Here is a 56385-nt window from a genome sequence, read left to right as displayed (position 1 = left end):
CTCGCGCGGGGCGGCGGGGTGAACTGCCGGCCGGTGTCGTGCGAAACTGGAGGGTGATCTGCACCGGGCTTCACCCGGGCCCGCCGCGCAAGGAGTGAGTGAGATTCCCAGCTTCGCCGACAAGACGTTCACCGATCCCGCAAAGATCCGCAACTTCTGCATCATCGCGCACATCGACCACGGCAAGTCCACCCTCGCCGATCGGATGCTGCAGCTGACGGGCGTCGTCGAGGAACGGCAGATGCGCGCGCAGTACCTCGACCGCATGGACATCGAGCGCGAGCGCGGCATCACCATCAAGGCGCAGAACGTCCGGCTGCCGTGGAAGGTGGGCGACGAGGAGTACGTGCTGCACCTCATCGACACCCCCGGTCACGTCGACTTCACCTACGAGGTCTCCCGCGCGCTCGAAGCGTGCGAGGGTGCGATCCTGCTGGTGGACGCCGCCCAGGGGATCGAGGCGCAGACGCTGGCGAACCTGTACCTGGCGATGGAGAACGACCTCACCATCATCCCGGTGCTCAACAAGATCGACCTGCCCGCGGCCGACCCCGACCGCTACGCGGCGGAGATCGCGCACATCGTCGGCTGCGAACCCGAGGAGGTGCTCCGCGTCTCCGGCAAGACCGGCGTGGGCGTGCCGGAACTGCTCGACGAGGCGGTCCGTCTGATCCCCGCCCCCGTCGGCGACCCCGATGCGCCGGCCCGGGCGATGATCTTCGACTCGGTGTACGACACCTACCGCGGTGTGGTCACGTACGTCCGCGTGGTGGACGGACGCATCGTCCCGCGCGAGAAGATCGCGATGATGTCGACCGGCGCGACGCACGAGCTGCTCGAAGTCGGCATCGTCTCGCCGGAGCCGAAGGCCAGCGCGGGTCTCGGCGTCGGCGAGGTGGGCTATCTCATCACCGGCGTCAAGGACGTCCGGCAGTCGAAGGTCGGTGACACCGTCACCACCGCTCGCAACGGCGCCGACGAGCCGCTCACCGGTTACCGCGAGCCGCGTCCGATGGTCTACTCGGGTCTGTATCCCGTCGACGGGTCCGACTACCCGGTCCTGCGCGAGGCACTCGAGAAGCTCCAGCTCAACGATGCGGCCCTGACGTACGAGCCCGAGACGTCGGTGGCGCTCGGCTTCGGTTTCCGCTGCGGCTTCCTCGGCCTGCTGCATATGGAGATCACTCGCGAGCGGCTGGAGCGGGAGTTCGACCTCAACCTGATCTCCACCGCGCCCAACGTGGTGTACCGCGTGGTGATGGACGACGGCACCGAGCACATCGTGACCAATCCGTCCGACTGGCCCACCGGCAAGACCAGCCAGATCTTCGAGCCGATGGTCAAGACCACGGTGATCGCGCCCAGTGAGTTCATCGGCGCGATCATGGAGCTGTGCCAGTCGCGCCGCGGCGAGCTCGGCGGCATGGACTACCTGTCGGAGACCCGCGTCGAACTGCGCTACACGATGCCGATGGCGGAGATCATCTTCGACTTCTTCGACTCGCTCAAGTCGCGCACCCGCGGTTACGCCAGCCTCGACTACGAGGAGTCGGGAGAGGCGCAGGCCGATCTGGTGAAGGTCGACATCCTGCTGCAGGGCGAAGCCGTCGACGCGTTCAGCGCGATCGTCCACAAGGACTCGGCGTACTCCTACGGCAACCGGATGGCACTCAAGCTCAAGGACCTGATTCCGCGCCAGCAGTTCGAGGTCCCGATTCAGGCCGCCATCGGGTCGAAGGTCATCGCCCGCGAGAACATCCGCGCGATCCGCAAGGACGTGCTGGCCAAGTGCTACGGCGGCGACATCAGCCGCAAGCGCAAACTGCTCGAGAAGCAGAAGGAGGGCAAGAAGCGGATGAAGACGATCGGGCGGGTCGAGGTTCCGCAGGAGGCCTTCGTCGCCGCGCTGTCCACCGACGAACTCGGCGATAAGCCGAAGGGCAAGTAGTGGCGGCCACGACGTCGCCGGTTCTCGCCGACTCGCCGCTGCCGTACGGGCTTCCGGATTTCGCGTCGATCTCCGACGACCACTTCCTGCCCGCGTACGACATCGCGCTCGCCGAGCATCGCGCCGAGGTGGACGCGATCGCGGACTCGACGCAGGCCCCGACCTTCGACAACACGGTGGCCGCGCTGGAGGCGTCGGGACGGTCGCTGGCCCGGGTGAACGGGATCTTCTTCAATCTCGAGGGGCCCGACAGCAATCCGCAGCGCGCGAAGATCGCGCAGGTCCTCGCGGTGCGCCTCACTGAGCACGCCAACGCGATCGCGCTGAACTCCGCGCTCTTCGCGCGCATCGCCGAGCTGTACGAGCGTCGCGCCGAACTCGACCTCGACGAGGCGCAGACGCGCCTGCTGGAGCAGCGGTATCGCGACGCAATCCGGTCCGGCGCGGCCCTCGACGAGGCGGGGCAGGAACAGATGCGGGAGATCTCCGCCCGACTGGCGACGCTGACCACCGACTTCGGCCAGCACCTGCTCGACGACACCAACGATTCGGCCGTGCACTTCGAGGACGCCGCGGACCTCGACGGGCTGTCGCCCTCGGAGATCGCCGCGGCTGCCCGCGCTGCGGCCGACGCCGGTCGAGACGGCTACCTGGTGGCCCTCGAACTCCCGACCAGTCAGGCGACGGTCGCCAAGCTCACCGACCCCGCCGCGCGTCGCCGCGTCTTCGACGCCTCCGCGGTCCGGTGTGCCCGCGGCAACGCCCACGACACCCGGGAGTCGATCCTCGAGATCGTCCGGCTGCGCGCTCGGCGCGCGGCCCTGCTCGGCTACGCGAACCACGCCGAGTACGTGATCGCCGAAGAGACGGCGCCGTCGCCGCAGTCTGTCGCCGATCTCCTGGCTCGGCTCGGCGCCGCGGCGATGAAGGCCGCCGACGATGAGCTCGCGCGCCTGGCCGCACTCGCCGGCGGTCCGCTCGGTGCGGCCGATGTGACCTACTGGCTCGCCGCCGAGCAGCGGGCCCGTGCCGCCGGCTCCGCCGAGCCGATCGACATCGACGGCTTCGCGGACTACTGCGAGCTGGACACCGTCATCACCGACGGGGTCTTCGCCGCGGCCGGACGCCTCTACGGGTTGAGCTTCGCCGAGCGCGACGACCTCGCCGGCTACCATCCCGACGTCCGGGTGTGGGAGGTGAGCCGCAACGGCACCGGGATCGGGCTGTTCCTCGGCGACTACTTCGCCCGGCCGTCCAAGCGGGGCGGCGCCTGGATGAACAACATCGTCGACCAGTCCCGGCAACTCGGCACGGCGCCGATCGTGGTCAACGTCCTGAACCTCACCCGTCCCGAGCCGGGCCGTCCGTGTCTGCTCTCCCTCGACCAACTCACGACGCTGTTCCACGAGTTCGGACATGCGATCCACGGGTTGCTGTCGGCGGTCGACTACGTCTCCCAGTCCGGAACCTGCGTGCCGCGGGACTTCGTCGAATTCCCGTCGCAGGTCAATGAGATGTGGGCGCTGCACCCGGAGGTGGTGGCAGGCTACGCGCGTCACCACCTCACCGGTGAACCCGCGCCGGCCGAGCTCATCGACGCAGTCCGCGGCGCGACCGGAACCGAATCGGCGCACTCCACCGTCGAGTACCTCGCCGCCGCCGCGCTCGACCTCGCATGGCACCGGCTCGCCGAGGACGAGATCCCCGACGACGTGCTGGAGTTCGAACGCCGCGCACTCTCCGATGCCGGGCTGGCAACCGACCTGATCCCGCCCCGGTACCGCAGCACGTACTTCAACCACGTCTTCGGCGGCGGTTACTCGTCGGCGTACTACTCGTACATCTGGTCGGAGATCCTCGACGCCGAGACCGAGCAGTGGTTCCTGGCGGGCGGCGGTCTCAGACCGGAACTGGGAGCGGCGTTCGCCGAGGCGGTGCTGTCGCGCGGCGACAGCGTCGATCCGGTCGCCGCGCATGCCGCCATGATCGGCCACAGCGCCCGGATCGAACCGCTGCTGCTCCGCCGTGGGCTCGCCTAGCGCGGCGGTGCCGGGGCAGTGGCGTGACCCCCGTCGCAGGCACCCGGCGAGTAGGGTTTCAAATCAGTGTGGGCGAAACCGCGCGAGTGCGAGTGCAGATGAGGTGATCGAGCGGTGAACGGCGTTCTGTCCTGGTGGGACGGGGTCGAGGAGTGGCTCACCGGTCTGCCCTTCGTCCCGCAGCTCATCGTCACCGCCGTGGTGCTGGTGCCGTTGGCCACGCTCGTCGCGTCCGGGGTGAACTACCTGGTCGGACGACTCTTCTCGAAGCTCGGCCGCGCGGAGGCCGACGACGATCACGGATTGGGTATCTGACGCGATGTTTCGTTCCAAGGTCACGATTGCTCTGGTGGCACTGCTCGTTCTCGTGTTGCTCGCCTGGCTGATCCTCCGCTAGCACAACCTCGACGCCGCGTCACCACCCTCGCGGAGACACGAATCGCGGCGTTGAGAGCGGCCCGGCGCGGTGGTTAGGTTCTTCGGGTGAGCACGGGAACTCTTCAGCGCGCAGTCCTCAAGGCGGCATGCGTGACGGTCGCGCTGGCACTCGTCGCCGCGCTGGCCGGGTGCGGCGGCGGATCCACCGACCGTCCCGACGGCATCGACATCTCCTCGGGAAGCAGGCATCTCAACCTGGTGGCCTACGCGACCCCCAAGGTCGGCTTCGACATGGTGATTCCCGGTTTCCGCGCGACGCCGGAAGGTCACGACGTCGGCTTCTCCCAGTCGTACGGCGCGTCCGGCGACCAGTCGCGGAAGGTGGCCCGCGGTCTGCCGGCCGACGTGGTCAACTTCTCCGTGGAGCCCGACATCACCCGGCTGGTCGACGCCGGTGTCGTCGATGAGGACTGGCAGCAGCAGGCGCCGAACGATTCGATTCCCTTCGGGTCGGTGGTCGCGCTCGTCGTCCGCCAGGGCAACCCCAAGAACATCCATACGTGGGACGATCTCCTGCGGCCAGGCATCGAAGTGGTGACGCCGAACCCGGGCAGTTCCGGGTCCGCGAAGTGGAACCTGCTCGCTCCGTACGCGGCCAAGAGCGACGGCGGCCGGAACCCGCAGGCCGGGCTGGATTACGTCAGTGCCTTGGTCCGCGATCATGTGAAGGTGCTGCCGAAGTCCGGACGCGAGGCCACCTCGGCCTTCCAGCAGGGGCAGGGCGACGTCCTCATCAGCTATGAGAACGAGGCGATCATGCTGTCCCGCAAGAATGCGAGTTCGCCGCCGGCCGACCGCATCGACTACATCGTGCCCTCGGTCACCTTCAAGATCGAGAATCCGGTCGCGGTGGTCAACACGAGCACCGATCCGGCCGCCGCGCGGGCCTTCGTCAGGTACCTGTTCTCGACCCCGGGCCAGAAGCTGTGGGCCGAGGCGGGGTTCCGGCCGGTGGATCCGGACGTCGCGCGGCAGACCGCCCACCTGTTCCCCGGAGACATCCGCAAGGAGTGGACCGTCGCCGATCTCGGCGGCTGGAAGAAGGTCGACAAGCAGTTGTTCGGCAACGGCGGCGACATCAGCGAGATCTACGCGCGGGAGGCCGGACGGTGACCACCGAGCGCGTCTCTCACGAGACCCAGGACTTCGCGCCGCGCCGCGGATGGCGGCCCGACGGACCGCTCTCGCTCGGGATCACCGGGCTGTGGCTCAGCATCATCGTGCTGCTTCCGCTCGCCGCGATCGCCGCTCAGGCCTTCGACGACGGCGCGGGCGGATTCTGGGACGGCATCACCGATCCGGCGGCGCTGCAGGCGCTGGGCATCACCGTCGTGGTGTCGCTGATCGTCGGCGTCGTCAACGTGCTGTTCGGCACCGTGATCGCCTGGGTGCTGGTGCGTGACGAGTTCCCGGGCAAGGGTGTCGTCAACGCCATCATCGACCTGCCCTTCGCGCTGCCCACGATCGTCGCCAGCCTGGTGCTGCTCGCCCTCTACGGGCCCAACAGTCCCTTCGACATCCACCTGGCGGCCACTCAGCCGGGCGTCGTCCTCGCGCTGACCTTCGTGACGCTGCCCTTCGTCGTCCGGCAGGTGCAGCCGGTCTTGATGGAACTCGACACCTCGGTGGAGGAGGCGGCCGCGGTCCTGGGCGCCGGCAATCGGGTGATCTGGTCGCGGATCGTGCTGCCCGCGCTGCTGCCCGCGATCCTCAGCGGTGCCGGACTGGCGTTCACCCGCGCGATCGGCGAGTTCGGTTCGGTGGTTCTGATCGGCGGCAACATCCCGGGCAAGACGCAGGTCGCTTCGCAGTACATCCAGCAGCAGATCGAGGTCGACGAGCCGGTGAACGCGGCCGCAGTGTCCGTGGCATTGCTGGTCATCGCCTTCGTCGTCCTGTTCCTGCTGCGTGTCGTGGCCAAGATCCAGACCCGCCGGGAGGGCTCGGAATGATCGTCTCTCGTCTCACCAGATTGACGCTGCGATCCATCGCACTGCTGTACCTGACGGTGCTGCTCGTCGTACCCGTCGGACTGATCTTCTGGCGATCGTTCGAGCACGGGCTGGGGCAGTTCTGGGAGTGGATCACCACGCCGGCGGCCATCTCGGCGCTCCAGCTCACATTGCTCATCGTGGCGATCGTGGTGCCGCTCAACGTGATCTTCGGAGTCCTGACCGCTCTCGCCCTCGCGCGCGGCCGGTTCCGGGGCAAGGGCGTGCTGCAGGCGGTGGTCGATCTGCCGTTCGCGGTGTCGCCGGTGGTGGTCGGCGTGGCGCTGATCGCCCTGTGGGGCGCCGAGGGCTGGTTCGGCGGCATCGAGTCGCTCGGATTCCGCGTCATCTTCGGGATCCCGGGCATGGTGCTCGCCACGATCTTCGTCACCCTGCCTTTCGTCGTCCGCGAGGTGGAGCCGGTGCTGCGCGAGATCGGCACCGAGCAGGAGGAGGCCGCCGCGACGCTCGGCGCCACCGGCTGGCAGACGTTCAGCCGGATCACACTGCCCGCCGTCCGATGGGGTCTCACCTACGGTGTGGTCCTGACGATCGCCCGCGCGCTCGGCGAATTCGGCGCGGTCACGATGGTGTCGTCGAACTTCCCGGGAGTCTCGCAGACGCTGACGCTGCTGGTGAACTCGAGGTACACCGACGACTACAACGAGTACGGGGCGTACGCCGCGGCGACCCTGCTCATGATGGTCGCCATTCTCGTCCTGGTCGTGATGACGCTCATCGAGCGCCGGGCCAAGGGCAAGCTCGCGGATGCGAGCGCGGAGACGATGAAGGCCGTGTCCGCGGACCGGAACGAACACGAGGCTGCCCACGCGCCGACGGCCGTCGGCGCGGGCGAGGAGAACAACTGACATGTCCATCTCGGTGATCGGCGCCAACAAGCGCTACGGCGACTTCGCGGCCCTCGACGACGTCTCCATCGACATCCCGGAGGGATCCCTGACCTCCCTGCTCGGCCCGTCGGGATCGGGCAAGTCGACGCTCCTGCGCGCCATCGCGGGTCTGGATCGGCTCGATTCGGGAACGGTACGGATCAACGGCGTCGACGTCTCGGGTGCGTCGCCGCAGCAGCGCGACATCGGGTTCGTCTTCCAGCACTACGCCGCGTTCAAGCACCTCACTGTCCGCGACAACATCGCCTTCGGCCTGAAGATCCGCAAGCGTCCCAAGCACGAGATCAAGGCGAAGGTCGACGAGCTGCTCGACATCGTCGGACTCACCGTCTTTCAGAAGCGCTATCCGGCTCAGCTCTCGGGCGGTCAGCGTCAGCGGATGGCGTTGGCCCGCGCTCTGGCCGTTGATCCGCAGGTGCTCCTGCTCGACGAGCCCTTCGGCGCCCTCGACGCCAAAGTGCGTGAGGACCTGCGCAAATGGCTGCGTCAGCTGCACGATGAAGTGCACGTGACGACGGTCCTCGTGACACACGACCAGCAGGAGGCGCTCGACGTCTCCGACCGGATCGCGGTGCTGAACAAGGGGCGCATCGAGCAGGTCGGCAAGCCCGACGATCTGTACGACCGGCCGGACAACGTCTTCGTCGCGTCGTTCCTCGGATCGATTTCGCGGTTGAACGGCGAACTGGTGCGTCCGCACGACATCCGGCTCGGCCGCTCGGCCGAGATGGTCTATCCGCCCGCCGAGACCGCGCTGGACACCGGCGTGATCAAGGCGCGGGTGAAGCGCGTGGTGAATCTCGGCTTCGAGACCCGCGTGGAACTGGTCTCGGCGGCGTCGGGCGAGGAGTTCGTCGCGCAGATCACGCGCGGTGACCAGAACGCCCTGCGTCTGGTGGCCGGCGAGGACATCTTCGCGCGCGCCACGAAAGTGCCGCAACTCTCGGCCGACTAGGGATTCGGTACGGCACGAAGTGCCGTAGATCGCAGGGGTTCGACCGTTCGGCGCAAAGACTTCGGACCTATGGTGGCACTGAGTGTCATTGGACTATGGTGGTCGGGTCACACTGCACCACCACTCCCCGAAGGGGTCACACCATGACGCTTCCCGCCCGATCCGGACTCGACAGCCCGCTGACGCCCCTGCGATTCCTCGACCGTGCCGTCGAGGTGCATCCGGACAAGGAGGCGGCCGTCGACGGCGGTCGGCGACGCACGTACCGCGAGCTGGCGGCTGAGGTGACCCGTCTGGCCCAAGCCCTGCGTGCCTCTGGGATCGGAGAGGGCGACCGAGTGGCGTATCTGGCGACCAATTCGCTGGAGATGCTGGTCGCGCACTTCGCGGTGCCGCTCGCCGGCGGCGTGCTGGTGGCGGTCAACACCCGTCTCGCACCCGCCGAGGTCCGCTACATCTGCAATCACTCGGGAGCACGTCTGCTGGTCGGCGACGCGCCGTTCCTCGAGGCGCTCGCGGGCGTGGAATTCGAGACCGTGCGCGAGGTGGTCGAGACCCCGAGCGTCGACGGCGAGTACACCGGTGCGGGCGATCTGCGGTACGACGAGCTGACGGCACGCGGCTCCGACAGCCCGATCCCGTGGGAGGTCGACGACGAGAACTCGCTGATCAGCATCAACTACACCTCGGGCACCACCGGCGAGCCCAAGGGCGTGATGTACACCCATCGCGGTGCGTACCTGGCCTCGCTGGGCAACGTGCTCACCCAAGGATTCGGCATCGACACCCGCTACCTGTGGACCCTGCCGATGTTCCACTGCAACGGCTGGTGCGGCCCCTGGTCGGTGACGGCGGTCGCGGGCACGCACGTGTGCCTGCGGGCGGTTCGCGGCGACGACATGTGGCGTCTCATCGACACCGAACTGGTGACCCAGATGAGTGGCGCGCCGACGGTGCTGACCACACTCGCCACCGCGGGCGAGGCCCACCGGATGGACCGGCCCCTGACCATCGCGACCGCGGGGGCGCCGCCGAGCCCCACGATCATTCGCGCGATCCGCAATCTGGGGATCGAGCTCGTGCACGTCTACGGTCTCACCGAGACCTACGGCCCGTACTCGGTGTGCGAGCCCAGCGCGAGCTGGTCGTCGCTGTCGGGCGAGGAACTGGCCGTGCGCATGGCACGGCAGGGCGTCGGGATGATCACCGCCGATCGGCTCCGCGTCGTTCTCCCGGAGCCCGCCGAGGACGGGACCCTGGTGGATGTGGAGCCCGACGGTGTGATGATGGGCGAGATCGTGATGCGCGGCAATGTGGTGATGAAGGGTTACTTCGAGGATCCGGAGCGCACCGCCGAGGCCTTCGCCGGAGGCTGGTTCCACTCGGGCGATCTCGGCGTGATGCATCCCGACGGCTACGTGCAGCTCCTCGACCGGGCCAAGGACGTCATCATCTCCGGCGGTGAGAACATCTCGACCATCGAGGTGGAGCAGGCGGTGGTGAGCCATCCCGCGATCGTCGACGTCGCGGTGGTCGGCGTGCCGGACGACAAGTGGGGCGAGCGCCCGAAGGCCTACGCGGTGCGCAAGCCGGGCGAACAGCTCACCGAGGCCGAGGTGATCGCACACGTGAAGAGCCGGATCGCGGGCTACAAGGCTCCGCGCGAGGTGGAGTTCGTCGACGATCTGCCGAAGACGTCGACCGGCAAGATCCGCAAGAACGAACTCCGCGACGCCGCCTGGGGCGACTCGACCATGCGCATCCAAGGCTGACCGTTTGAGGGTTGTCTCGGGCTGGGTCTGCAGGGTTGTCGAGCAGCGCGCGAACGCAGTGAGTGTGCGTGTCGAGACGCGCGTATGTCTCGATTCGCTTCGTCACTTCGTTCCTCGCGACTCGACGGGCCTCGGGCTGGGTCTCGCAGGGTGGCCTCGGGCCTCGCAGGGTTGTCGAGCAGCGCGCGAACGTAGTGAGTGTGCGTGTCGAGACGTGTGCGTATGTCTCGATTCGCTTCGTCACTTCGTTCCTCGCGACTCGACGGGCCTTGGGCTGGGTTTGGCAGGGTGGCCTCGGGCTGGGTTTGGCAGGGTTGTCTCGGGCTGGTCTCGCAGGGTTGCCTCGGGCTTCGCAGGGTTGTCGAGCAGCGCGCGAACGCAGTGAGTGTGCGTGTCGAGACTCCCGGGGCCCGGAGGAAGCGAACTCGGGAGTCAGCTCGCGACGACGACCGCGGCGGCTGTGTACAGGCGAGCGACTGCGTCCACCAGACACGGGTGGTCGGCGACAGGACCGGCCACGACCATCGGTACGTCCATCGCGTCGAGATACCGCTCCACCCGATCGGTCAACAGGCCCGCCGATAGGAACAACGGACTGACCGCGACGCGGTCGGCGCCGTCGGCCAGGAGTGCGTCGACCGTCTCCCGAACGGCGGCGCCGTCACGGCCCAGACGGGTGGCGAAGAGCGTGCGTACCGGCCGGCCGAGCGCTGCGGAGAGCTCGCGGCCGCGTCCGATCACCGAAGCGTCGCTGCCGGCGTCCGACGATCCGACGGCGAGCATCAGCACGCCGTCGCGAGGGCCGGCACCGGCCTCCGACAGCCGCTCGACCAGCGCCGGAACCGGGGAGTGCCGGCCCACGACCGGAGTCTGGACGATGGTCGCGGCGGGATTCGCGGCGTGGGCCGCGTCGATCAGCGCGGGCAGATCCACCTTGCTGTGGTAGCCGTCGCCGAACAGCAACGGAACGACCACCACTTCGCCGGACACGGACCCGAGAACATCGGTGAGCAGCGGAGCGGTCAGGTCGAGGTATGCCAGCTCCACCGTCACGCCGGGCAGCGCGATGCGCACCGCATCGGCCACCCGGCGCGCGGTGACGCTGAAGCGCGGATCACGACTGCCGTGCGCGGCGAGAACGAGCGTGGTCATCCGGACCGGGCGGTCACGCCAAGGCCGGCGACGGCAGCTCGAGCGCCGCCAGCGCGTCGCCGACCAGGCCGGCACCGAGGGTGTTGCCGCCCTGCGGATCGATCAACAGGAAGCTGCCCGACTCGCGGCTGCGCGAGTAGTCGTCGGCCGGGATCGGCTCGGCGGTCATCAGCGAGACCCGTCCGATCTGGTTCAACTCGATCGACTCCGGTGCCTCGACCAGGGCGAGGTTCTGCTCGTCGAAGAGCGCGTCGAGGCCGCCGACGATCACCTGCGTGGTCTTGGCGCCGTGCTTCAACAGCAGGCGGGCACCGGCACGCAGCGGCTTCTCCGACAGCCAGCACACCGTGGTGGTGAACTGCTGCGCGGGCTCCGGCGCATCGGCCGCCGAGGCGATCAGATCGCCGCGCGAGATGTCGATGTCGTCGGTCAACAGCAGCGTGACGCTCCGGCCGGCGTGCGCCGTGTCCAGCTCGCCGTCGGGGGTGTCGATCTTCGCGATCGTCGAGCGCAGACCGGACGGCTGGACGACGATCTCGTCGCCGACCGACACGCTTCCCGCGGCCACCAGACCGGCGTAGCCGCGGTAATCCGGGTACTCGGGGGTGCGCGGCCGGATCACGTACTGCACGGGGAACCGGAGTCCGACCTGCCCGCGGTCGAGCTCGTTCGGCACCGTCTCCAGATGCTCGATCAGAGTCGGACCGTCGTAGTACGGCGTGTTCTCCGAGCGGATCGCGACATTGTCGCCGTGGAGCGCCGAGACCGGGATCTCCTGGACCTGCTCGGGCGAGTAGCCGAGCGAAGCGGTGATCTGGTTGAACTCGGCCGAGATCTCGGCGAACACCTCGGCGGCGTTCTCCACGAGGTCGATCTTGTTGACTGCGAGCACCAGCCGCGGAACGCCGAGCAGGGCCATCACGGCGGCGTGCCGACGCGTCTGGGCGACGACGCCGCTGCGGGCGTCGACCAGCAGGATCACCAGCTGCGCGGTAGACGCTCCGGAGACGGTGTTGCGCGTGTACTGCACGTGGCCGGGGGTGTCGGCGAGGACGAACGACCGGGCGGGGGTCGCGAAGTAGCGGTACGCGACGTCGATGGTGATGCCCTGCTCGCGCTCGGCGCGCAGGCCGTCGACCAGGAGCGACAGGTCCGGGGTGTCCATGCCGCGGTCCACCGAGGCCTTGGTGACGGCGTCGATCTGGTCGGCGAGCACCGACTTGGTGTCGTACAGCAGGCGGCCGACGAGGGTCGACTTGCCGTCGTCCACGGAACCGGCCGTGGCGATGCGCAGAAGGTCGGGGGAGTGCTTCATCAGAAATATCCTTCGCGCTTGCGGTCTTCCATGGCGGCCTCGGAGACGCGGTCGTCGCCGCGGGTGGCTCCGCGTTCGGTCAGCCGCGATGCGGCGACCTCGGCCAGAACGGCTTCGTTGTCGGTGGCCTCGGACAGCACCGCACCGGTGGTGGAGCCGTCGCCGACGGTGCGGTAGCGCACCATCCGGGTCTCGACGGTCTCGTCCTCGCGCGGTCCTCCCCACGGCCCGGCGGTCATCCACATGCCGTCGCGCTGGTACACCTCGCGCTCATGCGCGTAGTACAGCGGCGCCAGCAGCACCTGCTCGCGGGCGATGTAACGCCACACGTCCAGCTCGGTCCAGTTGCTCAGCGGGAACACGCGCACGTGCTCGCCCGGAGCGTGCCTGCCGTTGTAGAGGTTCCACAGTTCGGGACGCTGACGCTTCGGGTCCCACTGGCCGAAGGCGTTGCGCAGCGAGAAGATGCGTTCCTTCGCGCGGGCCCGCTCTTCGTCGCGCCGGGCGCCGCCGAACACGGCGTCGAAGCGGTTCTCGCTGATGCCGTCCAGCAGCGGGATGGTCTGCAGCGGGTTGCGGATGCCGTCCGGCCGCTCGGTGAGACGGCCGTCGGCCAGATACTCGTCGACGCTCGCGACGTGCAGGCGCAGGCCGTGACGTTCGACGATCTCGTCGCGGAACTCGATGATCTCCGGCAGGTTGTGGCCGGTGTCCACGTGCAGCAGCGAGAACGGCAGCGGCGCGGGCCAGAAGGCCTTGAGCGCCAGGTGCAGCAGCAACGTCGAGTCCTTGCCGCCGGAGAACAGGATCACCGGCCGCTCGAACTCGCCCGCCACCTCGCGGAAGATGTGGATGGCCTCGGACTCGAGGGCGTCGAGCGTGGTGAATCCCTCGTCTCGCTGCGCTCGCTCAGGACGGTGTTCGTCACGGTCCGCGACGGCGGACTGGACGTCTGTCGATTCGATGATGCTCATGCGTGCAACCCGCATTCTGTCTTGGCGCTGCCGGCCCAACGGCCGCTGCGCGGATCGGCTCCGGCGGCTGGTTTGACGGTGCACGGTTCGCACCCGATCGAGGGATAGCCCTCGTCGACCAGCGGATTCACCAGGACGCCGTGGCTGTCGATGTAGTCCTGGAACTGCTCGTCGCTCCATGCGGCGAGCGGATTGATCTTGACCAGGCCGAAGCCCTCGTCGAAGGAGATCAACGGTGCGTTCGCGCGGGTGGGCGCCTCCACTCGGCGGATACCGGTGACCCATGCGCGGAAGGGTGCCAGGGCACCGCGCAGCGGGACCACCTTGCGCAGCCGGCAGCATTCGGCCGCGTCGGTGGCGAACAGATTTCTGCCGACCAGCTCGTCCTGCTCCTGCACCGTCTGCTCGGGCGTGATGTTGAGCAGTTCGAGGTCGTAGACCTGCTCGACGGCGTCCCGGGTGCCGAGGGTCTCGGCGAAGTGGTAGCCGGTGTCGAGGAACAGCGCCTTGAGCCTGCCGCCGACGGCCTCCTTGTCCTCGATCGCCTTGTCGGCGACGTCGATCAGTACGGCGTCCTGCATGTTCGCCGCGATGACGAAGTGCGGGCCGAAGGTCTCGGCGGTCCAGCGCAGCAGTTCCTCGGCGGTGGCGTCGGGTCCGAGCTGCTCGGCACCGGCCTCCGCGATCGCCTTCAGTTCGTCCAGATCATCTGTGGTGATGGTCATCGTCTTTCCCTCACTGCAGTTCGGCGTCGTCGGCGCGGACCGCCCATTCGGCGAAGCGTTCGCCGGGGTTGCGGCCTGCGATGAAATTGCGGACGAGACGTTCGATGTACTCGGTGGCCTCACTGGCGTAGATCTTGTGCTGGCGCAGCTTTCGGCCGAAGCCGCTGTCGAAGCCCAGGCTTCCGCCGAGATGCACCTGGAAGCCCTCCACCGGGGTGCCGTCGTCGTCGATCAGCTGACCCTTGAGGCCGATGTCGGCGACCTGCACGCGGGCGCAGGAGTTGGGGCAGCCGTTGAAGTTGATGGTGATCGGCACGTCGAGCTGCTCGTTGAGTTCGGCCAGACGCTTCTCCAACTCCGGAACCAGAGCCTGCGACCGGCTGCGGGTCTCGGTGAACGAGAGCTTGCAGTACTCCAGACCGGTGCACGCGATCAGGTTCCGGCGCCACACCGACGGCTTCGACTGCAGGCCGACGGCGGTCAGGTCCGCGTCGAGTTGGGCGATCCGGTCCTCGGGGACGTTCACCACGACCAGCTTCTGGTACGGCGTGAAGCGGACGCTGTCGCTGCCTGCCTTCTCCGCGGCATCGGCGATCGCGTACAGCACGTCGTCCGACAGTCGGCCGGAGACGGCGGAGAACCCGACCGCGTACAGGCCGTTCTTCTGCTTGGTGACGCCGACGTGGTCGATTGGCTGCTTCGGCGGAGTCGGCGCCGGGCCGTCGATGAGCTTGCGGTGCAGGTACTCGTCTTCGAGGACCTGGCGGAACTTCTCCGGCCCCCAGTCCTTCATCAGGAACTTCAGCCGGGCCTTGGAACGCAGGCGCCGGTAGCCGTAGTCGCGGAAGATCGCGACTACGCCCTCCCAGACGTCGGGGACCTCGTCGAGCGGCACCCAGACACCGAGCCGCTTGGCCAGCATCGGGTTGGTCGAGAGCCCGCCGCCGACCCAGAGGTCCAGTCCGGGGCCGTGTTCGGGGTGCTCGACGCCGACGAACGAGACGTCGTTGATCTCGTGCACCACGTCCTGCAGACCCGAGACGGCGGTCTTGAACTTGCGCGGCAGGTTCGAGTACTCGGGGTTGCCGATGTAGCGGCGCTTGATCTCGGCGAGGGCCGGACTGGCGTCGAGGACCTCGTCGGTGGAGAGCCCTGCCAGGGGAGAGCCGAGCATGCCGCGCGGGCAGTCGCCGCAGGCCTCGGTGGTCTCCAGGCCGACCTCTTCGAGCCGGCGCCAGATCTCCGGGACGTTCTCGATCTCGATCCAGTGGTATTGCAGGTTCTGGCGGTCGGTGACGTCGGCGGTACCGCGGGCGAAGTCGCGAGAGATCGACGCCAGCGTGCGCACCTGCGCCAGGTTCAGCTGTCCGCCGTCGGTGCGGACCCGCATCATGAAGTACGGCGCCTCGATCTCGTCGATGTGGGCTTCGCCCGAGTACGTTCCGTCGAATCCTTCGGCCCGCTGGGTGTAGAGGCCCATCCAGCGGAAACGGCCCCGCAGGTCGGCCTTGTCGATGCCGTCGAAGCCGACGTACTGGTAGCTGTCGATGATGCGACGCCGCACATTGAGCGGGTTGTCGTCGCGCTTGCTCTGCTCGTTCGCGTTGAGCGGGGTGCGATAGCCGAGGGCCCACTGGCCTTCGGATCGGCGCTTGGTGGGACGCGCGCGCTTGCGGGGCGCCTCGGTGGGCGTCTCCGTCGGCTCCGCGGTGGTGGGGGACGTGAGCGTCATCAGTTCTCCTGAGCGTGCAGCGCACAGCACGGCACGACGATTGGGCTGAAATCAGAATGTGACGAAGATCGGCATCCTCAGAGACCCGCGATGGGCTGGCGGGTCGGGACTTCTCGAAAGGCCGAGACGTCGGCTAGTGCCGACAGAAAGCGCTGCAGACGCGCTTGAGATCGATGTGCCGCCGTTCGGCGAGCCACACTCCTGAGGAAGTCACGACTGCCATAGTGCCACGTCCGACGAGGTCAGTCTACTTGGGGTTATTTTTCCTCAGCGTGAGATTAATATCCTTGACACGGCGTGAGTCATGATGGATAGGTGATTGACCGACGTGCTCCGGAGGCGCTCTCCGCACAGGCACGCACCACAGTGGCGACCGCCGACCCCAGTCGGCCGCTGAGCCTCTACCTCCATGTGCCGTTCTGCGCCACGCGCTGCGGATACTGCGATTTCAACACGTATACGGCCGGTGAACTCGGTTCGTCGTCGTCCCCGCAGAGCTGGATGGAGGGGGTGCGCGCCGAACTCGATCAGGCCGCCGCGCTCCTGGCCCCGGGCCGGCGCGTCGGCACCGTGTTCGTCGGCGGCGGCACCCCGTCGCTGCTCGGCGCCGACGGGCTCGCCGACCTGCTGGGGGCCGTGCGCGACTCGTTCGTCCTCGCGCCCGGCGCCGAGGTGACGACGGAGTCGAATCCGGAGTCGACGTCGCCGGAGTTCTTCGAAGGGCTGCGGGCCGCGGGGTTCACCCGCGTCTCGCTCGGGATGCAGTCGGCCGCGCGGCACGTACTCGCGGTACTCGAACGCACGCACACGCCCGGCCGTGCCCTCGACGCCGCGCGCGAGGCCGCGGCGGCGGGCTTCGAGCACCTCAATCTGGATCTGATCTACGGGACACCGGGTGAGCGCGACGAGGATCTCGACGCCTCGCTCGACGCCGTCCTGTCGGTCCCCGTCGACCACGTCTCGGCCTACGCGCTGATCGTGGAGGACGGAACGCGGTTCGCCCGCAAGGTGCGCCGCGGGGAGATCCCCATGCCCGACGACGATGTGCTCGCGGCGCGCTACGAGATGATCGACTCGCGTCTGCGCGCCGCGGGAATGGCCTGGTACGAGGTGTCGAACTGGGCGCGCGCTCGCCCGGATGCGTCGCCCGACCCGGATTCGGTGTGCCGCCACAACGAGGCGTATTGGCGCAGCGACGACTGGTGGGGGATCGGCCCGGGTGCGCACTCGCATGTGGACGGGGTGCGCTGGTGGAATCAGAAGCATCCGGCCACCTATTCGGCGTCGCTGGCCTCCGGCTCGCTCCCGATCGGCGGCCACGAGATCCTCACCGCGGACGACCGGCACACCGAGGCGGTGATGCTGCGTCTGCGCATGCACCAGGGGCTCGACGTGAACGTGCTCTCGGGCGCGGAACGGATTCGAGCCGACGCCGCGGTGGCCCAGGGGCTGCTGCGGACGGTCGCGGGCGCCTATGTGCTGACCGATCGCGGACGCCTGCTCGCCGACGGCGTGGTCCGCGACATCCTCGTCGCGCAGTAGCGGACCTCGGCCGTGCGGTCGCGGCTGAGAAGGGCGGTCATCCCGTCTGGTAGACCCCGCTGCCCGTCGCGACGAGTCCGTCGTCGGCCCGGGTCCGGATCTCGACCGCGCAATGGTTGAGTCTCCGGCCCTTGCGAAGCCGGGTCGCGACGATCTCGATGTCGTCGTTCATGGCGGGTGCGATGAAGCTGACGGACATGCTGACGGTGACCCCGCGCAGCTTCTCGGGTACCGGGTCGTCACCCGCCCATGCGGCCGCCATGATGCCCAGATCCACGCATGCTCCGATGGCTCCGCCGTGGACCATCGGCCCGACCGTGGTGTTGGACTCGGCGAACGGGAGGCGCAGGTGTGCGGTGCCCTCGCCGATGTCGATCAACTCGACGCCGAGTGTGTCGATGAACGGTGATGTGGGGAAGAACGCGCGCATGGCGTCCGAGCCGGTGGCCGGCTGTCGGTCGGCGGTGGTCGTCATCTGAATGCTCCTTTTCGTAGTAATACTATGAAACCATAATTTGACTACGAAATCGTAGTGTTACTACGTTATTGATATGACAGTTCCCTTGACCCCGCCGTCCGACAAGCGACGCCGCCGAACACATGACGCGGTGCTCGACGCAGCCGCAGAACTCTTCGCCGACCAGGGGTTCCGCCGCACGTCCGTCGACCAGCTCGCCCACGCGGCCGACGTGGCGCTGAGTTCTATCTACTCGAACTTCCCGGGCGGCAAAGCCGACGTGTACGTGGCGCTGGCATGCCGAATCGCCCGCGACCACGTCGAGCGGATGGAGGCGGCGATCGCTTCCGCGGAAGAGGCCGTGGAACTCGCCGTCTTCGACGAGTACCTGCTCTTCCACGCCGACAACCCGCTGGCCTTCCGGGCGCTGGGACTGGTCGACGTCGGTCCGGACGATTCCGAGCTCGTCGACCAGGCGCGGGCGATGATCCGCGGGCTGCTCGGCGGGCTCGTCGAGCAGGTGGTCGGAGCGTCGGCCCTGCCGCCCCGCGCGGCGAGACTCGAGGCGCTGCGGCTCTGGGGTACGGCGAACGGCATGATCTCCCTGCGTGCACAGGGGTTCACCGACTCGGCCGAGTTCGACGACTTGCTCGCGTCGATCCGCGGTGAGCTGGCCGACCGCGTCGACGGCGCGCACCGGATCGGCGCGCGATGAGGGCGGGCGAACACCTGACCCCGCCGCCTGACTCCCGGTTCGCTCGCGAGGTGGCTGAGCGTGCAGCCGACGAACTCTCCGGCCCGGTGCATCAGCACAGCCTCCGATGCTGCCAGTGGGCGATCGCGTTCGCCGAGGTCGACGGCCTGGACGTCGATGCCGAGCAGTTGTGGGCGGCGACGATGCTGCACGATCTGGCGCTCGGTGCGCCCGATCACCCCGACTACGGCTGTTTCGCCGCGCTCGGCGCCGATCATGCGGCCCGACTCGTCGCGGCACACCGAGGCCAGGCGCAGGCCGAGGTGGTGCGCGCGGCGATCGCCGGACACTTCCACCCGGCCGTTCCGGCGGAGCCGGTCGCGCGATGCCTGCACTCGGCGGTCGAACTCGACGTCGTCGGATACCGGCTGAGGGAGGTCGACGGAGGGCTCGTCACGGCCACCGAGAGCGCGCATCCGTGCGCCGGGTTCGGCGAGGTGTTCACGACTGCGATGAGAACCGAGGCGAGACTGCGACCGCACTCGAGCGCGGCAGTGCTGTGGCGCGCCGGCGCGCGCGTTCCGATGGCATTGAACCCGCTCGCGCGTTGATCGATCCGGTCGCCGGCGCGTCGGCCGGATCAGTCGGGCAGCCGATGCGCGCCTACCGAGCGGCGGCGCCTGCCGGTGACCGGGGCGATCGGCGCAGTGATCTCCAGCTCGCCGGACTCGGGTGCGACGCGGCCCGCGGCGATGCGCTCGTCCAGATCGAGCATCCGGGCGTGGATGATCGTGCGGTTCCGCAACGCCGAGCGCACGGCCCGGTGCAGCCCGTCCTCGAGATACAGGTTTCCTTCGAACAGCACCACGTGGGCGAACAGGTCGCCGTAGAAAGTCGAATCCTCCGACAGCAGCTTGTCGAGTGCGAGGACGGTGGTGACGGTGGTGAGCTGATCGAGCCGGAACTGGCGCGGCGGGATCTGCGCCCACTCGCGCGCGGTGAGACCGTGATCGACGTAGGGTCTGCCCTCGCGCACGCCCTTGAAGATCATCGCGGTCCTGGTCTTTCCGTCGGTTACGTAGAATGGTCGTATCCACTGTAGGCAAAGTCGTGGCATCGGGAGGTACGGACTTGTCGTCGTCGACGGATGACCGGCGTTTCGAGATCTTGCGTGCGATCGTCACCGACTACGTCTCCACGCAGGAGCCGATCGGGTCGAAAGCGCTCGTGGAGCGCCACCACCTGGGCGTCTCGAGCGCCACCGTCCGCAACGATATGGCGGCGCTCGAAGCCGAGGGGTACATCGCCCAGCCGCACACCAGCTCGGGTCGGATCCCGACCGACAAGGGCTACCGGATGTTCGTCGACCGCATCAGCGAGATCAAACCGCTGTCGGCCGCCGAACGCCGCGCGATCCTGTCGGTGCTCGACAACGGGGTCGACCTCGACGACGTACTGCGCCGCTCGGTCCGCCTGCTCGCGCAACTCACTCGCCAGGTCGCCGTGATCCAGTACCCGGTGCTCTCCACCGCCCGCGTGCGGCACCTCGAAGTGGTCTCACTCTCGCCCACCCGATTGCTGCTGGTGGTCATCACCGACACCGGCCGGGTGGAGCAGCGGATGGTGACCCTCTCCGAGGAGATCGACGAGGACAACCTGGTGCGGGTGCGCGACATGTTCTCCACTGCCCTGGACGGCAAGCGGCTCGAAGACGCCTCGGTGGCGGTCGCCGAACTGGCGACCACCGCGCCCGCGGACCTGCGCGAGGCGGTCATCACCATCGCCACCGTGTTGGTCGAGACCCTCGTGGAACGCGGAGACGACCGGCTCGTCCTCGGCGGCACGTCGAACCTGGCGCGGTCGGCGGCCGACTTCTCCTCGAACATGGGCGGCATGGACATCGTGCTCGACGCGCTCGAAGAGCAGGTGGTGGTCCTCAAGCTGCTCGCGCACACGCAGCGAACCGGAAAGGTCACCGTCCAGATCGGCGAGGAGACCAACACCGAGAACCTCCGGAGCACCTCGGTGGTCTCGACCGGGTACGGTGCTTCGGGCACCGTCTTCGGCAGTGTCGGTGTGGTTGGACCCACCCGAATGGACTATCCGGGAACAATCGCATCGGTGGCGGCGGTTGCGAAATACGTCGGCGAAGTCCTCGCCGACCGTTAGTTGATGTCTTGATTGCGAAGGACCTAATTCACCGTGGCTCGTGACTACTACGGAATTCTGGGCGTGTCTGCAGGCGCGTCGGACCAGGAGATCAAGCGTGCGTACCGCAAGCTGGCTCGCGAACTGCACCCCGATGTCAACCCCGACGCCGAGGATAAGTTCAAAGAGGTCACGACCGCCTACGAGGTGCTCTCCGATCCCGAGCGCCGGCGCATCGTCGACGCGGGCGGCGACCCCCTGGCGGGCCCGAGCGGCGGCTTCGGAGGCGATCCGTTCGGTGCGGGCGGGCTCGGCGACATCTTCCAGACTTTCTTCGGTGGGGCCACTGGCGGCTTCGGGGGCGGCCGCGGTCCCCGGGGACGGGTGCGCCCCGGTGAACCCGCACTGGTGGGCGTCAGTCTGACCCTGGAGGAGATCGCGGCGGGCGCACGCAAGGAGATCACGGTCGACACCGCGGTCCTGTGCGATACGTGCAAGGGATCGGGCACCCGCGACGATTCGAAGCCGGTGACCTGCGCGACGTGCAAGGGCGCCGGTGAGATCCAGGCCGTGCAGCGGTCCTTCCTCGGCCAGGTGATGACGGTGCGCGAATGCCCGGAGTGCCACGGCGTCGGAGAGACCATCCCCGATCCGTGCCTCAAGTGCGGCGGCGACGGCCGCGTCCGTTCGCGCCGCACGATGACCGTGAAGATCCCGGCCGGCGTCCAGGACGGGATGCGCGTGCGACTGGCCGGGCAGGGCGAGGTGGGACCCGGCGGAGGCCCGGCGGGCGATCTCTACGTGGAGGTCTCCGAGCAGGCCGACGACGTCTTCGTCCGTGACGGCGACGATCTGCACTGCACCGTCCGGGTGCCGATGGTCGACGCGGCGCTGGGCACCGAACTCACCGTCGACACCGTGCTCGGCGGCTCCGCGACCCTCACCGTCGAACCCGGCACCCAGCCCGGCACCGTCGTCCGGGTGCGCGGCCAGGGTCTGCCGCATCTGAACTCAGGTGTGCGCGGCGACCTGCACGCACATCTGGACGTGGTGGTGCCGAAGCGGATCGACGGACGCCAGAGCGACCTGCTCCGCGAACTCCGCGAGGTCTCCGGCGAGGAAGTGGAACTTGTGACCGCCACCTCCAAGGCCGCCGCCAACGGCGGACTCTTCTCCAAGCTGCGTAACGCCTTCGCCGGCCGATGACGCCGCCGCTCTTCTGGGTCGACGAGGTGCCGCGCGCCGGCGACACCACGGTGCTGTCCGGCCCGGAGGGCAGACATGCGGTGACCGTCACGCGGATCGGTGCCGGTGAGACGGTGACCCTCGGCGACGGACGCGGAACCACCGCCGAGTGCGAGGTGATCGAGGTCGGCGGAAAGGACCGGCTCACCGTCCGCGTCGGCCGGGTACAGGTCCACCCCCGTCCCAAGCCGCTGGTGACGGTCGTGCAGGCGCTGCCGAAGGCTGAACGCAGCGATCTCGCCGTCGACCTGATGACTGAGGCCGGGGTCGACGCGATCGTGCCGTGGCAGTCGGCGCGCACCATCGCCCGCTGGAGCGGCGTGAAGGCCGTCAAGGGTGTGGAGAAGTGGCGTGCCACCGCGGCCACCGCGGCCAAGCAGGCGCGCCGGGCGTGGATCCCCGAGGTCGCCGATCTGGCCGGCACCACCGACGTGCGCGAGCTGGCGGCACGGGTGGCCGCCGACGGCGGGATCGTCGCGCTGCTTCATGAGGCCGGCGCGGTCGCGTTCCGTTCGCTGGATTTCGCCGAGGTGCCCGAGGTGCTTCTCGTGGTGGGGCCCGAAGGCGGACTGGCGGAGGCGGAGATCGCCGACCTCACCGCCCTGGGTGCGGTGCCGGTGGTGCTGGGTCCGGAGGTGCTGCGTACCGTCGCCGCCGGAGCGGTGGCGCTCGGCGCCCTCGGCGCGGTCACCGACCGCTGGACTCGATAAAGGACATCTGTTGCGTCGCAAGAAGATTCACTATGGCGATCAGCCAAGCCAGTTCGGCCACCTGTATCTTCCGGAACGGGGGCCGGCCGAGTGCGCGCCGCTCGTCGTCCTGGTGCACGGCGGATACTGGTCCACCGAGTACTCGCTGGTGATCAACACACCGGTCGCCCGCGACCTGGCGCAGCGCGGGGCGGCGGTCTGGAACATCGAGTACCGCAGGGTGGAAGAGACCGGCGGCGGCTGGCCGGGTACCGGGCGCGATGTGGTCGCGGCGATCCGTGCCCTCGAGGGTCCGGTCGCCGAACAACTGGCGATCGACGGCGTCAAGGTCGATCGCAAGAACGTCGCCGTCGTCGGACACTCGGCGGGCGGACAACTCGCGGTCTGGGCGGTCGCGCAGACCGACGCGAGGGCGGGCGGCTTCCGCATCGCGACGGTGGTTCCGCAGTCCGCGGTCCTCGACTTCACCGGCGGCGCCTCCGACCGCACGTCGGTCCGTCGGTTGATGGGCGTCTCGTTCGAGGAGGCGCCGGACCGCTACGCGGCGGCGTCGCCCGCCTGCCAGCCGCCCTTCGACGCGCTGGTGGCCGCCGTGCACACGGCCGACGACGCCTCGGTGCCGATCGAGCTGAGCCGCCGCTACGTGGAGGGGGCCGCCGCGCGCGGTCAGCGGGCGGTGCTCTACGAGGTGCCGGGGGAGGGGCACGACGCCTTCGTCGATCCGCGCAGCGCGGCGCACAGGCAGACCCTGCGGGTGCTCGGCATCTGACCGGCGACGGCGGCCGCGGGCGTACTCGCTCGCACCCGGCGATCACCGGCGATAGACTTGAGCGAATCCACACAAGCGTGCGACCGCCCGCCGACCGACCCCGGGGAGACGAAACTCAGTGACTGACGACAACCGCGACGACCCGACGGCCGCGGCGGTGACCAGTTCGAATATCGAGGTTCCCCAGGACCTGGCGGTGGGGCTGCTCGGCGCGGCCGACGTCAACCTCCGCACCCTGGAGGTGCAGCTGCCCGCCGACATCCACGTCCGCGGCAATCTGATCACGCTCACCGGCGTACCCGCCGACGTGGCCGCGTCCGAACGGGTGATCGCCGAACTGGTCCGCGTGGTGCGCGGAGGGACCACACTCACCCCCGACCTGGTGCGTCAGAGCCTGTCTATCCTGGCCACGAGCGATTCGGAGACCCCCGCCGATGTGCTGAGCCTCGACATCATCTCGCGGCGCGGCAAGGTGATCCGCCCCAAGACGCTCAATCAGAAGCGGTACGTCGACGCGATCGACGAGAACACGATCGTCTTCGGAATCGGACCCGCGGGCACGGGCAAGACCTACCTCGCGATGGCCAAGGCGGTGCAGGCACTGCAGACCAAGCAGGTCAGTCGCATCATCCTGACCCGTCCCGCGGTGGAGGCGGGAGAACGGCTCGGCTTCCTGCCCGGCACGCTCCATCAGAAGATCGACCCGTACCTGCGCCCGCTCTACGACGCGCTTCACGACATGATGGATCCGGAGGCCATCCCCAAGCTGATGGAGGCCGGCGTCATCGAGGTGGCGCCGCTGGCCTACATGCGCGGCCGGACGATCAACGACGCCTTCATCATTCTCGACGAGGCTCAGAACACCACGGGCGAGCAGATGAAGATGTTCCTCACCCGCCTGGGCTTCGGCGCCAAGATCGTCGTCACCGGCGATACGACGCAGATCGACCTCCCGGGCGGGGCCCAGTCGGGCCTGCGCGCTGCGGCCCGCATCCTCGACGGGATCGACGACATCCATTTCGCGAACCTGACCAGCGCGGACGTGGTGCGGCACCGGTTGGTGGCCGACATCGTCGACGCGTACGGCAGGGCCGAGGCTCACGAGGGCAATCGCGCGGCTCGACGCGAAGGGCTGCGCCACACGAGCGGAGGGCGTCGCCGGTGAGCGTCGAACTGTTCAATGAGTCGGGCGTCGACGTACCCGAGCAGCTGATCATCGAGGCGGCACGGTTCGCGATGCGCCGGATGGAGGTGCATCCGGGTGCTGAACTGTCGATTCAGCTGATCGACTCCGATTCGATGGCCGAACTGCACATGCAGTGGATGGATCTGCCGGGGCCCACCGACGTGATGAGCTTCCCGATGGATGAGCTGACGCCCGGCGGGCGCCCCGACGCGGACGAGCCCGGCCCGGCGATGCTCGGCGACATCGTGCTGTGTCCGGAGTTCGCCGCCGAGCAGGCCAAGTCGCAGCACCACAGCTTCGAGCACGAACTCGCCGTACTCACCGTTCACGGCGTGCTGCACCTGCTCGGATTCGACCACGCCGAGCCGGACGAGGAGCGCGAGATGTTCGGGCTGCAGGGCCAGATCATCACCGATTGGTACTCGGCCCGCGACGACCGCGCGCGGCTGCTTCAGCAGGCGCAGCGCGACGCCCGGCTGCTCAACGACATCGGATTCGCCGGCCCGGAAGGGCGCTGACGGGTGTCTCCTCTGCTCAGCGACATCGTGTTTCTGTGCGTTGCCGCGCTGCTGACCGTGCTCGCGGGCGGCTTCGCCGCCACCGACGCCGCGCTGGCGACCGTCTCGGTCGCACGCGTCGACGACCTCGTGAAAGAGGGTCGGGCGGGGGCCCGGCGCCTGCACACCGTGGTGGAACAGCGCGGCACCTACGTGGGACTCGCGGTTCTGCTGCGCGTTCTCTGCGAGGTGGCCGCGACGACGATGGTCGCGGTGGTCGCGGTCGACGCGCTCGGCACCGGATGGGGCATCGCCGTCACCGTCGCCGCGATGACCGTCGTCTCGTACGTGGCCGTGGGCGTGGGCCCCCGCACCCTGGGCCGTCAGAACGCGTACTCCATCTCGCTCGTCGCCGGACCGATCCTGACGGCGGTCGGAGTCCTGCTGCGTCCGGTGACGCGGCTGCTGATCCTCATGGGCAACGCGCTGACCCCCGGCAAGGGCTACCGGAACGGGCCGTTCGCGACGGAGGTCGAGGTGCGCGAGGTGGTCGACATGGCTCAGCAGCGGGGCGTGGTCGACGCCGACGAGCGACGCATGATCCAGTCCGTGTTCGAGTTCGGCGACACCGACGCCCGCGAGGTGATGGTCCCCCGGCCCGAGATGGTGTGGATCGAGCACGACAAGTCGGCGGCTCAGGCGATGAGTCTCGCGGTCCGGTCGGGCCACTCGCGGATCCCGGTGATCGGTGAGAACCCCGACGACGTCCTCGGCGTGGTGTATCTCAAGGACGTCGTAGAACGCCTGCTGCCGCAGCTGTCGAGCGCGGCGCGCGGAGTCTCCGTCGAGGAGGTGATGCGCGACGCCGAGTTCGTGCCGGACTCCAAACCGCTCGACGACGTCCTCTCGGACATGCAGGCCAACCGTAATCACATGGCGCTGCTGGTGGACGAGTACGGCGGCATCGCCGGGCTCGTCACGATCGAGGACGTCCTGGAGGAGATCGTCGGCGAGATCACCGACGAGTACGACACGGACGAGGTCGCCCCCATCGAGAAGCTGGGCGACGACGTGTACCGAGTGTCCTCGCGGCTGCCGGTGGAGGATCTCGAAGAACTGTTCGGCACCGAGATCGACCTCGATCTCGACGACGTCGACACCGTGGGCGGGCTGCTGGCCCTGCGCCTGGGCCGGGTGCCGCTGCCCGGCGCCAAGGTGAAGGTCGACGGACTGCGGATGATCGCCGAAGGCGGTCCCAACCGGCTCGGCCGCCAGCGCATCACCTCCGTCGTCGTACGGCGGTCCAAGAAGTCAGCTCCCGCCGTCCCGGCGAGCGAGGGGTCCGGCGAGACGAACGACCTGAAGGAGAACTGACAGTGACCGAATTCCGATCCGGCTTCGTGTGTTTCGTCGGAAGGCCGAACACCGGCAAGTCGACGCTCACCAACGCGCTCGTCGGTGACAAGGTGGCGATCACCTCCAATCGTCCGCAGACCACGCGGCACACCATCCGCGGCATCGTGAACCGGCCCGATGCGCAGCTGATCCTGGTCGACACCCCCGGCCTGCACCGTCCTCGCACCCTGCTCGGCCAGCGGCTCAACGACCTCGTCCGGGAGACCTACGCCGACGTCGACATCATCTGCGTGTGCATCCCCGCCGACGAGGCGATCGGACCCGGCGACCGGCGCATCATCGACGAGATCAAGGCGACCTCGCCGCGTACGCGCAAGGTCGGCATCGTGACCAAGATCGACCGCGTGGGGCCCGAGAAGGTGGCCATGCAGTTGATGGAGCTGTCGAAGCTGATGGGCCCCGACGCCGAGGTGGTGCCGTGCTCGGCGAAGTCGGGCAAGCAACTCGACGTGCTGGGCGACGTCCTCGTCTCGCTCTGCGAGGAGGGCCCGGCGTTCTACCCGGACGGCGAGCTCACCGACGAACCGGAGCAGGTGCTGATGGCGGAGTTCATCCGCGAGGCCGCGCTGGAAGGAGTCCGGGACGAGCTTCCGCATTCGCTGGCGGTGGTCATCGAAGAGGTGATTCCCCGCGAGGACTCCGAGGTCGTCGACGTGCACGCCATCCTCTACGTCGAACGCGATTCCCAGAAGGGGATCGTGATCGGCCACAAGGGGTCCCGACTGAAGGAGGTCGGCATCACCGCGCGCGCCCAGATCGAGCGGCTCCTCGGCACCCGCATCTATCTCGACCTGCACGTCAAGGTCGCGAAGGACTGGCAGCGCGACCCGAAGCAGCTCGGACGCCTCGGCTTCTGAGCAGCGCACGGGCGGTTGATCGCGAGTCGGCCCGGCTCACCGCACCAGTGCCAGACCCGTGATCATCTGCCCCATGTCGGCCACGACGCGATCGCCCGTGCCGTCCAGGGCGACGGCCAGGATGGTGCCGCCCAGATCGGACACGTACGCCAGGCCGGCCCGCGTGTCGACGGCGATGCCGACCGCCTCGTGCAGTCCGCGGGCCAGGATCTCCGGAGGCGTTCCGGGCTCGCCGGGACCGGGCAGCGGCGCCCGGTTGAGCGTGTTGCCGTCGGGTTCGGCGCCGCGGTCGGTCCAGTACAGGACACCGTCGACCACCTCGAGATCGATGGGCTCGGGGAGTCCGCTCCACAGCGTCTCGACATCGGAGCGACGGTCGGCGGACTCGCCCTCGGGAACGGACAGTCCGGCCCGGAAGATCCGGCCGAGACCGCCTTTCGACGGCCCCTTCTGGGTCCAGTACAGGTGATCGCGGTCGACGGCGACGCCGACGCATTCGGCGGTGCCGTCCCCGGTCTGCGCGTTGACCACCAGGTCGATCCGGTCGGAGCCGTCGAGTCTGCACGAGGACACGCGCAGCCCCTCCCGATCACCCCAGTACAGCCGCTCGCGGCCGTCGGTCGCGAGTTGTTTCCCGGTGGTCAGCGCTCCGGGCGGCAGCAGGTCGCGTCGGTCGGTCCCGTCGAGGCGCATGGCGTGGAGGCCGCCGGTCGGTGCCGTGTAGTCGAACGCCGCCTCGCCGTCGACGCCGGGGATCCGTTCGGGACGGCCCATCGTCGTCCAGTAGACGGTGTCGCCGACGACGACCACGCCGTCCGGTGAGTACGCGGTGTCCTTGTGGACGACGCTCGTCCGGCCGTCGGCGACGTCGACGCGGAAGATGGTGCGGGTGGCGAGTCCGAGTGCCAGCAGTGCGGTCATGAGTCTCCTTCTCGCCGGGTCGGTTCCGAGAGTAGACGCCGAATCCCGGCGCCGCTGGCGGCTGAGCCGTTGACATCCCGCGCGGGCTGCGGGACCGTCGAGGAATGGGGAGCATCGATCTGCCTGCCGGACCCATCGACTACCTCGACACCGGAGGTGACGGGCCGGTGCTGCTCTTCGGCCACGGGCTCCTGATGAACCGGACTCAGTGGCGCCGGGTGATCCCCCTTCTCGACGACTTCCGGTGCATCGCGCCGACGTGGCCGCTCGGCGCCCAGCGGCAGCCGATGAACGCTTCCGCCGATCTGACGCAGTCGGGGCAGGCGAACATCATCGCCGATTTCCTCGAAGCACTCGATCTGCGCGCGGTCACCCTCGTGCTGAACGACTGGGGCGGTGGGCAGTTCATCATCTCGGAGGGCCGCGACGAACGGCTGGCGCGGCTGGTCCTCGCCTCGTGCGAGGCGTACGACAACTTTCCGCCGCGGCCGGCCCGGCCGGCCGCCCAGCTGTGCCGCGTGCCCGGCGGGACGTGGTTGCTGACCCGACTGACTCAGTTGTCGGTGTTCCGGCACGGGCGGGCGGGCTACGGCGGGCTGGCCAAGAACCGGATACCCGACGCGGTGATGGACGACTGGTTCGGCCATGCGCTGGCCGATCCCGGCGTCCGCCGTGACCTGCGCAAGTTCGTCACGGGTACACCGCCCAAGCAAGTACTGCTCGACTGGCACCGCAAGGTGGTGTCCTTCGATCGACCCGTGCTGCTGCTCTGGGCCACCGAAGATCGGATGATGCCGGTGGAGCACGCCCGCCGGATGGTCGACGAGTTCCCCGATGCGCGGCTGGTGGAGATCGCCGACTCCTGGACTCTGCTGCCCGAGGACCAGCCGGAGCAGGTCGCCGCGGCGCTGCGCGAATTCGTCGGTGCCCGGTGACACAATGGTCGGGTGAGGTTCTACCAGGATGAGGCCGTCGTGCTGCGCCAGCACAAGCTGGGCGAAGCCGATCGCATCATCACCTTTCTCACCGCCGAGCATGGTCTGGTGCGCGCGGTCGCGAAGGGCGTGCGGCGCACGCGCTCGAAATTCGGTGCGCGGCTCGAGCCGTTCGCACACGTCGACGTCCATTTCTATCCCGGTCGCAATCTCGACGTCATCACCCAGGTGCACAGCCTGAACGCTTTCAGCGATCTCATCGTCGCCGATTACGGCCGGTACACCACCGCGTGCGCGGTACTGGAGACCGCCGAGCGTCTGGCCGGTGAGGAGCGGGCGCCGGCACAGCATCTGCACCGGCTCACCGTCGGCGCCCTCGAAGCGCTCGCCGAGGACCGCCGAGACCGTCAGCTCATTCTGGACGCCTTCCTCCTGCGTGCGATGTCGTCGGCCGGCTGGATGCCCGCGCTGTCGGTGTGTGCGCGGTGCGCTTCACCGGGACCGCACCGCGCGTTCCACGTCGCGGCCGGTGGCGCGGTGTGCGTGCATTGCCGCCCGGCCGGTGCGGCCACCCCGTCGGTCGGGGTGCTCGATCTGATGGAGGCGCTGGCGCGCGGAGAGTGGGATCACGTCCTGCTCGCGACGCCGTCGCAGCGCCGTCAGGCGACCGGTCTCACCGCCGCGCATCTGCAGTGGCATCTGGAACGGCAACTGCGCACCTTGCCGCTCATCGAACGGCAGGCGCCGCATAGTCTGATCGAGCGACCCGCGAGCGAAGGCGCCGCCCGGACCGACGTCCCGGGCGCCGGCGTCGCAGTCACCGAAACCGCATGAAAGGCCGGAGCTGATGGCTCGTCTCACCCGCCGCGCCCAGGCGTCCGCACCCGTCGAGGTGCGCCCGCCCGATCCGCATCCGTCCGGAGCCACACCGCCGGAGATCCCCGCCGAGCTGATACCGAGACACATCGCGCTGGTGATGGACGGCAACGGCCGGTGGGCCAAGGAACGCGGCCTGCCGCGCACCGAGGGGCACAAGCGCGGTGAGGCCGTGTTGATGGACAGTGTCTGCGGCTGCATCGAGCTGGGCGTCACCCATCTGTCCGCCTACGCGTTCTCCACAGAGAACTGGTCGCGCAGCCCGGAAGAGGTCAAGTTCCTCATGGGTTTCAACCGCGACGTGATCCGGCGCCGCCGCGACGAGATGAACGAGATGGGCGTCCGCGTGCGGTGGGCCGGGCGACGGCCGAAGCTGTGGCGCAGCGTGATCAAAGAACTCGAGGTCGCCGAGGAACTCACCCGGAACAACACCGTCATGACCTTGACCATGTGCGTCAATTACGGCGGCCGGGCCGAGATCGCCGATGCGGCGAGAGAGATCGCCCGCCGGGCGGCGCGGGGGGAGATCGATCCCGAACGGATCACCGAGGCGAGTTTCGCCAAGTACCTCGACGAGCCCGACATGCCCGACGTGGACCTGTTCCTTCGTCCGTCGGGGGAGCAGCGGCTGTCGAACTTCCTGCTGTGGCAGAGCGCGTACGCCGAGATGGTCTATCAGGAGAAGTTGTTTCCCGACTTCGACCGCCGGGACCTCTGGGCCGCCTGCCTGGAGTATGCCAAGCGCGACCGACGATTCGGGAGCGCCTGAGGCCGCGACGTCAGTCCGGCGTCGCCGACGTGAACTGCGCGAGCGCCTCCGTCAGCCGCTCTTCAAAGGCTTCGGGCGTCACACCGGCGTCGCTGAGCGGACCGCGACCGTCCTCCACCTCCAGCAGAGCGAGCACGATGTGCTCGGTGCCGATGTAGTTGTGCCCCAGACGCAGCGCATGGCGGAAAGTCAGTTCCAGCACCTTGCGTGCGGCGGCGTCGTACGGAATCACCTCCGGTGCCTCACCCGGTTCGGGCAGGGCCTCGGACGCCCCGGCGGCCAGCGCGTCGACGTCGACGCGCAGCGCGGCCAGCAGCGTCACCGCCAGCGACTCGCGGTCGTCGAGCAGCCCGAGCAGCAGATGCGCGGGGGATACCTCGCTGTTGCCCGCCGCTTCGGCGGCGTTGTGTGCGGCGGCCGCGACATTGCGCGCACGAGGGGTGAACTGATTGAACCCCTGAGCCGGGTTCAGATCGGCCGCCGTACCCGGGTCCTTCGGTGTGAACCGCTTCTGCACGGCCTGTTTGCTGACGCCCATGCTGGTCCCGATCTGGGTCCAGGACGCACCGCTGCGGCGTGCCTGATCGACGAAGTGGCCGATCAGGTGGTCGGCCACCTCGCCGAGGTGGTCGGCGGCCAGCACCGCGTCGGACAGTTGATCGAGCGGATCGTCGTGCACCTTCTTGATCGTGTCGATCAGGTCGTCGAGTCGGACGGTGGGAGTCAGGGAGGTCTTCTCAGCCATGAGTCAACCTTAAGTTGACGCAGGCGCTCTCGTCAACGGTTGGTTGACGCTGGTGTGCAGTCTCTGCACGTCCCGAAGATCTCGACGGTGTGCGAGATGTCGGCGAAGCCGTTCTCCGAGGCCACCGAGTCGGCCCATCGCTCCACCTTGTCGGCTTTGATCTCCACGGTGGTTCCGCACTCGCGGCATACCAGGTGATGGTGGTGTCCGGTGGAGCAGTGCCGATAGCGGGTCTCGCCTGATCCGTCCCAGATCGCGTCGATCTGCCTGGCTGCGGTGAGCGCCTGGAGGTTGCGGTACACCGTGGTCAGTCCGATCGACTCGCCCCGCTCACGCAGTTTGTCGTGGAGCTGCTGGGCCGACAGGAAGTCGTCGGTGTCCGACAGCACATCGGCGATCGCCGCCCGCTGCTTGGTGGACCGCTGGCCGGTGACCGGCTTGTTCGCCGTGTCGCTCATGTCTGCGCCTCCGTCCGATGTTCAGCGGCGTGCAGGACTGCGTCGACCACGATGTGTGCGACGTGATCGTCGGCCAGCGAGTACTCGACCTCCCGGCCGCGCCGGCTTCCGACCACCACGCCCGACTGCTTCAGGACGCGGAGGTGCTGGCTCACCTGCGGCTGGTTCAGTGCGAGGGCGTCGACCAGTTCGTGGACGCACATCGGCCGGTCGCGCAGTGTCATGACGATCGACACCCGGGCGGGCGAGGCCAGCGCCCGCAGCAACTCGCTGGCGGCGCCGTGCGCCCGGCGGTCGGCGGTCAGTGCCGGCGACATCACCGACTGACTCATGACTGCTCCTTCGAAAGGGATTCAACACCTCCATCCTAAAGGAACTGATTTTCATTTGCCTGTGGCCTCGGCCGGCGCAGCGTAGCGTGCCTGGGTATGACCAGCATCGGTGCGCGGGCGCTGCGGACCCGGTGGTTCGTGCGTTCACCGATACCGCTCTTCCGCGCGGGACTCGGGTTCCTCTTCGGCGGTCGGCTGCTGCTGTTGCAGCACACGGGCCGCAAGTCCGGTGAGCCTCGATACGTCGCCCTGGAAACAGTGGAGCGGCCGGACCGGAACCGAGTGATCATCGCGTCGGGCTTCGGTCGTAGCTCCCAGTGGTTCCGCAACCTTCAGGCCGATCCGCGGTGCCGCGTCTGGATCGGTTTCGACCGCGATCGACCGGCGACCGCGCGAGTTCTCACCCCGCAGGAGTCGGTCGCGGTCCTGGACCGCTACCGCCGCGAGCACCCGAAGGCGTACGCGGAACTGGCGGGAGTGATAGAGGAGTCGACCGGTCTGCCGATCGACCAGATCCCCTATCTCGAACTGACCCTGGATCGCTGACGATCAGCAGACGGCCATCGCGTATCGGCCGGTGCTGCTGTCCTCGGAGACGAGGACCCCGTTCACATAGGTGCGGCAGGCGGCGTAGTGGCCGCTGGTCTGGAAAGAACTGCCGGTGAACTGATACGTCGACCGCGACGTGACGGTGATGCTCCCGGACCACGTCTTCCGGTCCTTGGATCGGGTCGGGAGCGACGGGCGCGACATGGTCTGCATGTCGTCGTAGGCGTCGTACCAGGCCAGCGACTCATTCACCTGCGTGTCGCTGAAGAAGACGTACCTCACGGTGTCGCCGACGGTCGGATCCGCCGAATCGGCGGCGGCCGGGCCGGCAGCGATCGCACAGGCGGTGGCCGCGGCGGCCACGACGGCTCCGGCGACGGCGCTTCGCTTGGTGAGTTTCATGGTTGCTCCTCGTAGTCGGCGATGAGGCGCTGCGCCTCATCGGGTGCTGCGAACGTACGCGGCACCTACGACAATTCCGGCCAGTGCGACTGACCCGGCGATACCGCGGTGGTTCCGGCGCAGTCCCGCGCCGAGCCTCCCCGTGCGGGTGACCGGCGCACTCGTCCCGGCACCGACTACGCTGTACTGCGACGTGCACGACCACCGTCGAGCACCGTGACAGAAGTCCGACCCCCTACGTCGTGGAGATCAGAAAACCGTGGCTGTGCAGTCCAAAGTCGATGCCGTCGTCAACCTCGCCAAGCGGCGGGGTCTGGTGTATCCCTGCGGTGAGATCTACGGCGGAACACGCTCCGCATGGGACTACGGTCCGCTCGGCGTGGAGCTGAAGGACAACATCAAGAGGCAGTGGTGGCGGACGATGGTGACCTCGCGCGAGGACGTCGTCGGACTGGACTCGTCGGTGATCCTGCCGCGGCGGGTGTGGGAGGCCTCCGGGCACGTCGAGGTCTTCACCGATCCGCTGGTGGAGTGCACCAACTGCCACAAGCGTCAGCGCCAGGATCACCTGCAGGAGGCGTACGCGCTCAAGAAGGGGATCGACGATCCCGACTCGGTCCCGATGTCGGAGATCGCGTGCCCCGAGTGCGGCGCGAAGGGGCAGTGGACCGAGCCCAAGGCCTTCTCCGGGCTGCTCAAGACCTTCCTCGGGCCGGTCGACGACCAGGAGGGGCTGCACTACCTCCGTCCCGAGACCGCGCAGGGCATCTTCATCAACTTCAAGAACGTGATGACCACGGCGCGCCGCAAGCCCCCGTTCGGCATCGCGCAGATCGGCAAGAGCTTCCGCAACGAGATCACGCCCGGCAACTTCATCTTCCGCACCCGCGAGTTCGAGCAGATGGAGATGGAGTTCTTCGTCAAGCCCGGCGAGGACGAGCAGTGGCACAAGTACTGGATCGACGCGCGGCACAACTGGTACATCGACCTCGGGATCGATCCCGAGAACCTGCGGCTGTACGAGCACCCCAAGGAGAAGCTCTCGCACTACTCCAAGAGCACGGTGGACGTCGAGTACAAGTTCGGCTTCGGCGGCAACCCGTGGGGTGAGCTCGAGGGCGTCGCGAACCGCACGGACTACGATCTGTCGACCCACAGCAAGGCTTCGGGTGAGGACCTGTCGTTCTTCGACCAGGCCTCGGGTGAGCGATACACCCCGTACGTCATCGAGCCCGCGGCGGGACTGGGCCGGTCGATGATGGCCTTCCTGTGCGATGCCTACACCGAGGAGGAGGTGCCCAACGCGAAGGGCGGCACCGACACCCGAACCATGCTCAAGCTCGACCGTCGGCTCGCGCCGGTGAAGGCGGCGGTGCTCCCGCTGTCCCGCAACGAGAAGCTGTCCCCGAAGGCGCGCGACCTCGCCGCGGACCTGCGCAAGCACTGGAACATCGAGTTCGACGACGCGCAGGGTATCGGCAAGCGCTACCGCCGCCAGGACGAGATCGGCACGCCGTTCTGCGTCACGGTCGATTTCGACACCCTCGACGATCAGGCGGTCACCATCCGCGAGCGCGACAGCATGAGCCAGGAGCGGGTCGCGCTCGACAAGGTCGTGGAGTACCTCGGCGGCAAACTGATCGGCGTCTGACGGGCGCGGGCGGCGCTACCGCAGTGCCGCCACGACGCCGGCGCCGCCGTCCCATTCGGCGACGAGCCACGCCGCACCCGACACCGGGGAGGCGAGGTCGTCGCTGAGGGCGAGCGCCGTCGCGTCGGCCGGTGCGCCTTCGAGGCGGATGCGCACCGGCGGTTCCTGGATCGTCACGGACCCGTCGCTGCTCTGGATCTCGAGACGTGCCTGTTCCTGTCGCCCGCGCAATGCCCGCACGAAGCAGTCGACGGCGACGGGATCGGCGGCGGCCTCGTAGATCCAGCGATCGCCGAGCACCGAGTGAGTCATCGTGGAGACGAGGAACTCGTCGGCCTCCGGCAGCGGAGCGCCACGGTAGGTCAGCGGGATGTGCAGGCTGCGGTCGTCGCGCGAGACCAGCAGAGCTTCGACACCGACCTCGCCCGCAGGATCGTCGAAGCGGTAGCCGCCGATCATCTCCACCTCTCCGGTCCCGCCCCACGGGACGCTGTCGAGGTAGGCGGTGACCAGTTCGAGCTTGGTGGGCGAGAGGGTCGCCTGGTGAACGAGTGCCATGTGACGACCCTAGTGCGCGATGTGCGGACTGTCTCGCGCCGTCGGCGATCGACGTGGGCGGGAAGTCCTGTTCCGGTGGGTCGCGTGATGGATGTCCGCGCCATCGGGTATCTGTAGTGCAACCCCCGACGAGAGGACCGCAGTGAACCCGAGGCTCATCATGTTGTTCAGCGGTGTCCTGATGATCATCGCGTTGGGGTTGATGGTGGGGCAGAAGCAGTGGGTGATGCTCGCCGTGGTCCTGCCGATCTGGCTGATCATCCTCGGCGTGTGGTGGCATCGCCAGCGGAGTCGGTAGTGCCTCGATCCTCATACCCCACACCGGGCTTCCGGCTCAGCGGTCCGTGAACTGATCCAGAACCGAACGCACGCGGGCGTCGGTGAGCTGTGCGAAATCGTCGTACGCGCCGCCGACTCCGATGAAGTCCTCCGGCGTGTACGGACAGACGACGGAGTCGGCCTCGGGAAACATGTCCGCGGTGCCGACCGGGCCGGCGGGCACTGCCACCACGATCCGTCCGGCCCCGCGGCTTCGGAGCGCGCGGACGGCCACGTTCATCGTCGCGCCGGTGGCGACACCGTCGTCGACGAGCACCACGGTGCGGCCGGCCACGACGGGTTGCGGGCGTCGGTCCCGATAGGCGGCGTCACGTCGCCGGAGTTCGGTGCGAGCCGCGTCGACGGCCTCGGCCAGCCTCGCCGGGGTCAGGCCGGTGGCGCGCAGGACGTCGTCGTTCATCACCACCGAATCGTCGGCGCCGATGGCGCCGGCCGCCACTTCCGGCTCCCACGGCACGCCGATCTTGTGCACCAGGTAGACGTCCAACGGCGCCCGCAGGTCCTCGGCGATCGGTGCGGCCACGTCCACTCCGCCGCGGGGGAGTGCGAGCACGATCGTGTCGTCGCGCCCGCGGAGATCGGACGACAGCCTCTCGGCCAGGACCCGCCCGGCGTGCGCGCGGTCGCGGTACCGGCGAGTCGAGAACCTCCGCGATATCACCACAGTCGCCGTTCCAGTTCGTCGACCCGGTCCTGCAACTGGTGGATCTGATCGATATACGGCTGCACCCGTTCACGGACCTGTTCGGAGGTGTACAAGGGCACCATCGACCGCGCACAGTTCCAGTCGAAGGCCTCGACGTCGATGACGATGCTGCGCTCGCATCGTGCGGCGATCCGGCCGTCCGCGACCTGGGACAGGCGTTCGAGCAGTTCGGGATCGGCGTCGCCGTCGATCACAGTGGCACGCCCGAAGACCTTGAGCCGCATCTTCTTCGGATGATCGGCGACGAAGAGCGCGACACGACCGTCGGTCTCCAGGTTGCCGACCGACACGAACTGCTGATTGCCGCGGAAATCGGCGAATCCGAAGCGATTGCCGCCGAGGTGGTGGACGAATCCGGTCGGCCCGCTGCGGTACTGGACGTAAGGCCACCCCGAGGGGGTCACCGTCGCCATGTGGAAGGCGAACACCCCGGTGAGCATCCGAACCTCCCGCGGCGTCACCTGCTGCGGGCCCGAATCGGGTGTGTCGAGACCCGCGCCGTAGGCCACCACGCTGCCGGTGATGCGTTGCCGCGCAACGGCTGCGTCGCCGAACGCGATGTGCTGATACCGATCTCCCACGGTCTCCAGGCTAGGCGGGGCCACCGGAACCGCGTCATCCGATACTCGTCAGTAATTAGAACAGGTTCTAATTCTCCGCTATTCTCCATGGTCATGGAACGATTGAGCGGCCTGGATGCCAGCTTCCTCTACCTCGAGACACCCGAGCAGTTGATGCACGTCTGCTCGGTGATGGTCATGGACAAGTCCACGGTTCCCGGCGGGTATTCGTTCGCGACCTTCCGAGCCACACTCGACGAGCGTGTGCGCCGAGTTCCCCAGTTCACTCGGCGGGTGCGACGCGTTCCGCTCGATCTCGGCCACCCCGTGTGGGTCAAGGACGAGCACTTCGCTATCGACCACCACCTGCACCGGATGGCACTGCCCGCACCCGCCGGCCACGCCGAACTCATGGAGATGTGCGGTCATCTGGCCGGACTCCCGATGGACCGCGGCCGCCCGCTGTGGGAGATGAACGTCATCGAGGGATACCGCGGCGAGGACGGCGAGGAGAAACTGGTCGTCTTCACGAAGATGCATCACGCCACGGTCGACGGCGCGTCGGGCGCCAATCTGATCTCATACCTGTGCAGTCTCGAACCGGACGCGCCACCGCTGGCCACCGACGAGATCCCCATGGACGGACGGTCGCCGGGGTCGCTCGAACTCTTCGGCCGCGGCATCGTGAGCACGCTGTCGCGACCGCTGTCGATCCCGAAGATGCTGAGTCCGACCCTGGGGCTGATCACCGAGACGGTGAGCCGCGCCCAGCACGGCACCGCGATGGCGCCTCCGCTCACCGCGCCGCGGACCTCGTTCAACGGCACCATCACCGGTCACCGCACCATCGCGGTGGGCGATATGGACCTCGAGGACGTCAAGGCGGTCCGGCGCGCGACCGGTGCGACGGTCAACGACATCGTGCTGAGCATCGCCGGCGGCGCTCTGCGCGACTATCTCCTGGAACGCGACGAGCTGCCCGACTCGTCGCTGCTGGCCACCGTGCCGGTCTCGGTGCGCGGAGAGTCCAAGCGTGACGAGGGGGCGAACAAGGTCTCGGCGCTGTTCACCCGGCTCGGGACCGACATCGCCGACCCGCTCGAGCGGCTGACCGCGATGACCGAGGCGAACAAGCACGCGAAGGACCATCACAACGCGATCTCCGCGGACACCCTGCAGGACTGGGCCGAGTTCGCCGCGCCGCGCACGTTCGGGCTCGCCGTGCGCGCGTATGCGGGACTGCGCCTGGCCGACCGGCATCCGGTGGTGCACAACCTGGTCATCTCGAACGTCCCCGGTCCGCCGATCCCGCTGTACTTCATGGGGGCACGGATGGACGGGATGTACCCGCTGGGCCCGGTCTTCCACGGAGCGGGCGTCAACATCACGGTGCTGTCGAACAACGGTGTCGTCCACGTGGGCGTCATCGCGTGAGTGGACAGCATGCGCAGCCCGGAGAAGCTCGTCGCCCACTTCCCGGAGGAACTCGCGCGGCTCAAAGAACAGGTCGCGCCCGCGGGGTAGACGCGAAGTGGGCGAATAGCGCGGCGGGCATCACGACTCGGCGCGCTCGCGCCACCGCGCCCGCACCACGCTGCAGGCGTGCGCGAACACCGGCACGAATTTGTCGGCATCGATCACGCAGCACGAGTGACCGCCGTCCACCTCGTGCACCGTGGCGCCGGGGATGCGGCGGGCCATCGCGATCTGCCGGGCCGGCGGTATCGCGCGGTCGCGCAGGGGCACCACGACGGCGGTCGGCACATCGATCTGGCTGATCCACGGTCGCGTATGGTGCCTGCCGATGGCGCCGACCGCCTTGCCGACGGCGATCGGCGACGTGGAGCGGAACTCGTTGAGCGCCCACCGGTTGATGTCGACGGCCGGGTCGACCTGCGACGCCTGAACTCGGCCGGCGCGGCGAGGGGAACCGGATCCGGGAACGCGTGAGGTGATGCCCGCCATCCCGTTGTGGAAGACCCGTTCGGTCGCGGTCATCTGAAAGGCGTCGGTGGAGGCGCAGAGCACCAGCCCGCCCGCCCGGTCGGGATGCTGCCGCCAGACACGCTGAGCAACCAGCGATCCCATCGAGAAGCCGGCGAACATCGCTTCATCGATTCCGAGGACGTCCAGCAGTGCCACGGCGTCGTCGGCGCAGTCGCGGAGGCTGAACTCGGGTGATTTGATGCCCTGACCGTGCCAGCGCAGGTCGAGAGTGATCACCCGGAAGCGCTTCGACAGTTCCGGGATGCTCGGAAACCAGGTCAGCAGGCCGGTGGTCGTCAGCGCGTGCAGAAGAACGATCGCCGGTGCGTCGGCGGTGGGACCGGCGGTGTCGGTGACGTAGGTGGAGCCCCGTCCGGGCAGTTCGATCAGACGGCCCGCGGGTATGTCGACTCTCGGCAGCCGGACTCGCGGTGCGCGCGTGGCAGTCAGGTCTCGTCGAGCAGGATTCATCGGTCGCCCCTTCGTTCCCGGAGCCCCAGGAACTAGAACATGTTGCATTTGCGATCACTATGCCATGAGGTGTCGGTGGCCGGTCATCCGAGCGCCGTCACTTCTCGGAAGTGGTGCGCAGATGACATACTGATAACGCTTCATGTCATCGGAGCGGCCGTTATCCCTTGTCTCGTAGCGTGGAGGCACAGCAGTCGAGACAAAGGATGGGCAAATGGACGCAATTGCAGTGAGCGAGATCCTGGCGCGCTCGAGTACGACCACCAATGTCGGATGGATCGGCTATCTGGTCATCGGCGCGATCGCGGGCTGGATCGCCGGAAAGATCGTCAAGGGCGGCGGTGCCGGGATCCTGATGAACATCGTCATCGGCGTCATCGGCGCGCTGATCGGCGGTTTTCTCTTGAGTTTCTTCCTGGACACCGCGTCCGGCGGCTGGTGGTTCACCCTCCTAACGGCAGTGCTCGGTTCGGTGATCCTGCTGTGGATCGTGGAGAAGGTGCGCGGCAGTTCGGGCAGTTGAACGCCAGTTCGCAACGGCGGCGGGTCCTCGGCTTCGGTCGGGGACCCGCCGCCGTTCTCGTGCGCTGATCTGCGGGTCTCAACTCGGTCTCAGGGCGCTGTTTCGGAGCGAAGTGGCCCCATACTCAGTCGAAACACCAGTCACTTCAGCCCCGGAGGTCACATTGTCCAGGTCATTTCGTTTCACGATCGCGTCGGTCGCCGCGTCGGCCGCACTCGTCGGAGGCGCGGTCGCCGCACCCGCCGCACACGCCGACACCTCCCGCGACGCGGCTGCCGCCCGTGCCGCACTCCACGAGGTCGCCGCTCAGCCGAACGACGCCGCATCGGTGATCGACTCGATCGACGAGGCCAACGCGGTCCTCAAGAAGCTCGGCATCACTCCGTTCACGCCGACCAAGGGACTGTGCACCGATCTGTCGATGCCGTCGGCGGTCGGCGGCGCGATGCCCGGATCGATCACTCCGCTCCTCGGTGACCTGAACAAGTCGCTTCGCGTCAAGGACAAGGACATCAACGCGATTCAGAAGGGTGAGGTGCTCTACGGCTTCGTGCCGGTCGACAAGTTCTCCGACACCAAGGACAAGAGCGGCATGCGTGTCGCGTGGTTCAACGTCAACACCCTCGACGGCGGGTTCGGCGAGCCCATGAAGGGGCTCGGCGACTCGATCGTCGACGCCGTGGACGCACGCCTGAAGGAAGCGGATGTCAGCGCCTTGGTGCGGACCCTCGCCCGGAAGACGCTCGGCTCGGTCGTCGCGGCGATTCCGGCCAACGGCGCTCGAGGCGGCATCGTCAAGACCGGCTCGGGCACGGTTCTCTCCGCGATCTACGGCACGATGCAGAAGGCCGGCGGCAGTGAGGACGCGCCGGTCACGTGCTACTTCTTCCCGTCGCTGGGCATCGCGACCGTGAAGTAGCCGGCCGGGAAAAGGTCTCCCGATCGCGTGCACACCCCTCCGCCGAAGCGAGACAATGGAGTCGACGATTCGAGGAGGCGGGCAATGACTGATCTCACCGGAAAAGTGGCCTGGGTGACCGGTGCGGCGCGCGGGCAGGGACGATCGCACGCACTGGCCCTGGCGGCGGCGGGCGCGCACGTCGTCGTCACCGACATCGCGGCGCCGGTCGACACGATCGCCTACCCGATGAGCGATCCGAACGACCTCGCGGAGACGGCGAGAGAGATCAAGTCGACCGGCGGCTCGGTGACATCGGCGCAGGTGGACGTTCGCGACCGGGCCGCGGTGAACGGGCTCGTCTCGCGGATCCGCGACGAACGCGGACGCCTAGACATCCTCGTGTGCAATGCCGGCGTCTGCTCGTTCGAACCGGTCGAGTCGCTGACCCACCAACAATGGGCCGACGTCATCGACACCAATCTCACCGGTACGTTCAACTGCGCGCAGGCCGTTCTCACGCTGATGAAGGAGAACCGGTTCGGTCGCATCGTCGGGATCTCCTCGGGAGCCGGCCGCGGCGGCATGCTGCATCTGAGTCATTACGCCGCGAGCAAGTGGGGGATCATCGGATTCATCAAGTCGTTGGCCCTGGAAGTGGGTGCGTACGGCATCACCGCGAACGTGGTGTGCCCGGCGTCGGTGGCGACGCCGATGGTGCTGAACACCGCGACGATGAAGAGATTCTGTCCGACGATCGAACATCCGACGCAGGACGATCTCGCTCAGGTCTTCGCCGGTTGGAGTCCGCTGGGCGTGCCGTGGCTGGCACCGGCCGACGTCACCCGCGCGGTGATGTATCTGGTCGACGACCCCGGCGTCATCACCGGCACGGTGGTCGAGGTGAGCCTCGGGACGAATGCGACGCGTCAGTAGGAGCCGCGGTGGTCGTCGACCGGTTGACATTCCGATCACTACCAGGCATTTCAGCTCGGTCGGCTGACGATTTTGAGGCATAGTAGTAGGGGAGTGCGTCGCGCGGGCAAGGGGTTCGCGGTGTGGGCGTGCTTTGGAGAGAGAGTTTGTGGTGGCTGTCAACGGCAAGGTCGTGCATTTCGACACCAATCGTGGTTTTGGATTCCTGGCGCCCGCGGAGGGCGGAGACGACGTCTTCCTGCACATCAACGACGTGGGCATCGATGAGACCCTGCTGCGCCCCGGCGCCGAGGTCGAGTTCGACGTCGAGAGCACCGATCGTGGCGCGAAGGCACTGAACGTGAAGGTGACCAAGGAGGCTCCGGAGGGCGAGTCGCCCGCCGCCGAGCGCGCTCAGCGCCGTGACGAGGGCCGCGGACGCTTCGGCGACCGGCACGATCGCGGCGACCGCCGTGACGACCGGCGCGGCGGCCGTGATGACCGCGGACCGCGACGCTTCGGCAATCGGGGCGGCGGCCGTCTGTTCAACGAGATCACCGAGCTGCTGCTCGACGCCTCGCCGGACCTGACCGCTCGTCAGATCGTCGCGATCCGATCCGGTCTTCTGGACATGGCATCCCAGCGCGGCTGGTCGGAGTAGTTTGACCGACGCCGATCGGTCCGCGGGCGGCCCGCCCGTGGCGATGTACGACGCTCACGACCTGGAACGGATGGTCGTCGAGGCGCCCAAGATCGCCGCGGGCGCGAATCCCGCGACCGACCATCGCAGCGACTTCGCCCGCGACCGCGCCCGGGTGCTGCATAGCGCGGCCCTGCGGCGACTCGCGGACAAGACGCAGGTGGTGGGTCCGCGGGAGGGCGATAACCCGCGGACTCGTCTGACCCATTCGCTCGAGGTCGGCCAGATCGGCCGCGGTATCGCGGTCGGTCTGGGCTGCGACCCGGATCTGGTCGAACTCGCCGGACTCGCCCACGACATCGGCCACCCGCCCTACGGGCACAACGGCGAGCGGGCTCTTGAAGAAGTGGCCCGCGACCGTGGCGGATTCGAAGGCAATGCGCAGAATTTGCGCATCCTGACGGCGCTGGAACCGAAGATCGTCGGCCCGGACGGGGTCAGCGCCGGTCTCAACCTCACCCGGGCGGCGCTCGACGCAACGCTCAAGTACCCGTGGTCGCGCACGGCGCCCGGCACCAAGTACGGCGCGTACGTCGAAGACCGCCCCGCGCTCGACTGGGTGCGTGACGGTGCGCCCGACGGCCGGCGCTGTCTGGAGGCCCAGGTGATGGACTGGTCCGACGATGTCGCGTACTCGGTGCACGACCTCGAAGACGGAGTGATCGGCGGGCGGATCGATCTGCGCCAGTTGAGTTCGCCCACCGATCAGCACGATCTGGCGCAGCTAGGCATGCAGTACTTCGACGGGCTCACCGCCGATCCGCTGGTCGGGGCGGCGCAGCGGTTGTCGGAGATGGAGATCTTCGCCTCGCTCGGCGAGTTCGACGGTTCGTTGGAGGCGTACACGCGGCTCAAGCGACTCACGAGCGAGCTCATCGGGCGTTTCGCTTCGGCCGCGATCACCCGGACGCGCAGGGTGGAGGGCGCACGTCCGCTGCGCCGGTACGACGCGGATCTCTCGGTGCCGGCCGATGTGGCGGCCGAGGTCGCCGTGCTGAAGACGCTCGCCCTGCGGTTCATCTTCTCCGACCCGAGTCACCGCGCCAAGCAGGACCGTCAGCGCGAGCGCATCCACCGCGTCGCCGAGATGCTGCTGGTGACCGCCCCGGGCGGCCTCGACCCGATCTTCGCCGCCGCGTGGAATGCCGCGGCCGACGACGACGCCCGGATGCGCGTGGTGATCGACCAGATCGCCTCCATGACCGAGGGCCGCCTCGAGCGCCTCGACAAGTCCAGCGCCGAAGTCCAGGCACACCTGGGCTAGCCCGTCGAACTCCCGCCACGCTTCTCCTGTCAGGCTCGTCGAGTAAGCGGGGGAGCGCAGCGACCCCGCGCATCGAGACCGCAGTCTCGCACGTCTTCCCTGTCAGGCTCGTCGAGTGATCTCCACCCGGGCAGGCTCGTCGAGTAAGCGGGGGAGCGTAGCGACTCCGCGCATCGAGACCAAGCAAACCCCCACCCACCCCCGCATCACCGGCCGGCCAGCACCCCACTCCGCAACTGCATCCCGCGAATCCCCGCACAGCCGGCGGCCATCACCGCCAGCACGACGATCGGTGCGACGATCCCCACCGTGGGTGCGATCACCCGCAGCAAGACCGGCAACCCGAACCCGAGGTACGTGCCGACGTAGAAGATCCCGGTGGCCAGCCCGATCCGGTCGGCGGGAGCGAAGGTCTCGACGTCGAGCAGGCCTTCGCGGAGGCAGAGCCCGTAGCCGCTGCCGAGAACGACGGACGCGGCGACGAAGGCGACCGGCGTCGGGTCGGACCCGGACGCCGCGACGATCACGAATCCGACGGCCGACAGCAAGGCGCCGCCCACTCCCGCGCGCGCACCCCAGGAGTTTCGGCGCGCGATCACCTGCACGGCCACGCCGGATCCCAGCGCGAGCACGGCGGCGACGCCCGGCACCCACGGACCGCTGAAGCTCGACATCCGCCCGGCCATCGTCACCACACTGATGGTGACCGATGCGAACACCCACAGCGACATCGGAAGGCTCGTGACCAGCGCGCGGGACAGGCTCCGCGGTCCGCGCACGGTCGAGTCGGTGACGTCGGTGCTCTCCGTGTCGGGGGTCTCCGCGACGGTGCGCCGCGAGTTCGGCACGGCGAGGCCCGCGACGACCGCCAGGAGCGAGCCGGTGACGGTGACCGCGAAGGGGGCGATCAGCGCGGCGCCGTCGGTGAACTGAGCGATGAGTCCCGACGCGAGTGGACCGACGGCGAAGCCGCTGGTGAGGACTGCGCCTGCGAACACCGTGCCGCGAGAACCGCCGACGTCGGCGCTCCACGCGGTCCCTGCGCTGACGGCCAGCCCGACGCCGAGTCCCACCGCGAACCGTCCGACGAAGACGCCGGGCTCGGTGTGCCACAGGAGCATCAGCAGATTGCCGAGTGCGGCTCCGGTCGCGCCGACGAGGACCACGGGTTTGCGTCCGACGCGGTCGGAGATCCCGCCGCCGGTCAGCAGCCCGGGGAGCAGACCGATCGCGTAGACACCGAACGCCCCTTCGAGAGCCGCGTCGCCGATTCCGTTGCGGTCGTGAAGGACCGGCATCATCGCGACGAAATGGTTGGTGGCCCAGCCGGTGGTGAACAGGAGCGCGAGCACGGTCCAGAGGTTTCGGCGGTCGGCTGTCGTCGTCATCGGCGATGCGGTTCCTCGTGGTCGGTGAGCGGTCGCTCACCAGTGTGGCATCGTGCCTATCCGAGCAGACCGCGGACGTCCTCGGCGGTGATTGCGCCGGAGAACGCGGCGCCGTCGTCGAGCAGCGCGTCGAACAGTTCGCGTTTGCGGTTCTGCAGGTCGATCACCTTCTCCTCGATAGTGCCGGTGGACACCATTCGGTAGACGGTCACCGCGCGGTGCTGGCCGATGCGGTGCGCGCGGTCGACGGCCTGATTCTCGGCGGCGGGATTCCACCAGGGATCGGTCATGAAGCAGTAGTCGGCGGCGGTGAGGTTCAATCCGAAGCCGCCGGCCTTCAAGCTGATGAGGAACACCCGGGTGCGGCCGTGGGTGAACTGCTCGATCTGCTCGCCGCGCCGGGTGATCGCGGTGGAGCCGTCCAGATAGCTGTAGGCGATCCCGGCCGCGTCGAGCCGGGCGGCGATCAGTTTCAGGAAGCCGGTGAAGCTGCTGAAGACCAACGCACTGTGGCCCTCGTCGATGAGGATGGGCAGCTGCTCGGACAGGTACTCGATCTTCGCCGAGTTCACCGCGGCGTGCTCGTCGTCCACCAGCGCCGGATGCAGACTCAACTGCCGTAGCCGGGTGAGCGCACGCAGCACCTGGATGCGGTTGCCGTCGAAGTCCTCCAAGAGCCCGAGGAGTTGCTGGCGGTCGCGGGCCAGATAGGTGTCGTACACCTTTCGATGCTTGGGCTCGAGCTCGATCGGCAGCAACTGTTCCTGCTTCTCGGGCAGGTCGACGAGCACTTGATCCTTGGTGCGGCGCAACATGATCGGCCGCAGCCGGCGTCGGAGAATCGCCAGCCGCTCGGGAGCCTGCCCGCTTTCGATGGCGTCGGCGAAGTGCTCCTTGAACAGTTTCGGTGAACTGTAGAGTCCCGGCGCCACCACCGACACCAGCGACCACAGTTCCATCACGCGGTTCTCCATCGGGGTTCCGGTGATCGCGAGCTTGAACGGGGCCTGCAGCCGCCGTGCGGCCTGGTAGGTCTTGGAGTTGTGGTTCTTGAGGAACTGCGCCTCATCGAAGATCGCACCCGTCCACGGCACCCGGGCGAAGGCGTCGTAGTCGATCCGCAGCAACGCGTAGGAGGTGACGACGATCCGGGCGTCGGCGATCCGATCGGCCAGCGGGGTCCCGACCCGCTTCTCGGTGGCGGGAACGGTCAGCATCTCGAGGCCGGGTACGAACCGGTGGATCTCGGCGGCCCAGTTGGCGATCACGCTGGTGGGCGCGACCACCAGGAACCGGGCATCGGGTCGCTCGTCCACTACGCGCTGGATCAGCGCGAGAGTCTGCACCGTCTTGCCGAGCCCCATGTCGTCGGCGAGCACGCCGCCGAGCTCGTTGTCCCAGAGGAACGTGAGCCAATCCAGGCCCTCCTGCTGGTACGGCCGCAGCCGGGCGTCGACACCCGCGGGCGGCGGTACCGAGTGCGGCGGCCTCGCCGCGGCCAGACGGGCGATGCGATCACGCCATCGGCGGAGCTGCTCGTCGACCACGCCGAGTTCGAGCAGTTCGTCCCACAGTGATGCGTTGAGGGTGTGCGTGCTGACGCGGTCGCCGTCGAGCTCGCCCATCTCCCGGGCCTCGTCGAGCCGGTCGCGCAGGGTCTGCAGCGCGGGGATGTCGAGGGCGAAGTACGTACCGTCGTCGAGCACCATGTGCGTCTCGCCGGACGCGAGGGCGGAGATGATCGTGGTGATCGGAATCTTGTGGCCGTCCACGTCGAGTGCCACGCGGAGGTCGAACCAGTCGCTGCGCGCGTCGCCGTCGCCGGAGAAGCTCAGGACCGGCGGCGCCTCGGCAGGACGGTAGTCGGGCGGCGTGCCGACCACGTCGACGCGCACCCGGCCGAGCTCGGTGATCTTCGGGACCGTCTCCGCGCACAGGATCGCCACTTCGAGCTGTGACAGCGGCACCGGAACGGTGCGCAACTCGGGAAGAGAATCGAACGCCGCCGCGACCGTGCAGCCGCCGCGGAGTTGACGCAGGACGGCGTACACCCGATTGAAGCGACGGTAGTCGGAGCGGTACTTCGGCAGCCGACGTTCGAGGAGATCGGCGGCGGCTGCCACCCAGTGGGCGCTGCTGCGGGCGACCATCTCCAGCTCGGGACGCACCTCGTCCCACATCGCGCGCTCGGCCGCCGCGTTGCGGAACCGGCCGGTCTCGGTGCCCTGCGTCGGGAACTCGTGGACCTCGCCGTCGGTCTCGTACGCCGTCGACCAGGTGGCGCACGGGTGCTCACCGGTCTCGATGCGCAGTACCGGGAACGGACCGGCGAGGTCGGCGGCCGGGAACGCTCCGGGTTCCACCACCACGGCGCGGTCGGCCTGCAGGGTCGGCAGCGCCTCGCGGAAGTCGCCGAGTTCGTCGTCGCTCACCTCCAGTGGGACCCGGCTCACCAGCAGCATCGATTCGGTGGTGGTCAGCCGGGGCAGCGGGCCGATGTACAGGACGTCGCCGACCTCCTGCGCGATGCCGTGCGCGCGGGGCCTGCCGATCGGGAACTGGAAGGCGTCCGGCGGAACGGGCCGACCGTCCACCAGCACCTCGAGCGCCACATGGACGCCGGCACGCTGAGCGGTGACGTGCAGTCGGGTGCTGAGGTGATCGCCGTACTCGACGGTCGTGCTCTTCGACGACCGCGCGTTGACGAACTCCACGCCCGCGTCGCGGGCCTCGTCGAGCAGGACCCAGATGCTCGGCGGAGCCATCAGCAGCGACATCTCGTCACCGATGGAGGCGCTCTGTCCGCTGATCGCCAGCGCCGAGGCCAATCGGGTCAGGACGTCGAGGGCCTTCTCCGGATGGCGGTCGGCGGTCTTTCCGGACAGGATCGTCTTCCAGGTGACGCGCGTCTTGACCCACCGCCCCTGCTCGCTCATGGTGAGCGGCCGGAGACGGACGGAGTCGGCGCCGCGATAGCTGCGGTGTACGGAGAACTGAAGTGCCAGTGGCAGTTCCGGACCGTCCGGGGTGTGCTCGACGGACTGCGACGACTTCGAGATCTCGTCGATCAGAGTGCGCCATCGTGAAAGCGGGAGGGCCGAGTGCGCCGACGACGACCGCCGGGCGACGGCCGTGCCTTCGGCGGTCGCGGCCATGACCAGCGCCGCGCAGTGCTTGCAGCGGATCGCGACCGGGCAGGTGCAGCTCGCGGACACCCGCGGCTTCGGGCCATCCCAGGCGGCTGTGACCTTGCACCGGTAGCGCTGCTCACCGGAGCCGAGTGAGACGCCGGTGAGGACGCCGTCGGACCAGTCGATACCGGTGATCATGCCGTTGGTGGCGTACGACCGCGCACGCTGCAGCGTCCGAGTGTCGAAGGCGCCGAGGACGGCGTCGACCTGCTCGTCGGTCCAGTCGGGGGAGGTCATCGGATCCAGCGTAGTCGGGATCGGCGGCGTGCCGCGGCGACGGTGCTTCGACGTGTGTGACCAGCACATCCGCGAAAAACAGTCACGAACGATTGTTTTTGCGCTACGGTCGCCTCACGCCGACCGCGTGTCCCCGCGATCCACTGCAAGGAGTTCTTGATGTCCGGAATGCGCCCCGACCTGTCCGGTGTCGACCCGCTGACCGTCAACCTGACGCATCGCGTCTGCGTCGGCGACCTGTTGACTCGCAGCGCCGCCCACTACGGCACGCGCACAGCCCTGGTGGACGGCGACCTCGAACTCTCGTACGCCGAACTCGAGGCACGTGCCAACGCGCTGGCGCGGGGGCTGCTCGAACGCGGTTACGAGCGGGGTGACGCCATCGCGCTGCAGTTGCAGAACAGCTGGCAGTTCGTCACGTCGTTCTTCGCACTCGCCAAGATCGGCGTGGTGGCGATGCCGCTCAATCTGCTGCTCTCGCCGTCCGACATCGCCTACCAACTCGCCGACAGCGGCGTCCGCGCCATCGTCACCGAGGATGTGTTCCTCGGAGTGCTCGAGCCGGCGGTCGCGGAGGCCTCATCGGATCGCCTCGGTGAGGTGATCGTGGCCGGCACGGCACCCGACACGGTGGCCGGGTTGCGGTCGGTGGCCTTCGACGAGGTCTTCGCCGCCGACCGGTCCGTCGTCGAGACGATCGTCGACGACCGCGACATCCTGCACTGCCTCTACACCTCCGGCACCACGTCGCGGCCCAAGGGCGTGGTGACTTCGCATGTGGCCGTGCAGATCTCGGTGCTGAGTTCGGCACTTGGCCTCGGTCTGCGGCCGGACACCCGCCCCGCGGTGCAACCGATCGTGCTGCCGCTGTTCCACGTCACGGCCCTGGATGCGCTGCTGCTGCCGTCGTTGACCGTCGGCGCTACGGTGGTGCTGCTGCGCGGCTTCGACCCCGCCGCGCTCGCCGAGGTGTTCACCCGGCGTGCGGTGACGCACCTGACGATGCTCCCGATGATGTGGGCCGCTCTCCTGCAGCAGCCCGCGCTGGCGGAGGGGGACACCGACAGCCTCGTCACCGGGCTGTACGCGATGGCGCCGATGCCCGCCGAACTGCTCGCGGCGCTGCGGTCGAGGTTCCCCAACGCCGCGATCATCCTCGGCTCGGGGCAGACCGAGACCACGCCGGCCTCGGAGCTGCAGTGGTCGGGCCACCAGGGTGTCAAGGACGCCTCGTGGGGGCCGGCGACGGTCAGCACCGACATCGCCATCATGGGCGGCGACGGCACCCTCCTGCCGACCGGTCAGGAGGGCGAGATCGTCTATCGCGCACCGCAACTCATGGAGGGTTACTGGAACAACCGCGACGCGAACACTGAAGCCTTCGCGCATGGCTGGTTCCACGGCGGCGACATCGGCTATCTCGACGACGAGGCCGTCGTGTGGTTCACCGACCGCGCCAAGGACATCATCAAATCCGGCGGCGAGAACGTCTCGTCGGTGGAAGTGGAACGGGTGCTGCTCGGACACGAGTCGGTCGCCGAAGTCGCGGTGGTCGGCGTGCCCGACGAACACTGGGGTGAGGCGGTGACCGCGTTCGTCGTGCTCAGTGAGCCGGCCGACTCCGGTGAGACGCGGTCGGAGGAGATTCAGTCGTGGGCGCGCGAGCGCCTCGCCGGATTCAAGGCGCCCAAGAGCGTGGTCGTGGTGGACGCTCTCCCCAAGACGGCGACCGGCAAGATTCAGAAGCACCTCATGCGCTCACGGTGAGCTGCCGGAAGGTGGGTCAGCCGGCGTCGTACTCGTCCCAGAATCGCTGGCGGAGGCGGAAGCGGACGGGCTCGTCGACGGTGTAGCGCTCCATCGCCTCCGAGGCGTCGAGCAGGAGGGCGCGATCGATGTCGCGCGGGATGGAGGGTCGTGCGCGCTCGAGCTCCGCGGTCTCCTGCGGGGTGGCGCTCTTGCGGAAGGCTGCCAGCACGCGGCCGACCACGTCGCCGATGATCTGCTCCTGCTCGGCGTCGTCGAACTCCGGCATCACGTGTGCCACCGATCCGGTGGTGGAACTGTAGGCCAGCACGCCCGTCGGTGCGGGCGGGGGAGTGGCGCGTGCGGCCACCGACGCGGCGGCGGCGTCGAGCGGTGTGCGCGCGGCGGGTTTGGGTGCGACCGGCCCGGGTTTGGCGGTGACCGGCGCCGACGGCTTCGGGGCGGGCTGGCGATCCACGCTGAGAACGGAACGGTCGATCGCGGGTCCGTCGATCCGGTGCAGGTCGTCCGCGGCGCGGATCAGGTGCCTGCTGACGCCGTGCGACTTGCCGTCGGCGTTCGGCACCGCCAGCAGGATCACCTGCACGCCGTGTACCTGTGCTTCTTCGACGGCCTCGGTCAGGTCGTCGTCGCCGGAGACGAGGAAGAAGACGTCGGAGGTGCTGTTGCGGGCGTGCGCGACGAGATCGAGGCCGATGCGGAGGTCGACGCCCTTCTGCTCGCCGTTGACGCCGAAGCGGCCGAGTCGGAGCTTCACCTTGGCCAGTTCGCCGATGCGTTGCTGTGTGGCATTGGGAACGCCGTTGTCGGCGGAGTCGTACCAGTGCACCCGCAGCGTCGGGAGGCCGGAGAGGTGTTCGGCGGTGTCGACCAGTGTGTCGATCAGACGCGAGTACTCGACGTTGATGCTGCCGCGCAACGATGTTCCGGCGACGCGAGTGGCGGCCGACGCGAGGAGGTATCCGGTGTCTATGTACAAGCTGCATGTCGGGCGCATGGTTCGACTATCGCAGGGCCGGAGACGGTCCACCGGCCGAAACGCCGCCCTTGTTACCTCGGAGTAATCACGGGGCCCTGCTGAAATCAGTCCGCACAGTGCCGCGCGGGGTGAATCTTCCCTCGGCATTGGTTGTGCGAACTGATTTCAGCAGGGCTCCGCGGCGACTAGCGTCCCAGGCAGAGCGAAAGGACCAGCGATGCTCACCTCGGACCTCCGTCGCGTCCTCGACGGCGCCCCGATCGCCCACGTCGCCACCGTCTCTCCCGACGGCTCACCGCACGTCGTCCCGGTCTTCGTCGGGACCGACGGCGATCGCATCGTCGTCTTCACCGGCCCTGGCTCGGTGAAGGCGCGCAACTTGCGGCGCGATCCGCGCGTCGCGCTCTCGATCGCCACCGCCGACGATCCGTTCACGCCGGTGACGGTCCGCGGTCGAGTGGTGGACTGGATCGACGGCGACGCCGGCTGGGAGATCGTCGACCGCGTCGCGGCCAAGTACATCCCGGTACCCTACCCGCGCGAGGACCCGAGGGTGGTCGCGGTGATCGAACCGACGGTGCAGAAGGTCGGAATGGGTTGAGCGTTGTCGTCACAGCTCACGTTCGTCGAGTAGGCCGACGCCACCTCTAGGCCCGCCGAGCATCCCCGCTCCACTTTCTAGGCCCGCCGAGCAGGCCGACGTCACCCCCAAGGCCGGTCGAGTAGCCCAGCGAACGCAGTGAGCCGGGCGTATCGAGACGATCACCAACCCGCCACGCCCCTTCACTCCGACTCCGACTGCCCCTCCAGTGCCGCCAACGCTCGCCGAGCCGCTTCCAGCTCCCGGCTCAGCTCCTCGACCCGCCGCTGAGCCTCCTCCCGCGCCGCGTTCAGCACCGACGACGCCGCTCCCAACGCGGCGTCGTCACCGAGTTCGCGCATCGCAGACTCGACGGAGTCAGCAGCGACACTGCGCGACCGCGTGGGCTTGCGTCCGCCCCGGGTCACCGATACCGACCATTCGTTGTCGGCCGAACCGAAGACCGTCACCGTCACCGACGACGGTGCCTTCTTGCCCGCCGCGCGCTTCGCCGGCCTGGCCGCAGTCTTCAGCGCCGCCGCGGTAGCTCGTGTCTGAGCCGCCGCTGCGTCGGTCTTCGGTGCTGCGGCCGGTCTCGGCTGAGCGGCCTTCTTCGCTGCCGCGGGCTTCGCGACCTTCGCCGCCTTCGCCGGTTGAGGTGGTGCGTCCTTGGTCATCCGCAGTTCATCGGCTTCGTAGGGGAGTTCGTCGTCGACGCCGCGCGGTTTGATGGTCAGCGTCGTCCCGGCGATCGCGATCACGCGCGCCGAGGCGCCGGGCGCGAGGCCGAGGCTGGGTGTGCCCTCGCGCAGATACACCGTGGCGCGTCGCCCCTCGGCCAATGCCGAGTTCAGGGAGGCGAGGTCGTCAGCGGTCAGAGACTCCGATGCCAAGCGGCGGCGCGGGGGCATGGCGGGCCTTTCTCCTCGTTCAGATGCGGCTGTGAACACTGTGCCACAGCCGGACGACATGTTCGCACAGATGTGCGATCCGGTGCGTCGGTGGGCCCGCTGCTCAGTGACATGGACGGGGGATGCGGCGAGGTGTCGGCGATGCCACTGCGGATGGTGTCACCTCGTGTCCTGCAGGGTCGAAGGGGAGTGGGTACCGTCGGAAGTGTCGTCCAAACGAGTGGCGACGAAGTGTGGAAGATGCAGATCCATCCGCTATTCAAGGAGGACAGATGAGCTTTTCCGACGATGCACAGAACAAGGCTGAAGACCTGAAGGGCCGGGCGAAGGAAGCCGTCGGCGCTGCGACCGACGATGACCAGTTGCGTACCGAGGGGCAGACCGACCAGGGGAAGTCTGCCGCCAAGGAGAAGGTCACCGAGGTTGCGGACAAGGTCAAGGAAGGCGTCGACGCCGTGAAAGACAAGTTGACCGGCCGCTGACCGTACCGACCGGAGCGGCCCGCCACCCGAGAGTTCGGGTGGCGGGCCGCCGTCGTTCAGCAGGGAGATCAGTCCGTGTTCACCATTGCTGGTGCAGGTCCTGGTCGCGTCCGATGACGCGCGCCTGAGCCACCACGCCCGCGATGACGAGCACGATGTAGGCGGCGTACCACCACCAGTGATGGCCGATGGTGAATGTGACGCTCGCCCGCGAGAAGTCGTCGAGCGCGATCGTCGACGTCAGAAGCATGAGCCCGCCGACGATCGCCGTGGCGCCGCCGAGTGCGCTGAGCACCACGAGCAGTAGCGCCGGCAGATTCAGCGCGATGGCAGCGACCGCCAGGAGGATGCCGACGAGCACGCCGACCACGATGATGACCCAGTTCCAGGTCACTCCGATCGCGGCCATCAGTGCGGTGCCCAGGACGAAACCGATGGAGGCCATCGCCAGCGTCACCGCCACCGCGTAGTACAGGTACGCCAGGAGTGCGAAGAGGATCGCGACCGCGATGCCGACGATCCATCCGACCGCAGTTGAGAAGAAGCCGTCCCCGGTGACGGCGGAGACGAGCCCCGCACCGAGATTGAGGCCGACGAAGGCGCCCCACACTGCGATGACGACACGCATCGCCACCACGCCTCGGAAGCAGAACAGAATGCCGATGATGATGGCGATGAAGCCGATCAGGATGCTGGACATGGCGTAAGCGTAGTGCGCGCTTCATGTCCGAATGGGCGGCTTCGCCTGGCGAGGACGAAGTGCGTACGTTCGCAGCGCGCCGCGGCCGCCGGTTCTGGTCAGCCCTCGTCCGTTGTCTCCACGACCTGCGTCACCCTGGCAGTGACCTCGGTGTCGCTCGACGGTGTTTCGACCGATGTGCTCTGGTCGATGGTCACCTGTGTGCCCACCATCGTGAACTTGTCGAGGATCGGATCCTCGCCGCCGTCGATCTCGTAGAGGACTTTGAAACTACGGTCCGTGAGGACGCTGGAAGCACCTTTGAAGGTCGGCTCGAGAGAGACCGTGACGAGGCAGCCGGCGGAACCGAAACACTTCTTCTCCTCTGTCAGGACGGAGAGACTGAAGTCGGCTGCCGTGACCGGGACGGTCGAGACCCCAGTCGTCGGCGGGTAGCTGTATTCGGGCGATGCCGCGGTCTCGGTCCCGGAGGTCGCGGACTCGTCCGACCCGATCGCGTATCCCACTGCACCCGAGCCGACTGCGATGAACACCGCTGCGACGATCGCGAACAGAATCCGGCCACGCTTACGCGGGCGCTTCGGCGCGGCAGCGCTTTCGGGTGGTGCAAGGGTTCCCGGCGGTGTCGCGAATGGACTCGTGGGCGGGGGATACCCGGCGGCGGCGAAATGATGTTCGCCGGTCGGCGGGACTGGTCTGCCCGTGGGACCGTCGTTGCCCGCGTCGTGTTCGTTCATTTCCTCGTCCTTCGTTCTGTCTGTTTTGCGATGGTTCCGAGAACGTACGACTGAGCTACGACAAGAATCTGATCGCTGCACGTCCCGCGCGCCGACGTCTGCGGCGGTCGTATGACGATCAGCGCTGGTGACAGGCGGTCGGTGTGGTCCGTTCGGGTGGATCTCGATTGCGCGCTCTCGCGCCCCGATCGACTCAGGAGCGGGAACTCTGCGGCGTACCTGCGGCCGTACGCTGGACGAGTGCACGGCGAATACAAAGTTCCTGGTGGCAAGCTGGTGGTGATTGACGTCCACGTCGAGGATGGGAGGCTCTCGCGGGTATCGCTGTCGGGCGACTTCTTCCTCGAACCGGACGACGCTCTCGACGTCATCACCGAGGCCGTCACCGGTGCGCCCGTGACGGCCGATGCGTCCGATTTGGGCGCGCTCATTCAAGCGGCACTGACCGCTGACGTCTCGATGGTCGGCTTCACGCCCGACTCGGTCGGTATTGCGATCCGTCGTGCGCTCGGTCATGCCACGAGTTGGCACGACCACACCTTCGACGTCGTCGAACCGGTCGTCATGGCGCCCGCGATGAACGTCGCGCTCGACGAGGTGCTCCTGCGGGAGGTGGCGGCGGGGACTCGCCCGCCGACCTTGCGCTTCTGGGACTGGGACTCGCCGCTCGTCGTGATCGGCTCGTTCCAGTCGGTCCGCAACGAGGTCGACGAGGAGGCCGCCGCCCGCCACGGCATCGGGATCGTCCGTCGCATATCCGGTGGCGGCGCGATGTTCATGGAGCCGGGCAACTGCATCACGTACTCGCTCGTCGTGCCGACATCGCTGGTGGACGGACTCAGCTTCGAGCGGTCGTACGAGTTCCTCGACCAGTGGGTGATGGGCGCCCTCGCCGACGTCGGCGTCAACGCCCGCTACGTCCCGATCAACGACATCGTCTCCGACCACGGCAAGATCGGCGGCGCCGCGCAGAAGCGCATCGTCGCCGGCGCCGTGCTGCACCACGTCACGATGTCGTACGACATCGACGCCGACAAGATGACCGAGGTCCTGCGGATCGGGCGAGAGAAGATCTCCGACAAGGGGATCACCAGCTCCGGCAAGCGCGTGGATCCGATGCGGTCGCAGACGGGGATGACGCGTGCAGCGATCATCGAGGCGTTCTTAGATCACTTCCGCGGGCGGTACCGGACGCGGGAGGCCGGGTACACGGATACGGAACTGGCGGCCGCGCAGGAGTTGGTCGACGAGAAGTTCAGCAGTCAGGAGTGGACGTACCGGGTGCCGTAGTGGCTACGCCGCGCGGCGGTGCGGGCTCGTGCCGCCCAGTCGCAAACTCGGCCAATGGGACGACCCCGTGAATCGCCCCGGGTTTCGTGGAG

57 protein-coding genes are annotated in these 56385 nt (G+C 68.2%); 35 read left to right on the top strand and 22 right to left on the bottom strand.

Going from position 1 to position 56385, the window contains the following annotated elements:
* The first annotated feature begins 94 nt into the window (after positions 1-94).
* The 8 genes from lepA to Y710_RS15890 all read left to right on the top strand — a co-directional run bounded on the left by lepA (position 95) and on the right by Y710_RS15890 (position 10054).
* The gene (lepA, locus tag Y710_RS15925; protein ID WP_006897621.1) at positions 95-1948 is read left to right on the top strand and encodes a translation elongation factor 4; all 1854 of its coding nucleotides are present in this window, start codon (positions 95-97) and stop codon (positions 1946-1948) included.
* Positions 1948-3987, top strand: a complete 2040-nt coding sequence (locus tag Y710_RS15920; protein WP_062367883.1) for a M3 family metallopeptidase — start codon at positions 1948-1950, stop codon at positions 3985-3987. The genes lepA and Y710_RS15920 overlap by 1 nt, the downstream gene beginning before the upstream one ends.
* A 114-nt stretch (positions 3988-4101) precedes the next feature.
* Positions 4102-4302 carry a hypothetical protein gene (locus tag Y710_RS15915; RefSeq protein WP_006897623.1) on the top strand — a complete coding sequence of 67 codons (201 nt, stop codon included), beginning with the start codon at positions 4102-4104 and terminating at the stop codon, positions 4300-4302.
* Positions 4303-4470: 168 nt separating this feature from the next.
* Complete coding sequence (locus Y710_RS15910; protein WP_062367882.1) at positions 4471-5538, top strand: sulfate ABC transporter substrate-binding protein; 1068 nt, start codon at positions 4471-4473, stop codon at positions 5536-5538.
* A gap of 80 nt (positions 5539-5618) precedes the next feature.
* The gene (gene cysT, locus Y710_RS15905) at positions 5619-6377 is read left to right on the top strand and encodes a sulfate ABC transporter permease subunit CysT (protein WP_231650270.1); all 759 of its coding nucleotides are present in this window, start codon (positions 5619-5621) and stop codon (positions 6375-6377) included.
* A complete protein-coding gene (gene cysW, locus Y710_RS15900; RefSeq protein ID WP_062367881.1) occupies positions 6374-7285 on the top strand; it encodes a sulfate ABC transporter permease subunit CysW in 912 nt (303 codons plus the stop codon). The genes cysT and cysW overlap by 4 nt, the downstream gene beginning before the upstream one ends.
* A gap of 1 nt (position 7286) precedes the next feature.
* Positions 7287-8282 carry a sulfate/molybdate ABC transporter ATP-binding protein gene (locus Y710_RS15895; RefSeq protein ID WP_006897627.1) on the top strand — a complete coding sequence of 332 codons (996 nt, stop codon included), beginning with the start codon at positions 7287-7289 and terminating at the stop codon, positions 8280-8282.
* 143 nt (positions 8283-8425) lie between these two features.
* A complete protein-coding gene (locus tag Y710_RS15890) occupies positions 8426-10054 on the top strand; it encodes an AMP-binding protein (protein WP_062367880.1) in 1629 nt (542 codons plus the stop codon).
* A gap of 432 nt (positions 10055-10486) precedes the next feature.
* Here Y710_RS15890 and Y710_RS15885 read toward each other — a convergent pair whose 3' ends face one another.
* Genes Y710_RS15885 through Y710_RS15865 form a run of 5 tightly spaced genes read right to left on the bottom strand, consistent with a single transcriptional unit; the run spans position 10487 to position 15952 of the window.
* A complete protein-coding gene (locus Y710_RS15885; RefSeq protein ID WP_006897629.1) occupies positions 10487-11206 on the bottom strand; it encodes a sirohydrochlorin chelatase in 720 nt (239 codons plus the stop codon).
* Between the two features lie 13 nt (positions 11207-11219).
* Positions 11220-12521 carry a sulfate adenylyltransferase subunit 1 gene (locus tag Y710_RS15880; RefSeq protein ID WP_006897630.1) on the bottom strand — a complete coding sequence of 434 codons (1302 nt, stop codon included), beginning with the start codon at positions 12519-12521 and terminating at the stop codon, positions 11220-11222.
* Positions 12521-13510 (bottom strand): sulfate adenylyltransferase subunit CysD, encoded by a 990-nt coding sequence (cysD, locus tag Y710_RS15875; protein WP_006897631.1) that lies wholly within the window; start codon positions 13508-13510, stop codon positions 12521-12523. The genes Y710_RS15880 and cysD overlap by 1 nt, the downstream gene beginning before the upstream one ends.
* Entirely contained in the window at positions 13492-14220 is a 729-nt protein-coding gene (locus Y710_RS15870; protein WP_062367879.1) for a phosphoadenylyl-sulfate reductase, read from the bottom strand. The genes cysD and Y710_RS15870 overlap by 19 nt, the downstream gene beginning before the upstream one ends.
* 10 nt (positions 14221-14230) lie before the next feature.
* The gene (locus Y710_RS15865) at positions 14231-15952 is read right to left on the bottom strand and encodes a nitrite/sulfite reductase (protein WP_045539104.1); all 1722 of its coding nucleotides are present in this window, start codon (positions 15950-15952) and stop codon (positions 14231-14233) included.
* Positions 15953-16318: 366 nt separating this feature from the next.
* Between Y710_RS15865 and hemW the strand changes: the two genes are divergently transcribed.
* Positions 16319-17494: a radical SAM family heme chaperone HemW gene (gene hemW, locus Y710_RS15860; RefSeq protein ID WP_051999681.1), complete on the top strand. Its 1176-nt coding sequence runs from the start codon at positions 16319-16321 to the stop codon at positions 17492-17494.
* 37 nt (positions 17495-17531) lie between these two features.
* Here the strand turns inward: hemW and Y710_RS15855 are convergent, their stop codons facing one another.
* Positions 17532-17969, bottom strand: a complete 438-nt coding sequence (locus Y710_RS15855) for a PaaI family thioesterase (protein ID WP_006897635.1) — start codon at positions 17967-17969, stop codon at positions 17532-17534.
* Between the two features lie 76 nt (positions 17970-18045).
* Between Y710_RS15855 and Y710_RS15850 the strand changes: the two genes are divergently transcribed.
* A complete protein-coding gene (locus tag Y710_RS15850; RefSeq protein ID WP_062367878.1) occupies positions 18046-18666 on the top strand; it encodes a TetR/AcrR family transcriptional regulator in 621 nt (206 codons plus the stop codon).
* 50 nt (positions 18667-18716) lie between these two features.
* Positions 18717-19256: an HD domain-containing protein gene (locus tag Y710_RS15845; protein ID WP_231875768.1), complete on the top strand. Its 540-nt coding sequence runs from the start codon at positions 18717-18719 to the stop codon at positions 19254-19256.
* A gap of 29 nt (positions 19257-19285) precedes the next feature.
* Here Y710_RS15845 and Y710_RS15840 read toward each other — a convergent pair whose 3' ends face one another.
* On the bottom strand, positions 19286-19696 hold the full coding sequence (locus Y710_RS15840) for a type II toxin-antitoxin system VapB family antitoxin (protein WP_006897638.1): 411 nt from the start codon (positions 19694-19696) through the stop codon (positions 19286-19288).
* 80 nt (positions 19697-19776) lie between these two features.
* On the opposite strand from Y710_RS15840, the gene hrcA reads away from it, so the two are divergent.
* The 8 genes from hrcA to era all read left to right on the top strand — a co-directional run bounded on the left by hrcA (position 19777) and on the right by era (position 27473).
* Positions 19777-20814 carry a heat-inducible transcriptional repressor HrcA gene (hrcA, locus tag Y710_RS15835; RefSeq protein WP_006897639.1) on the top strand — a complete coding sequence of 346 codons (1038 nt, stop codon included), beginning with the start codon at positions 19777-19779 and terminating at the stop codon, positions 20812-20814.
* Positions 20815-20847: 33 nt separating this feature from the next.
* Positions 20848-21999 (top strand): molecular chaperone DnaJ, encoded by a 1152-nt coding sequence (dnaJ, locus tag Y710_RS15830; RefSeq protein ID WP_006897640.1) that lies wholly within the window; start codon positions 20848-20850, stop codon positions 21997-21999.
* Positions 21996-22748, top strand: coding sequence for a 16S rRNA (uracil(1498)-N(3))-methyltransferase (locus Y710_RS15825; protein ID WP_045540252.1), 753 nt, complete (start codon positions 21996-21998; stop codon positions 22746-22748). The genes dnaJ and Y710_RS15825 overlap by 4 nt, the downstream gene beginning before the upstream one ends.
* A 10-nt stretch (positions 22749-22758) precedes the next feature.
* Positions 22759-23517 carry an alpha/beta hydrolase family protein gene (locus tag Y710_RS15820; protein WP_062367876.1) on the top strand — a complete coding sequence of 253 codons (759 nt, stop codon included), beginning with the start codon at positions 22759-22761 and terminating at the stop codon, positions 23515-23517.
* Between the two features lie 118 nt (positions 23518-23635).
* On the top strand, positions 23636-24682 hold the full coding sequence (locus tag Y710_RS15815; RefSeq protein ID WP_006897643.1) for a PhoH family protein: 1047 nt from the start codon (positions 23636-23638) through the stop codon (positions 24680-24682).
* The gene (gene ybeY / locus Y710_RS15810) at positions 24679-25221 is read left to right on the top strand and encodes an rRNA maturation RNase YbeY (RefSeq protein ID WP_006897644.1); all 543 of its coding nucleotides are present in this window, start codon (positions 24679-24681) and stop codon (positions 25219-25221) included. Before Y710_RS15815 ends, ybeY begins: the two co-directional genes overlap by 4 nt.
* A 12-nt stretch (positions 25222-25233) precedes the next feature.
* On the top strand, positions 25234-26574 hold the full coding sequence (locus Y710_RS15805) for a hemolysin family protein (RefSeq protein ID WP_039867904.1): 1341 nt from the start codon (positions 25234-25236) through the stop codon (positions 26572-26574).
* 2 nt (positions 26575-26576) lie between these two features.
* Entirely contained in the window at positions 26577-27473 is an 897-nt protein-coding gene (gene era, locus Y710_RS15800; protein WP_062367875.1) for a GTPase Era, read from the top strand.
* Between the two features lie 36 nt (positions 27474-27509).
* On the opposite strand, the gene Y710_RS15795 is transcribed toward era, so the two are convergent.
* Positions 27510-28394 carry a hypothetical protein gene (locus Y710_RS15795; protein WP_062367874.1) on the bottom strand — a complete coding sequence of 295 codons (885 nt, stop codon included), beginning with the start codon at positions 28392-28394 and terminating at the stop codon, positions 27510-27512.
* A gap of 104 nt (positions 28395-28498) precedes the next feature.
* On the opposite strand from Y710_RS15795, the gene Y710_RS15790 reads away from it, so the two are divergent.
* The 3 genes from Y710_RS15790 to Y710_RS15780 are packed head-to-tail and all read left to right on the top strand — an operon-like array spanning position 28499 to position 30974.
* Positions 28499-29329, top strand: coding sequence for an alpha/beta fold hydrolase (locus Y710_RS15790; protein WP_006897648.1), 831 nt, complete (start codon positions 28499-28501; stop codon positions 29327-29329).
* Between the two features lie 12 nt (positions 29330-29341).
* Positions 29342-30163 (top strand): DNA repair protein RecO, encoded by an 822-nt coding sequence (gene recO / locus Y710_RS15785; protein WP_006897649.1) that lies wholly within the window; start codon positions 29342-29344, stop codon positions 30161-30163.
* 13 nt (positions 30164-30176) lie between these two features.
* Positions 30177-30974 (top strand): isoprenyl transferase, encoded by a 798-nt coding sequence (locus Y710_RS15780; RefSeq protein WP_006897650.1) that lies wholly within the window; start codon positions 30177-30179, stop codon positions 30972-30974.
* Between the two features lie 10 nt (positions 30975-30984).
* On the opposite strand, the gene Y710_RS15775 is transcribed toward Y710_RS15780, so the two are convergent.
* The 3 genes from Y710_RS15775 to Y710_RS15765 are packed head-to-tail and all read right to left on the bottom strand — an operon-like array spanning position 30985 to position 32509.
* Positions 30985-31719, bottom strand: a complete 735-nt coding sequence (locus Y710_RS15775; RefSeq protein ID WP_045538843.1) for a Clp protease N-terminal domain-containing protein — start codon at positions 31717-31719, stop codon at positions 30985-30987.
* Between the two features lie 32 nt (positions 31720-31751).
* On the bottom strand, positions 31752-32177 hold the full coding sequence (locus Y710_RS15770; protein WP_062367873.1) for a Fur family transcriptional regulator: 426 nt from the start codon (positions 32175-32177) through the stop codon (positions 31752-31754).
* Positions 32174-32509 carry an ArsR/SmtB family transcription factor gene (locus tag Y710_RS15765; protein WP_006897653.1) on the bottom strand — a complete coding sequence of 112 codons (336 nt, stop codon included), beginning with the start codon at positions 32507-32509 and terminating at the stop codon, positions 32174-32176. Before Y710_RS15765 ends, Y710_RS15770 begins: the two co-directional genes overlap by 4 nt.
* Before the next feature lie 96 nt (positions 32510-32605).
* Here Y710_RS15765 and Y710_RS15760 point away from each other — a divergent pair, with 96 nt between their 5' ends.
* Positions 32606-33055 (top strand): nitroreductase family deazaflavin-dependent oxidoreductase, encoded by a 450-nt coding sequence (locus Y710_RS15760; RefSeq protein WP_045538845.1) that lies wholly within the window; start codon positions 32606-32608, stop codon positions 33053-33055.
* A gap of 3 nt (positions 33056-33058) precedes the next feature.
* Here Y710_RS15760 and Y710_RS15755 read toward each other — a convergent pair whose 3' ends face one another.
* A complete protein-coding gene (locus Y710_RS15755) occupies positions 33059-33460 on the bottom strand; it encodes a hypothetical protein (RefSeq protein ID WP_045538848.1) in 402 nt (133 codons plus the stop codon).
* A gap of 259 nt (positions 33461-33719) precedes the next feature.
* Between Y710_RS15755 and Y710_RS15750 the strand changes: the two genes are divergently transcribed.
* Entirely contained in the window at positions 33720-35111 is a 1392-nt protein-coding gene (locus tag Y710_RS15750) for a glycine--tRNA ligase (RefSeq protein WP_006897656.1), read from the top strand.
* Positions 35112-35126: 15 nt separating this feature from the next.
* Here the strand turns inward: Y710_RS15750 and Y710_RS15745 are convergent, their stop codons facing one another.
* Entirely contained in the window at positions 35127-35669 is a 543-nt protein-coding gene (locus Y710_RS15745; RefSeq protein ID WP_006897657.1) for a CG0192-related protein, read from the bottom strand.
* Between the two features lie 142 nt (positions 35670-35811).
* Between Y710_RS15745 and Y710_RS18960 the strand changes: the two genes are divergently transcribed.
* The gene (locus Y710_RS18960; RefSeq protein ID WP_006897658.1) at positions 35812-35967 is read left to right on the top strand and encodes a hypothetical protein; all 156 of its coding nucleotides are present in this window, start codon (positions 35812-35814) and stop codon (positions 35965-35967) included.
* A gap of 36 nt (positions 35968-36003) precedes the next feature.
* Here Y710_RS18960 and Y710_RS15740 read toward each other — a convergent pair whose 3' ends face one another.
* Positions 36004-36672: a phosphoribosyltransferase gene (locus Y710_RS15740; protein ID WP_006897660.1), complete on the bottom strand. Its 669-nt coding sequence runs from the start codon at positions 36670-36672 to the stop codon at positions 36004-36006.
* Entirely contained in the window at positions 36666-37295 is a 630-nt protein-coding gene (locus Y710_RS15735; protein ID WP_062367872.1) for a pyridoxamine 5'-phosphate oxidase family protein, read from the bottom strand. The genes Y710_RS15740 and Y710_RS15735 overlap by 7 nt, the downstream gene beginning before the upstream one ends.
* 93 nt (positions 37296-37388) lie before the next feature.
* On the opposite strand from Y710_RS15735, the gene Y710_RS15730 reads away from it, so the two are divergent.
* Positions 37389-38708: a WS/DGAT/MGAT family O-acyltransferase gene (locus Y710_RS15730; protein WP_231875767.1), complete on the top strand. Its 1320-nt coding sequence runs from the start codon at positions 37389-37391 to the stop codon at positions 38706-38708.
* A gap of 120 nt (positions 38709-38828) precedes the next feature.
* On the opposite strand, the gene Y710_RS15725 is transcribed toward Y710_RS15730, so the two are convergent.
* Positions 38829-39731 (bottom strand): alpha/beta fold hydrolase, encoded by a 903-nt coding sequence (locus Y710_RS15725; RefSeq protein WP_052692421.1) that lies wholly within the window; start codon positions 39729-39731, stop codon positions 38829-38831.
* Between the two features lie 214 nt (positions 39732-39945).
* Between Y710_RS15725 and Y710_RS15720 the strand changes: the two genes are divergently transcribed.
* The 5 genes from Y710_RS15720 to Y710_RS15700 all read left to right on the top strand — a co-directional run bounded on the left by Y710_RS15720 (position 39946) and on the right by Y710_RS15700 (position 44031).
* Positions 39946-40254: a GlsB/YeaQ/YmgE family stress response membrane protein gene (locus Y710_RS15720; RefSeq protein WP_006897664.1), complete on the top strand. Its 309-nt coding sequence runs from the start codon at positions 39946-39948 to the stop codon at positions 40252-40254.
* 163 nt (positions 40255-40417) lie between these two features.
* The gene (locus Y710_RS15715) at positions 40418-41173 is read left to right on the top strand and encodes a hypothetical protein (RefSeq protein WP_062367871.1); all 756 of its coding nucleotides are present in this window, start codon (positions 40418-40420) and stop codon (positions 41171-41173) included.
* Between the two features lie 84 nt (positions 41174-41257).
* Positions 41258-42088, top strand: coding sequence for a mycofactocin-coupled SDR family oxidoreductase (locus Y710_RS15710; RefSeq protein ID WP_062367870.1), 831 nt, complete (start codon positions 41258-41260; stop codon positions 42086-42088).
* 151 nt (positions 42089-42239) lie between these two features.
* Positions 42240-42728, top strand: coding sequence for a cold-shock protein (locus Y710_RS15705; protein WP_039867897.1), 489 nt, complete (start codon positions 42240-42242; stop codon positions 42726-42728).
* Positions 42729-42771: 43 nt separating this feature from the next.
* The gene (locus tag Y710_RS15700; protein WP_051999682.1) at positions 42772-44031 is read left to right on the top strand and encodes a deoxyguanosinetriphosphate triphosphohydrolase; all 1260 of its coding nucleotides are present in this window, start codon (positions 42772-42774) and stop codon (positions 44029-44031) included.
* A 206-nt stretch (positions 44032-44237) separates the two neighbouring features.
* Here the strand turns inward: Y710_RS15700 and Y710_RS15695 are convergent, their stop codons facing one another.
* Together Y710_RS15695 and Y710_RS15690 are read right to left on the bottom strand one after the other, a co-directional pair.
* Complete coding sequence (locus Y710_RS15695) at positions 44238-45419, bottom strand: MFS transporter (RefSeq protein WP_062367869.1); 1182 nt, start codon at positions 45417-45419, stop codon at positions 44238-44240.
* 56 nt (positions 45420-45475) lie between these two features.
* Positions 45476-48847: a DEAD/DEAH box helicase gene (locus Y710_RS15690; protein ID WP_045539172.1), complete on the bottom strand. Its 3372-nt coding sequence runs from the start codon at positions 48845-48847 to the stop codon at positions 45476-45478.
* A gap of 159 nt (positions 48848-49006) precedes the next feature.
* Between Y710_RS15690 and Y710_RS15685 the strand changes: the two genes are divergently transcribed.
* Entirely contained in the window at positions 49007-50614 is a 1608-nt protein-coding gene (locus tag Y710_RS15685) for a class I adenylate-forming enzyme family protein (RefSeq protein WP_062367868.1), read from the top strand.
* Positions 50615-50630: 16 nt separating this feature from the next.
* Here the strand turns inward: Y710_RS15685 and Y710_RS15680 are convergent, their stop codons facing one another.
* Positions 50631-51611 (bottom strand): NYN domain-containing protein, encoded by a 981-nt coding sequence (locus tag Y710_RS15680; RefSeq protein WP_006897672.1) that lies wholly within the window; start codon positions 51609-51611, stop codon positions 50631-50633.
* Between the two features lie 199 nt (positions 51612-51810).
* On the opposite strand from Y710_RS15680, the gene Y710_RS15675 reads away from it, so the two are divergent.
* The gene (locus Y710_RS15675) at positions 51811-52194 is read left to right on the top strand and encodes a TIGR03618 family F420-dependent PPOX class oxidoreductase (protein WP_006897673.1); all 384 of its coding nucleotides are present in this window, start codon (positions 51811-51813) and stop codon (positions 52192-52194) included.
* Positions 52195-52376: 182 nt separating this feature from the next.
* Here the strand turns inward: Y710_RS15675 and Y710_RS15670 are convergent, their stop codons facing one another.
* A complete protein-coding gene (locus Y710_RS15670; RefSeq protein ID WP_062367867.1) occupies positions 52377-53084 on the bottom strand; it encodes a DUF6319 family protein in 708 nt (235 codons plus the stop codon).
* Positions 53085-53356: 272 nt separating this feature from the next.
* Here Y710_RS15670 and Y710_RS15665 point away from each other — a divergent pair, with 272 nt between their 5' ends.
* Positions 53357-53566, top strand: a complete 210-nt coding sequence (locus Y710_RS15665) for a CsbD family protein (protein ID WP_006897852.1) — start codon at positions 53357-53359, stop codon at positions 53564-53566.
* Positions 53567-53645: 79 nt separating this feature from the next.
* On the opposite strand, the gene Y710_RS15660 is transcribed toward Y710_RS15665, so the two are convergent.
* Both Y710_RS15660 and Y710_RS15655 read right to left on the bottom strand, forming a co-directional pair.
* Positions 53646-54266, bottom strand: a complete 621-nt coding sequence (locus Y710_RS15660) for a TM7S3/TM198-like domain-containing protein (protein ID WP_062367866.1) — start codon at positions 54264-54266, stop codon at positions 53646-53648.
* 98 nt (positions 54267-54364) lie between these two features.
* Positions 54365-55003, bottom strand: coding sequence for a hypothetical protein (locus tag Y710_RS15655; RefSeq protein ID WP_045539162.1), 639 nt, complete (start codon positions 55001-55003; stop codon positions 54365-54367).
* A gap of 240 nt (positions 55004-55243) precedes the next feature.
* Here Y710_RS15655 and Y710_RS15650 point away from each other — a divergent pair, with 240 nt between their 5' ends.
* Entirely contained in the window at positions 55244-56293 is a 1050-nt protein-coding gene (locus Y710_RS15650) for a lipoate-protein ligase LplAB (protein ID WP_062367865.1), read from the top strand.
* The last annotated feature ends 92 nt before the right edge of the window (positions 56294-56385 follow it).

Origin of the sequence: Gordonia sp. QH-12 (genome assembly GCF_001578675.1) — a bacterium.
GTDB lineage: Bacteria > Actinomycetota > Actinomycetes > Mycobacteriales > Mycobacteriaceae > Gordonia > Gordonia sihwensis.
The sequence above is the reverse complement of the archived record's forward strand: the minus strand, read 5'-3'. Positions and strand labels throughout refer to the sequence as shown.

Coding starts and splice junctions, on each gene's coding strand:
- cysW (WP_062367881.1), top strand. CDS start 6,374: ATGATCGTCTCTCGTCTCACCAGATTGACGCTGCGATCCATCGCACTG.
- Y710_RS15895 (WP_006897627.1), top strand. CDS start 7,287: ATGTCCATCTCGGTGATCGGCGCCAACAAGCGCTACGGCGACTTCGCG.
- Y710_RS15890 (WP_062367880.1), top strand. CDS start 8,426: ATGACGCTTCCCGCCCGATCCGGACTCGACAGCCCGCTGACGCCCCTG.
- Y710_RS15885 (WP_006897629.1), bottom strand. CDS start 11,206: ATGACCACGCTCGTTCTCGCCGCGCACGGCAGTCGTGATCCGCGCTTC.
- Y710_RS15880 (WP_006897630.1), bottom strand. CDS start 12,521: ATGAAGCACTCCCCCGACCTTCTGCGCATCGCCACGGCCGGTTCCGTG.
- cysD (WP_006897631.1), bottom strand. CDS start 13,510: ATGCGGGTTGCACGCATGAGCATCATCGAATCGACAGACGTCCAGTCC.
- Y710_RS15870 (WP_062367879.1), bottom strand. CDS start 14,220: ATGACCATCACCACAGATGATCTGGACGAACTGAAGGCGATCGCGGAG.
- Y710_RS15865 (WP_045539104.1), bottom strand. CDS start 15,952: ATGACGCTCACGTCCCCCACCACCGCGGAGCCGACGGAGACGCCCACC.
- Y710_RS15855 (WP_006897635.1), bottom strand. CDS start 17,969: ATGACGACCACCGCCGACCGACAGCCGGCCACCGGCTCGGACGCCATG.
- Y710_RS15850 (WP_062367878.1), top strand. CDS start 18,046: ATGACAGTTCCCTTGACCCCGCCGTCCGACAAGCGACGCCGCCGAACA.
- Y710_RS15840 (WP_006897638.1), bottom strand. CDS start 19,696: ATGATCTTCAAGGGCGTGCGCGAGGGCAGACCCTACGTCGATCACGGT.
- Y710_RS15825 (WP_045540252.1), top strand. CDS start 21,996: ATGACGCCGCCGCTCTTCTGGGTCGACGAGGTGCCGCGCGCCGGCGAC.
- Y710_RS15795 (WP_062367874.1), bottom strand. CDS start 28,394: ATGACCGCACTGCTGGCACTCGGACTCGCCACCCGCACCATCTTCCGC.
- Y710_RS15790 (WP_006897648.1), top strand. CDS start 28,499: ATGGGGAGCATCGATCTGCCTGCCGGACCCATCGACTACCTCGACACC.
- Y710_RS15780 (WP_006897650.1), top strand. CDS start 30,177: ATGGCTCGTCTCACCCGCCGCGCCCAGGCGTCCGCACCCGTCGAGGTG.
- Y710_RS15775 (WP_045538843.1), bottom strand. CDS start 31,719: ATGGCTGAGAAGACCTCCCTGACTCCCACCGTCCGACTCGACGACCTG.
- Y710_RS15770 (WP_062367873.1), bottom strand. CDS start 32,177: ATGAGCGACACGGCGAACAAGCCGGTCACCGGCCAGCGGTCCACCAAG.
- Y710_RS15765 (WP_006897653.1), bottom strand. CDS start 32,509: ATGAGTCAGTCGGTGATGTCGCCGGCACTGACCGCCGACCGCCGGGCG.
- Y710_RS15760 (WP_045538845.1), top strand. CDS start 32,606: ATGACCAGCATCGGTGCGCGGGCGCTGCGGACCCGGTGGTTCGTGCGT.
- Y710_RS15755 (WP_045538848.1), bottom strand. CDS start 33,460: ATGAAACTCACCAAGCGAAGCGCCGTCGCCGGAGCCGTCGTGGCCGCC.
- Y710_RS15745 (WP_006897657.1), bottom strand. CDS start 35,669: ATGGCACTCGTTCACCAGGCGACCCTCTCGCCCACCAAGCTCGAACTG.
- Y710_RS15730 (WP_231875767.1), top strand. CDS start 37,389: ATGGAACGATTGAGCGGCCTGGATGCCAGCTTCCTCTACCTCGAGACA.
- Y710_RS15725 (WP_052692421.1), bottom strand. CDS start 39,731: ATGAATCCTGCTCGACGAGACCTGACTGCCACGCGCGCACCGCGAGTC.
- Y710_RS15720 (WP_006897664.1), top strand. CDS start 39,946: ATGGACGCAATTGCAGTGAGCGAGATCCTGGCGCGCTCGAGTACGACC.
- Y710_RS15710 (WP_062367870.1), top strand. CDS start 41,258: ATGACTGATCTCACCGGAAAAGTGGCCTGGGTGACCGGTGCGGCGCGC.
- Y710_RS15700 (WP_051999682.1), top strand. CDS start 42,772: ATGTACGACGCTCACGACCTGGAACGGATGGTCGTCGAGGCGCCCAAG.
- Y710_RS15695 (WP_062367869.1), bottom strand. CDS start 45,419: ATGACGACGACAGCCGACCGCCGAAACCTCTGGACCGTGCTCGCGCTC.
- Y710_RS15690 (WP_045539172.1), bottom strand. CDS start 48,847: ATGACCTCCCCCGACTGGACCGACGAGCAGGTCGACGCCGTCCTCGGC.
- Y710_RS15685 (WP_062367868.1), top strand. CDS start 49,007: ATGTCCGGAATGCGCCCCGACCTGTCCGGTGTCGACCCGCTGACCGTC.
- Y710_RS15680 (WP_006897672.1), bottom strand. CDS start 51,611: ATGCGCCCGACATGCAGCTTGTACATAGACACCGGATACCTCCTCGCG.
- Y710_RS15675 (WP_006897673.1), top strand. CDS start 51,811: ATGCTCACCTCGGACCTCCGTCGCGTCCTCGACGGCGCCCCGATCGCC.
- Y710_RS15670 (WP_062367867.1), bottom strand. CDS start 53,084: ATGCCCCCGCGCCGCCGCTTGGCATCGGAGTCTCTGACCGCTGACGAC.
- Y710_RS15665 (WP_006897852.1), top strand. CDS start 53,357: ATGAGCTTTTCCGACGATGCACAGAACAAGGCTGAAGACCTGAAGGGC.
- Y710_RS15660 (WP_062367866.1), bottom strand. CDS start 54,266: ATGTCCAGCATCCTGATCGGCTTCATCGCCATCATCATCGGCATTCTG.
- Y710_RS15655 (WP_045539162.1), bottom strand. CDS start 55,003: ATGAACGAACACGACGCGGGCAACGACGGTCCCACGGGCAGACCAGTC.